Origin of the sequence: Halopenitus sp. H-Gu1 (genome assembly GCF_041821145.1) — an archaeon.
Classification (GTDB): domain Archaea; phylum Halobacteriota; class Halobacteria; order Halobacteriales; family Haloferacaceae; genus Halopenitus.
In genome coordinates this window covers 113872-169961 of sequence record NZ_JBGUBC010000006.1, presented here as the reverse complement: position 1 = coordinate 169961, position 56090 = coordinate 113872, and the positions used below count along the sequence as shown (strand labels likewise).

The 56090-nt window shown below is 56.9% G+C and carries 60 protein-coding genes (2 of these 60 only partly in view); 31 read left to right on the top strand and 29 right to left on the bottom strand.

All coding sequences use genetic code 11. From position 1 onward, the window contains the following. From ACERIT_RS06855 to ACERIT_RS06840, 4 genes are all read right to left on the bottom strand, one after another. Positions 1–381, bottom strand: the 5' portion of a protein-coding gene (locus ACERIT_RS06855) for a hypothetical protein (RefSeq protein ID WP_373674102.1). Its footprint begins 18 nt before the window's first position; the window shows 381 of its 399 coding nt (coding positions 1–381); its start codon is at positions 379–381; the stop codon falls past the left edge of the window. A gap of 79 nt (positions 382–460) precedes the next feature. Beyond that, entirely contained in the window at positions 461–3097 is a 2637-nt protein-coding gene (locus ACERIT_RS06850) for a DUF1156 domain-containing protein (RefSeq protein ID WP_373674101.1), read from the bottom strand. 6 nt (positions 3098–3103) lie between these two features. Then, positions 3104–3994 (bottom strand): alkaline phosphatase, encoded by an 891-nt coding sequence (locus ACERIT_RS06845; protein ID WP_373674100.1) that lies wholly within the window; start codon positions 3992–3994, stop codon positions 3104–3106. Beyond that, positions 3978–6482 (bottom strand): DUF499 domain-containing protein, encoded by a 2505-nt coding sequence (locus ACERIT_RS06840; protein WP_373674099.1) that lies wholly within the window; start codon positions 6480–6482, stop codon positions 3978–3980. The genes ACERIT_RS06845 and ACERIT_RS06840 overlap by 17 nt, the downstream gene beginning before the upstream one ends. 236 nt (positions 6483–6718) lie before the next feature. Here ACERIT_RS06840 and ACERIT_RS06835 point away from each other — a divergent pair, with 236 nt between their 5' ends. Both ACERIT_RS06835 and ACERIT_RS06830 read left to right on the top strand, forming a co-directional pair. Then, a complete protein-coding gene (locus ACERIT_RS06835; protein ID WP_373674098.1) occupies positions 6719–7837 on the top strand; it encodes a hypothetical protein in 1119 nt (372 codons plus the stop codon). Positions 7838–7850: 13 nt separating this feature from the next. Further along, positions 7851–8666 (top strand): hypothetical protein, encoded by an 816-nt coding sequence (locus ACERIT_RS06830; RefSeq protein WP_373674097.1) that lies wholly within the window; start codon positions 7851–7853, stop codon positions 8664–8666. Between the two features lie 9 nt (positions 8667–8675). On the opposite strand, the gene ACERIT_RS06825 is transcribed toward ACERIT_RS06830, so the two are convergent. The 3 genes from ACERIT_RS06825 to ACERIT_RS06815 all read right to left on the bottom strand — a co-directional run bounded on the left by ACERIT_RS06825 (position 8676) and on the right by ACERIT_RS06815 (position 9724). Next, positions 8676–8810 carry a hypothetical protein gene (locus ACERIT_RS06825; protein ID WP_373674096.1) on the bottom strand — a complete coding sequence of 45 codons (135 nt, stop codon included), beginning with the start codon at positions 8808–8810 and terminating at the stop codon, positions 8676–8678. A 51-nt stretch (positions 8811–8861) separates the two neighbouring features. Beyond that, positions 8862–9026, bottom strand: a complete 165-nt coding sequence (locus tag ACERIT_RS06820; protein WP_373674095.1) for a hypothetical protein — start codon at positions 9024–9026, stop codon at positions 8862–8864. A 443-nt stretch (positions 9027–9469) separates the two neighbouring features. Further along, the gene (locus tag ACERIT_RS06815) at positions 9470–9724 is read right to left on the bottom strand and encodes an ArsR family transcriptional regulator (protein ID WP_373674094.1); all 255 of its coding nucleotides are present in this window, start codon (positions 9722–9724) and stop codon (positions 9470–9472) included. A 185-nt stretch (positions 9725–9909) separates the two neighbouring features. On the opposite strand from ACERIT_RS06815, the gene ACERIT_RS06810 reads away from it, so the two are divergent. The 10 genes from ACERIT_RS06810 (at position 9910) to ACERIT_RS06765 (ending at position 18869) form a co-directional block, all read left to right on the top strand. Next, positions 9910–10512: a hypothetical protein gene (locus tag ACERIT_RS06810; protein ID WP_373674093.1), complete on the top strand. Its 603-nt coding sequence runs from the start codon at positions 9910–9912 to the stop codon at positions 10510–10512. Continuing rightward, on the top strand, positions 10512–11468 hold the full coding sequence (locus ACERIT_RS06805; RefSeq protein ID WP_373674092.1) for a hypothetical protein: 957 nt from the start codon (positions 10512–10514) through the stop codon (positions 11466–11468). The genes ACERIT_RS06810 and ACERIT_RS06805 overlap by 1 nt, the downstream gene beginning before the upstream one ends. Before the next feature lie 170 nt (positions 11469–11638). After that, positions 11639–12505 carry a hypothetical protein gene (locus ACERIT_RS06800; protein WP_373674106.1) on the top strand — a complete coding sequence of 289 codons (867 nt, stop codon included), beginning with the start codon at positions 11639–11641 and terminating at the stop codon, positions 12503–12505. Positions 12506–12548: 43 nt separating this feature from the next. Continuing rightward, entirely contained in the window at positions 12549–13547 is a 999-nt protein-coding gene (locus ACERIT_RS06795; RefSeq protein ID WP_373674091.1) for a hypothetical protein, read from the top strand. A gap of 6 nt (positions 13548–13553) precedes the next feature. Beyond that, on the top strand, positions 13554–14225 hold the full coding sequence (locus ACERIT_RS06790; protein WP_373674090.1) for a hypothetical protein: 672 nt from the start codon (positions 13554–13556) through the stop codon (positions 14223–14225). Positions 14226–14268: 43 nt separating this feature from the next. Continuing rightward, positions 14269–15030, top strand: coding sequence for a hypothetical protein (locus ACERIT_RS06785; RefSeq protein ID WP_373674089.1), 762 nt, complete (start codon positions 14269–14271; stop codon positions 15028–15030). A gap of 130 nt (positions 15031–15160) precedes the next feature. Beyond that, positions 15161–15526 carry a hypothetical protein gene (locus ACERIT_RS06780; RefSeq protein WP_373674088.1) on the top strand — a complete coding sequence of 122 codons (366 nt, stop codon included), beginning with the start codon at positions 15161–15163 and terminating at the stop codon, positions 15524–15526. Between the two features lie 363 nt (positions 15527–15889). Then, positions 15890–16390, top strand: a complete 501-nt coding sequence (locus tag ACERIT_RS06775) for a hypothetical protein (RefSeq protein ID WP_373674087.1) — start codon at positions 15890–15892, stop codon at positions 16388–16390. A gap of 95 nt (positions 16391–16485) precedes the next feature. Then, positions 16486–17958, top strand: a complete 1473-nt coding sequence (locus ACERIT_RS06770; RefSeq protein WP_373674086.1) for an amidohydrolase family protein — start codon at positions 16486–16488, stop codon at positions 17956–17958. Continuing rightward, a complete protein-coding gene (locus tag ACERIT_RS06765) occupies positions 17955–18869 on the top strand; it encodes an alpha/beta fold hydrolase (protein WP_373674085.1) in 915 nt (304 codons plus the stop codon). The genes ACERIT_RS06770 and ACERIT_RS06765 overlap by 4 nt, the downstream gene beginning before the upstream one ends. Before the next feature lie 9 nt (positions 18870–18878). Here the strand turns inward: ACERIT_RS06765 and ACERIT_RS06760 are convergent, their stop codons facing one another. The 7 genes from ACERIT_RS06760 to ACERIT_RS06730 form a co-directional block, all read right to left on the bottom strand. Further along, a complete protein-coding gene (locus tag ACERIT_RS06760) occupies positions 18879–19067 on the bottom strand; it encodes a hypothetical protein (RefSeq protein ID WP_373674084.1) in 189 nt (62 codons plus the stop codon). A gap of 47 nt (positions 19068–19114) precedes the next feature. After that, positions 19115–19510 carry a hypothetical protein gene (locus ACERIT_RS06755; RefSeq protein ID WP_373674083.1) on the bottom strand — a complete coding sequence of 132 codons (396 nt, stop codon included), beginning with the start codon at positions 19508–19510 and terminating at the stop codon, positions 19115–19117. Between the two features lie 44 nt (positions 19511–19554). Next, the gene (locus ACERIT_RS06750; RefSeq protein WP_373674082.1) at positions 19555–20361 is read right to left on the bottom strand and encodes a hypothetical protein; all 807 of its coding nucleotides are present in this window, start codon (positions 20359–20361) and stop codon (positions 19555–19557) included. Beyond that, a complete protein-coding gene (locus ACERIT_RS06745; protein ID WP_373674081.1) occupies positions 20354–20974 on the bottom strand; it encodes a class I SAM-dependent methyltransferase in 621 nt (206 codons plus the stop codon). The genes ACERIT_RS06750 and ACERIT_RS06745 overlap by 8 nt, the downstream gene beginning before the upstream one ends. Positions 20975–21090: 116 nt before the next feature. Then, positions 21091–22833 carry a prolyl oligopeptidase family serine peptidase gene (locus ACERIT_RS06740; protein WP_373674080.1) on the bottom strand — a complete coding sequence of 581 codons (1743 nt, stop codon included), beginning with the start codon at positions 22831–22833 and terminating at the stop codon, positions 21091–21093. Positions 22834–23030: 197 nt separating this feature from the next. Next, positions 23031–23954 (bottom strand): hypothetical protein, encoded by a 924-nt coding sequence (locus ACERIT_RS06735; RefSeq protein ID WP_373674079.1) that lies wholly within the window; start codon positions 23952–23954, stop codon positions 23031–23033. A 214-nt stretch (positions 23955–24168) separates the two neighbouring features. After that, the gene (locus ACERIT_RS06730; RefSeq protein ID WP_373674078.1) at positions 24169–24603 is read right to left on the bottom strand and encodes a hypothetical protein; all 435 of its coding nucleotides are present in this window, start codon (positions 24601–24603) and stop codon (positions 24169–24171) included. Between the two features lie 109 nt (positions 24604–24712). Between ACERIT_RS06730 and ACERIT_RS06725 the strand changes: the two genes are divergently transcribed. Next, the gene (locus tag ACERIT_RS06725; protein ID WP_373674077.1) at positions 24713–26035 is read left to right on the top strand and encodes a cytochrome P450; all 1323 of its coding nucleotides are present in this window, start codon (positions 24713–24715) and stop codon (positions 26033–26035) included. Positions 26036–26166: 131 nt separating this feature from the next. Continuing rightward, a complete protein-coding gene (locus tag ACERIT_RS06720; protein ID WP_373674076.1) occupies positions 26167–27021 on the top strand; it encodes a CPBP family intramembrane glutamic endopeptidase in 855 nt (284 codons plus the stop codon). Positions 27022–27124: 103 nt separating this feature from the next. Here ACERIT_RS06720 and ACERIT_RS06715 read toward each other — a convergent pair whose 3' ends face one another. Beyond that, on the bottom strand, positions 27125–29029 hold the full coding sequence (locus ACERIT_RS06715; RefSeq protein ID WP_373674075.1) for a serine hydrolase domain-containing protein: 1905 nt from the start codon (positions 29027–29029) through the stop codon (positions 27125–27127). Between the two features lie 558 nt (positions 29030–29587). Here ACERIT_RS06715 and ACERIT_RS06710 point away from each other — a divergent pair. The 3 genes from ACERIT_RS06710 to ACERIT_RS06700 all read left to right on the top strand — a co-directional run bounded on the left by ACERIT_RS06710 (position 29588) and on the right by ACERIT_RS06700 (position 32342). Further along, positions 29588–30442, top strand: a complete 855-nt coding sequence (locus ACERIT_RS06710; RefSeq protein WP_373674074.1) for a hypothetical protein — start codon at positions 29588–29590, stop codon at positions 30440–30442. A gap of 1083 nt (positions 30443–31525) precedes the next feature. Then, positions 31526–31687: a hypothetical protein gene (locus ACERIT_RS06705; RefSeq protein WP_373674073.1), complete on the top strand. Its 162-nt coding sequence runs from the start codon at positions 31526–31528 to the stop codon at positions 31685–31687. Between the two features lie 7 nt (positions 31688–31694). Next, positions 31695–32342 carry a hypothetical protein gene (locus tag ACERIT_RS06700; protein ID WP_373674072.1) on the top strand — a complete coding sequence of 216 codons (648 nt, stop codon included), beginning with the start codon at positions 31695–31697 and terminating at the stop codon, positions 32340–32342. A 92-nt stretch (positions 32343–32434) separates the two neighbouring features. On the opposite strand, the gene ACERIT_RS06695 is transcribed toward ACERIT_RS06700, so the two are convergent. Further along, a complete protein-coding gene (locus ACERIT_RS06695; protein WP_373674071.1) occupies positions 32435–32914 on the bottom strand; it encodes a hypothetical protein in 480 nt (159 codons plus the stop codon). A 59-nt stretch (positions 32915–32973) separates the two neighbouring features. Then, positions 32974–33909 (bottom strand): hypothetical protein, encoded by a 936-nt coding sequence (locus ACERIT_RS06690; RefSeq protein WP_373674070.1) that lies wholly within the window; start codon positions 33907–33909, stop codon positions 32974–32976. Positions 33910–34321: 412 nt separating this feature from the next. On the opposite strand from ACERIT_RS06690, the gene ACERIT_RS06685 reads away from it, so the two are divergent. From ACERIT_RS06685 to ACERIT_RS06670, 4 genes are all read left to right on the top strand, one after another. Beyond that, complete coding sequence (locus ACERIT_RS06685) at positions 34322–35251, top strand: hypothetical protein (protein ID WP_373674068.1); 930 nt, start codon at positions 34322–34324, stop codon at positions 35249–35251. A gap of 121 nt (positions 35252–35372) precedes the next feature. Further along, positions 35373–35693: a hypothetical protein gene (locus ACERIT_RS06680; RefSeq protein ID WP_373674067.1), complete on the top strand. Its 321-nt coding sequence runs from the start codon at positions 35373–35375 to the stop codon at positions 35691–35693. Positions 35694–35738: 45 nt separating this feature from the next. After that, positions 35739–36281, top strand: a complete 543-nt coding sequence (locus ACERIT_RS06675; RefSeq protein WP_373674066.1) for a hypothetical protein — start codon at positions 35739–35741, stop codon at positions 36279–36281. 106 nt (positions 36282–36387) lie between these two features. After that, on the top strand, positions 36388–36609 hold the full coding sequence (locus ACERIT_RS06670; RefSeq protein ID WP_373674065.1) for a hypothetical protein: 222 nt from the start codon (positions 36388–36390) through the stop codon (positions 36607–36609). A gap of 232 nt (positions 36610–36841) precedes the next feature. Here ACERIT_RS06670 and ACERIT_RS06665 read toward each other — a convergent pair whose 3' ends face one another. The 3 genes from ACERIT_RS06665 to ACERIT_RS06655 form a co-directional block, all read right to left on the bottom strand. After that, the gene (locus ACERIT_RS06665) at positions 36842–37954 is read right to left on the bottom strand and encodes a peptidase (protein WP_373674064.1); all 1113 of its coding nucleotides are present in this window, start codon (positions 37952–37954) and stop codon (positions 36842–36844) included. A 79-nt stretch (positions 37955–38033) separates the two neighbouring features. Next, on the bottom strand, positions 38034–38366 hold the full coding sequence (locus ACERIT_RS06660) for a hypothetical protein (RefSeq protein ID WP_373674063.1): 333 nt from the start codon (positions 38364–38366) through the stop codon (positions 38034–38036). 115 nt (positions 38367–38481) lie between these two features. After that, positions 38482–38754: a hypothetical protein gene (locus ACERIT_RS06655; RefSeq protein WP_373674062.1), complete on the bottom strand. Its 273-nt coding sequence runs from the start codon at positions 38752–38754 to the stop codon at positions 38482–38484. Between the two features lie 157 nt (positions 38755–38911). Between ACERIT_RS06655 and ACERIT_RS06650 the strand changes: the two genes are divergently transcribed. Both ACERIT_RS06650 and ACERIT_RS06645 read left to right on the top strand, forming a co-directional pair. Further along, entirely contained in the window at positions 38912–40351 is a 1440-nt protein-coding gene (locus ACERIT_RS06650) for a hypothetical protein (RefSeq protein ID WP_373674061.1), read from the top strand. Positions 40352–40460: 109 nt separating this feature from the next. After that, entirely contained in the window at positions 40461–41324 is an 864-nt protein-coding gene (locus ACERIT_RS06645) for a hypothetical protein (RefSeq protein ID WP_373674060.1), read from the top strand. Between the two features lie 535 nt (positions 41325–41859). Here ACERIT_RS06645 and ACERIT_RS06640 read toward each other — a convergent pair. Both ACERIT_RS06640 and ACERIT_RS06635 read right to left on the bottom strand, forming a co-directional pair. Then, positions 41860–42696, bottom strand: a complete 837-nt coding sequence (locus tag ACERIT_RS06640) for a hypothetical protein (protein WP_373674059.1) — start codon at positions 42694–42696, stop codon at positions 41860–41862. A gap of 10 nt (positions 42697–42706) precedes the next feature. Then, a complete protein-coding gene (locus tag ACERIT_RS06635; RefSeq protein WP_373674058.1) occupies positions 42707–43486 on the bottom strand; it encodes a GIDE domain-containing protein in 780 nt (259 codons plus the stop codon). Between the two features lie 144 nt (positions 43487–43630). Between ACERIT_RS06635 and ACERIT_RS06630 the strand changes: the two genes are divergently transcribed. Both ACERIT_RS06630 and ACERIT_RS06625 read left to right on the top strand, forming a co-directional pair. After that, positions 43631–44443, top strand: a complete 813-nt coding sequence (locus ACERIT_RS06630; RefSeq protein ID WP_373674057.1) for a hypothetical protein — start codon at positions 43631–43633, stop codon at positions 44441–44443. A gap of 374 nt (positions 44444–44817) precedes the next feature. After that, entirely contained in the window at positions 44818–45705 is an 888-nt protein-coding gene (locus ACERIT_RS06625) for a lysostaphin resistance A-like protein (protein WP_373674056.1), read from the top strand. A gap of 5 nt (positions 45706–45710) precedes the next feature. Here the strand turns inward: ACERIT_RS06625 and ACERIT_RS06620 are convergent, their stop codons facing one another. The 3 genes from ACERIT_RS06620 to ACERIT_RS06610 form a co-directional block, all read right to left on the bottom strand. After that, entirely contained in the window at positions 45711–46124 is a 414-nt protein-coding gene (locus tag ACERIT_RS06620; protein ID WP_373674055.1) for a hypothetical protein, read from the bottom strand. After that, positions 46111–47061, bottom strand: a complete 951-nt coding sequence (locus ACERIT_RS06615; RefSeq protein ID WP_373674054.1) for a hypothetical protein — start codon at positions 47059–47061, stop codon at positions 46111–46113. Before ACERIT_RS06615 ends, ACERIT_RS06620 begins: the two co-directional genes overlap by 14 nt. A 154-nt stretch (positions 47062–47215) precedes the next feature. Next, positions 47216–47887 (bottom strand): SdpI family protein, encoded by a 672-nt coding sequence (locus tag ACERIT_RS06610; protein ID WP_373674053.1) that lies wholly within the window; start codon positions 47885–47887, stop codon positions 47216–47218. Positions 47888–48030: 143 nt separating this feature from the next. Here ACERIT_RS06610 and ACERIT_RS06605 point away from each other — a divergent pair, with 143 nt between their 5' ends. The 4 genes from ACERIT_RS06605 to ACERIT_RS06590 all read left to right on the top strand — a co-directional run bounded on the left by ACERIT_RS06605 (position 48031) and on the right by ACERIT_RS06590 (position 51473). Beyond that, positions 48031–48438 (top strand): hypothetical protein, encoded by a 408-nt coding sequence (locus ACERIT_RS06605; protein ID WP_373674052.1) that lies wholly within the window; start codon positions 48031–48033, stop codon positions 48436–48438. A 103-nt stretch (positions 48439–48541) separates the two neighbouring features. After that, positions 48542–49309: an ABC transporter ATP-binding protein gene (locus tag ACERIT_RS06600; protein ID WP_373674051.1), complete on the top strand. Its 768-nt coding sequence runs from the start codon at positions 48542–48544 to the stop codon at positions 49307–49309. Next, the gene (locus tag ACERIT_RS06595; protein WP_373674050.1) at positions 49302–51068 is read left to right on the top strand and encodes a hypothetical protein; all 1767 of its coding nucleotides are present in this window, start codon (positions 49302–49304) and stop codon (positions 51066–51068) included. The genes ACERIT_RS06600 and ACERIT_RS06595 overlap by 8 nt, the downstream gene beginning before the upstream one ends. A 54-nt stretch (positions 51069–51122) precedes the next feature. Next, positions 51123–51473: a hypothetical protein gene (locus tag ACERIT_RS06590; RefSeq protein WP_373674049.1), complete on the top strand. Its 351-nt coding sequence runs from the start codon at positions 51123–51125 to the stop codon at positions 51471–51473. 20 nt (positions 51474–51493) lie between these two features. Here ACERIT_RS06590 and ACERIT_RS06585 read toward each other — a convergent pair whose 3' ends face one another. From ACERIT_RS06585 to ACERIT_RS06570, 4 genes are all read right to left on the bottom strand, one after another. Beyond that, positions 51494–52408: a DUF3267 domain-containing protein gene (locus tag ACERIT_RS06585; RefSeq protein WP_373674048.1), complete on the bottom strand. Its 915-nt coding sequence runs from the start codon at positions 52406–52408 to the stop codon at positions 51494–51496. A gap of 77 nt (positions 52409–52485) precedes the next feature. Continuing rightward, positions 52486–52929, bottom strand: a complete 444-nt coding sequence (locus ACERIT_RS06580; RefSeq protein WP_373674046.1) for a hypothetical protein — start codon at positions 52927–52929, stop codon at positions 52486–52488. A 296-nt stretch (positions 52930–53225) separates the two neighbouring features. After that, on the bottom strand, positions 53226–53936 hold the full coding sequence (locus tag ACERIT_RS06575; protein ID WP_373674045.1) for a DUF429 domain-containing protein: 711 nt from the start codon (positions 53934–53936) through the stop codon (positions 53226–53228). Positions 53937–54063: 127 nt separating this feature from the next. Beyond that, positions 54064–54576: a hypothetical protein gene (locus ACERIT_RS06570; RefSeq protein WP_373674044.1), complete on the bottom strand. Its 513-nt coding sequence runs from the start codon at positions 54574–54576 to the stop codon at positions 54064–54066. Positions 54577–54699: 123 nt separating this feature from the next. On the opposite strand from ACERIT_RS06570, the gene ACERIT_RS06565 reads away from it, so the two are divergent. Next, on the top strand, positions 54700–54864 hold the full coding sequence (locus ACERIT_RS06565; protein WP_373674043.1) for a hypothetical protein: 165 nt from the start codon (positions 54700–54702) through the stop codon (positions 54862–54864). Then, positions 54861–56090, top strand: partial view of a hypothetical protein gene (locus ACERIT_RS06560; protein WP_373674042.1) — the 5' portion only. Its footprint extends 117 nt past the window's final position; the window shows 1230 of its 1347 coding nt (coding positions 1–1230); its start codon is at positions 54861–54863; its stop codon lies beyond the right edge, outside the window. The genes ACERIT_RS06565 and ACERIT_RS06560 overlap by 4 nt, the downstream gene beginning before the upstream one ends.

Below are 56090 nucleotides of genomic sequence, written 5' to 3'. Positions count from 1 at the left end.
GTTGCTGGAATACCATCCTGGTCCCATCTGCTCAAGGCTTCCCCGGAAGATCGTATTCAGTTCGATTCTCTCATCGCCGTCAGGCAGCACAGGTTCATCCCAGTACTCCACGTTGTCGACCACGAACTGCACCCTGGGATTATTCGCCAGCAGAAAGTTCACGCGCTCAGAAAGGATATCGTGAACAAACTCGCTGATCTCCTCTGGATCCTCCGCTCCTCGAAGATAGCTGTCGAGACCAATTACTGCGATATCATAAGGAAGATCGTCCATATCGTCGACACGGCGAAGAAACTCGACTACACTCATACGCTCATCAAATTCATCACCGTCGTCTAAGGCCTCTTCACCGACGACGTGATAGCCGATATCGAAGTTCATCAGATTCTAGCAGCCCGTAATCTGGCAAATGGTATAAAAGTAATCGGAAATCCAGGGGCTTTGGCAGGCCGTTGATTCTTCAGCTGAAATCCTCGATCTCCAGCTGGGTATCCGATTGCTCCTTCACGTACTCAGCTATATCATCGTAGTCATTGTCTCCCTCAATTTCCGAAAGCCTGCGAAGTGCGTTGATCGCTCCTTCATCAGTCCATTTCCCGAACTTCTTCGCTAACTGGTCGGTCTCAAAGAGGTAGTACAGGTAGTGGGCCTTGTCGATAGACAGTGGATCGTTCTTGTTTTCCAGGCGGTCGGCCCGTTCAGGTGGACTCAAGATGACAAGGTCGTCTCCTTGCTGTTCCACCAGATCTTCGTGAACCAGTTCGGCCACGTCGACCCCTCTCTGCCGAAGGTCCTTGTTCAAGGCGTTGAAAGAGAGCTCTTCTCCCCGGCCCAGGATATGAGTCAGGTAGACTGCGCTGAGAGGATCCATTTCCTCGCTGAGGATCTGGAACCGTTCTTCGAGAAGTTGCTCGTCGACGATCTCCTTGATGGCGTCAACGGCCTCGACGACGTCCATCTGTTCTCCGTCACGGGTGACATTCGGGTAGTGTTTCGAGAAGATCTCCAGGCACTTACCCATCGCAACCACGAAGATATCTCCGCCGGTCAAGCGGCGACCTGCTTGCTCCAGTCGGTCGATCTCATCCTCTGCTCGGAAGTAGATATCGTCCTCGAGTGACTTCCATGAGACTTCCTCAGGGTCTTCTTGGCGTTTCCTGCAGACGATGATGGTGTCGTAGTCGACGGTTGCTCTGCCGTGCCTGGTTCCTCCACGAGTCTCGCTGTTCACAGGGTAGAGAGCGCTGATGTAGAAGTCTGCATCCAGGACGGATTGAAGGGTTGAACCCCAGGCCTCGGTCTCTTTGTGGTGGAAGGTGAAGGCCATGATACCGTCGTCGGCCAGCTTCTGGTGGGATTCTTTGAAGACGTTGGTCAGTGTCTCGATGTAGTGCTCCTCAGTTCTCTTGTCCTCGACGTCTTTTGCAGGGTCGACAACAGCCTCGCTCTTCTTCGGAGTGCGTTCCCCTTGGAAGTGGTCGTAGGTGTCGCTGAGAACCTCGTGAAGCCAGACGTAGTAGAAGTCCGAGAGCTCAGCGTACATCTCGTTGTCGTAGTACGGAGGATCCGTGATGATCGCGTCTACTGATTCGTCCTCTATAGGCAGGTATTCAGAGGTACCACAGCGGAGCAAAGCGTTCCCTTCTTCTCCCAGGTCAGAGGCATCGTCTACAAGGACACCCTCGACAGGTGTCTGCATCTGTTTGTCTTGCGAGTTGCCGTCCTCGTCGATGTACTTCTCGACCGGGCTCTGACACCACTCCTTCGCGGCCTTCGTCTTATCGAACATTCCCTTGAAGGTTCCACGGCCGTAGTCGCTGCCCCAGATATTGCCTTCAACGGGTGTGTGACGGGCGATAATCGTATTGTAGTTGTATATGGGTTCAAGCTTGTTCGCCACGCGGTTGTACATGCAGAACATGTTGTTCGACTCCAGCATGGCGGAGAACGTGGTGAGCAGGAACTCCTTCACGTTCTGATCCTCGATATCGTCTATCTCGTCAAGAAGCCGGCTCAGCAGCAACAGCTGCCGGTTGTTAAACATCTGGTGGTACTTGTGATAGCCGTGGTTCCAAGCACGGTCACTGCTACCCTGATACCTGTCCTGCTCAGGGATCGGAAGCTCGTCCCATTCTTCCTCCAACTCCTTGCTAGCGCTCTCGTAGAGCTCTAAGTCGTGATCAGTGGGGTCTTTGTATCCTTTATCGTCACAGGAGCTGCAGTAATACTCGACCGCATACATTTTGGAGTCCGGTTTCCCGAACCGTTTCGTGGCGTCGATGATCTTGCTTCGGACACCGCAATCAGGGCAGGTATAGTTCTGGCCTGAAGCAATTCCTTCCTTGGGCATGAACTTGTTACCGCAGTCGTCGTTCACGCATTTCGTCTCGGTGCTGTGGTCGTCCGTTTGCTGGACGGTCCAGCAGTCCGGGCAGAGAACGTTCTTGTAGCTATCTTTGGAGGAGCGGGAGTTAGCAAAGTAGTAGCCCTTGAATAGGGGGACATCGTGGCCGCAGTTCAGGCACTCGATCTCCTTCACCCAGAAATAGTACATCGCGTCCGCCATGTCATCGCAGTCCGGACAAGGAGTCTGGTAGTATTCGAGGATTTCCTTACCTACTGATTCATAGATCTCGTCATAGGCCGCTTGCAGGTCATCGATGTCCACGGGTTCAATCTCCTTCTTCACCGTGAACCAGGCGACAGGGTTCAGGTCACTGCCGATGACGTTGCAGCCCATCCGCAGGGCCTCGACGATGGTGGTTCCGCCGCCCATGAACGGGTCGAGAACTGTTTTCCCGTCAAAGTCGACGTCTTCCAAGTAGTAGTCCCACAAGGCCTCAGGGTTATCCCAATCGATGTCGGGCAGTTCCTCGAAGCTCTCCTGACCGTTCTCCTTGATATGGATCTCATCCTCTGCAAGGGAATACAGGAGCATGGTGCGGAAGACCGAGCCCAACCGCCTGGCCCAGTACTTGTGCATCGTATACACTGGCCGGTAGTACCGCTTGGCGTGGCCTTCCTTCGATGCGATTTCGTTGACTTCCTCGATCGGGAATGAGATCTCGATAGGTCGACGACTATTATCCTTACTCATGAGTTGTTAGAGGCTGACAGTGATTCGTGGTGTAACACATTCGGAGACGCTGAGACCTCCATGCTGGAAGTTGGAGTACTTCCCTCCTGCAGGCCAGGTGTACCTTCCGAGAGGCATGTAGAATCCATCTGCCTCCACGACAAGGCCTTCTTCTACAAGGTCGTCGGCATTGACCTCTCCGACGCTTTCGAACCTTCCGCTGAAAGTTGCTTGCAACCGATTTTTCTGACGGTCTGAAATCTGGAAGGCATGGCCGGAGTCCAATCGTGCGTACCCGTGGTCCGAGGTGATCACCAGGGAGTCCGTATCCAGCTGGTCGATGATGTTGCGAAGGGCTGTCTCGGACTTTTCATACATTTCCTCGATCGAGGACAATTTGGTCCTCCCTTCCTGAATATTCTCGAGGAGTGCGTCAGGGTACCGGCACCAGATGATCCGTTCGTCACCGTCCAGGGATGGTTCTTGGCTCTGCACGCTCGCATTTTTGTACTCTTTCTTCAGGTCGGAGTACCCGACCCGGTTCCGGAAAGGCATCGTCTCTGAAGGAACAGTCGAATACGAATAACCGACCACCAGCTCACTCGCTTCCCCCTCCAAAAGCTGTACGAAGAGGGAGGCCTCTCGGACACTCATCGAGTCCATCATAACCAAGGCACCATCCTCGGGAACGGTCATGGAGGCCTGGTTCACACATCTGTCCGTCAAGATCTCAGTGTAGAACTCGCTGTAGACGTCGAGAAGCAGGCGTTCGTACTCCACCATTTGCGGCTCCCGGCTATAGTGCGATTCGATATCATCTCCTGGAGGAGCCCAGATGTTCCAGACTGCCTCCCAGACCGAGTCAACGGGATCCTCGGCGTCAACCAACCCGGTGAGGGCTTCAGTCTTGAACTTCACTTTCGATCACCACCTGAGCATTGATATGGGTCGCACTTGGCAGCTGTTCCAGGAACTCGATCAGCTCCTCCTTCGACAGATCGTCTAAATCGTAAGAGAGGTCGATATGTGTGGCGTTGTCCGTGTCTCCGTTGACCCGAGACTCAGCTACACTTCGGAGAACACGGGCGCTGTTACCCTCTAACTGAACCGTCTTCGTCTCCGTCTTGGTGCTGACTGTTTCGCCTCCGCTACGTGTTTCGGTCTCAGTCTGTCCGACAGTCGGCGTGGTTCCATCTCCGGCACCGATACTGCTTCCCGTCGTAATCCCTTCTGAACCTGTAGTTCCTGGGTCGGGTTCGGGCTCTGGCTCCGTCTCAGTGTAAACCGACTCATCCAGGTTGTCCGGATGGTGTATAGTCAGGTCATCGTTGAGATCTGGCAGTGGATCTCCCTTCTGAGTCGCGTAGAACTTCGCCCGATCGCTTTCCAAGACGATCTTCGCATCTCGGTACAGCTGGCCGAGAGCGGAGTGAAACGCACTGTCCTCCAGAATCACCGGCATCCTGCGGAACTGCCTGAAGTCGTTAAGCATTGAGGCCACGTTAACCCCGTTCTCCGCATCTCGCACCTCCTCGACTATCTTCTCCCCAATGTAGGTCTTATCACGGCCAACCTTGCTCTTCACGTCTTCCACGTCGGGGCTGACGGACTTCTTCCTCATCCGGAGACCGCCTCCCGAGTCAGTCCACTTGACCCAGCTACCGTAGTTGTCCTCAAGCTCGTTCCGGAGCTCTCGGCGTTCGTCCCGGATGATTTTCTCCAGTTCACCTTGTTCGTCGTCGACTTTCCCTCTCAGGTTCTCCGCTCCCAGCACGCGGGCTGCCTTACTGATCAGGTCGTCGTCCTGCCGTATCTTCTGGCTGGGCGTGACGAAAAGAACCGTGTTTTGGTAGGTGCGGCCCTCAAAGAAACCATTCAGCTTCTTCTCCAAGGCTCCGTTCGACAGGTAATCCAGCATCACCACGACCGATATTTCCCGTGAGTCCGAGACATCGTCCTCTGGGTAGACAACTACGTCTCCGCTCCAAACATCGTCCCGTACCACTTCTGCCAGCTTCTCTTCGAAAGCATCTCTTTCGCCCTCTAACACCCGTTCCTGTTCCCGGGTTACGAGAGCGGTGAGCTTCGGATCCTCGGTGATGTAGTAATTGTCTTTCTGGCCGTCCCGGTCCAGGTAGTGAGCGGTGCCGTACAGGTTCTGGAGGGACATATCCAGCTTCGACACCGAGTTTTTCCCTGGTTTGTACGTACCCAGCAGGCACTGGGTGACGGAGGCCATCTGAGAGCGCTCGTCCAGAGTGTAAAGGAGGATGGTCTTCAGCAGTTCCTCCCCGTAGTCGATTTTCTCAACTGAGTCGAGGTCGGAGACGTACCGGTTGAACAGTGTCTGGTTGATTCCTCGGAACGCAGCTGCTTGGATGTCACTGGTGATGATGAGATCTGTCTCTTGGTACAGTCTCCTCACCGTGTCAGCGAGGACATTCATCGCACCCCGGACGTTCTGCCGTTCCTTCCCGCCCTCGTACAGGTTGTCGAGCAGATCTAGGAGCTCAGGATGGAACGGGTAAGTCTCCACCATACGGTTCTCGTACCGTTTCTCTTCCTCGATGTCGATCGGGTAGTTGTAGTTCTCGACGTAGTCCTGGACGATATCCCGGACCTTGTTTTCGTTCAGTTCCTTGCGCCGGGTCTCGAAGAGGCGGTGGAGGATGATCCGTTCTCGGTCGCCAGTGGCGTTCAGGTCGACGGCGTAGGGGTTGGTCCTGTTGAGGATTCGTTTGAAGTCGTCGCTCTTGTCTAGGAGAGTGATGAAGACAAACAAGTCCTCGTCAGGGTCGTTTGCCACTTCCAGCAGGTTCTGGATGAAGAACTCGTTGCGTTCCACCAGTTCCTCATCTTCTGAGTCGCTGAAGGATTCCCACCACGTCTCGATTTCGTCGAAGAAGATGGCGACGGGTTTGTCAGCGCAGAGATCCTCGATGTGATCGGTCGTGACGTAGCGCTTGACGTCTTCAGAGATGTCTTCCCGGCCCAGGTCTTCGAAGACAGGCTCCCAGATGTAGTCTGCGTCTGTCTCGCTGGTAGAGAGGATGGTTGCATCCGCAGAGTCAGGGAGATCGAGACCGAGCTCCCAGTCATCGAGCCATTCCTGACCCATCTCCGGACTGTTAAAGAGGTGGTACAGGGTCAGCAGGCCGTGCGACTTACCGGCTCCGTATGGCCCTGTGAGCGTGATCCCTCCTTGACTATCTCTGCCCCTTAGTTTGTTGTCGACGTGGTCGAACGCGGTTTCGAGGGCGTTCGAGGGATATGTCATGGAGAGCAGGCGGGAAGGGTCGTTTTCCAGCCGGTCCTCTGAGCCACCTACCTTGTGAGCTTGGAGAACTCCCTGAAATCTGCCTTCCTGAACTTCCTCACGAGGAGTCAGGAGTTCGGAGATTGTCATGCTCTTATGTTCTAACCGAGGCCTACTTGATGGTTGTCCAAAGAATGGATATGTAGATCCTATCACTGTGCTCACTTTTAGTTCCACATTCACTGCGGTAGGCGAGCCTATAAGGTGTGTTAGGTATTAGCACTCAATGTTGAGCGGGTACAGCAAGCAACAGCACCCACGCCTCTCCTATCAAAGTATAAGACAGAGGGCTGTGGAATCAGTGACGCAACTCAAGGTGGAAAGCGTTGAAGGCCGTCAACTCACGGCGAGATCTAAAAGAAAGCCTCCAAGTCTGGACCTCCGACTCCTACGAGGATGTCAAGGAGGAACAGAGACTCGAAGAGGGCCAGACCTATCTCAAGTCATATCTCATCGAGTCAGATCGTGATACCCTCTCAGACGACTTCATCGAGAAGGAGGATCTCAACATCAAAATCCTACCCACCGACGACGAAGGATTTCTCCATCTCCGAGCGCGAGGCTACTCTTCTGACGGACCAACCGACCTCTACCTCGACGAACTTGACGACCGATTCTGGGTGGTCCACACTGTTGGAGGCCGCGAGGCTACCGACGATGTGGTTGAAGACCTGATTTTCCCAAGGTTCACCCAGATGGATCGTCCCTGGCTTCCAAACGAGTTCCTTGAACAGATTGGAAGCAGGCCGGAGAACATCTTCCGTCGCTTCTCCCTCAAGTTCGAAGACGAGTTTAGCAAGGGAGAAAAAGGTGAAACACCGGACGTCGGCGGGCTCTCGATGCAGCTCTGGGGTGACAACGCGGGAACGGTACTTCAGACTCTGAAAGAAAATGAAGACCTCCGCCGCTCCACTCCCTTGTCTACGGTCGGTATAAAGAGAGAAGTCGGTGATGAAGCAGTCATTGACGACATCACTTACTACTCCAAATTCACTGCACGAGGAGATTCTGTTGATGGACACTTCAAACAGGTATACGACCTGAAGAACACCTATAGCGAACTTCTCCACAAAATCGAGGACGAGTACAGCATCAAATACAGTACTAGCGAACGTGGAGGCCACGTCGAAGGAACACCACTTCTCATCGCCTTTGACAGGGAAATCGAGGAACTGGAAGATTTCATGGACGAACTGTTCTCGTCGAAGAAGCCTTTCCGGCTATGGGGTGTACGGAACCAGCTGGAAGAAGATTACTACAGGATATCATCAGTCGATCTTCACACCGGAGATAAACTGAACCTGGAGGTATGCCCTGACTGGGTTCGCATCTACCTCCCAGAGGATAGCTGTGGAAACGTCGTGCTCAGGCTTTACACCAACGTCCAGCATTACTTCGATTCAGAAGCTAATCTGGAGGAGGAGAACGGTGGCGCAATTATCTGACCACACCAAACTGATGAACGCCTGTATCGCGTTTGCTAAGGATGTCCCAGAGTGGCCTTCACCGCTCCACAACGCCGGATACAGGCTCGATAGGATTGAACCGGACTTCCTGAATTCAGAGGAGAACGACGTAAACCCAGATCTTCTCCTCAGCTCTAACAGCGCTCTCCACACCCTCGTTACAGAGTGTAAACGAGGACACCTCAGCCAAGAAAGACTGGACAAGTACGCTGCAATAACGCCAGAAAACCTGCGTAGCGAAGTGAACCATATACACGACGTCAATCAACTCTCGAATGAGAGCCTGTACGTTGGCACGGAGAAAACCGAGGAGAGTTTTGACTACTTAGACATCACTGATGCAGGTCTGATCCTGACGAACGGCGGATACTTCAAGCGAAACGAGTTCGAAGACGACGACCTCAATAGAGAATTAGAGAGCGGAGATATCCCAGGTCGGTACCCGACACAGTACTACCCGTTCTCTGCAAACGACTCCCGTGCCGTAATCGCTGAAAAGGTCGCTCAGCACCTGATGCACACCGCGTCCCAGGGCGAAGGAATTGATGGCGAGTTTGAGGCCCGAGAGATAGCTGAGGATATACACGAGTACTGGGACACGATCAGCCTCTCTGAAAGAAGCGACCTGACCAGCAAAGTAGAAGATATCTTGGAGCTGTTTGAGGAGAAGAACATCGATGAAGACATGAGACAAATCGAAGGGAGCCGGTCATACTATGTCCGGACGAGCCAGGCCTTCCAGAGAAAGTGTCAGGAAGTAATCCAGGACCTCTCGACGGATGAGGATTTAGACGAGTTCTTGAGTTAGGTCGGTAGTTCAGAAGCTGCTGAGTGAGGCCTGTCCTTCGTCCCACAGTTCGTAGGGCATCAAGGGTTCGTCTTCTTCGACTACTTCGTCCAGGTACTGTTGCTGTTTCCCGATATCCGAAGTCTGGCTGAACGGGTACTTCACGTCCGGCTGGCTTTCATTGAGCAGGCCTTTCAGGGATCTGTCGTGGTGGTCCTATACATCCAGGTACTTCTTCCCGACAAGTACGTAGACTTCGTCGCCTTCGGTCCAGTCCAGCTTCTCGTCCAGGTTCTTCTCGACGACATTCAGCCACTCGTCAGTGTAGACGTCCTTGATGGTGGCGTCGTAGTTCCAGAGACTGGTTTCTTCGTGGACCACTTCACTCGGCCATCCGGTACCGGCTTACTGCATTTCTTTTTCTGGCATATGTCTCGCTTTTTGAGGATGTCGTCGGACCCGCATTCTGAGCAGGAGACCTCGTCAACAATATCGTAAATATCCGGCTACCTCATACCTTCTGTCATCCCGGATCTTGAAATCGAAACTCTGGGCATCTTCCCGGCAGGTGAATGTCAAGGTCTCTGGAGTGCATTTACTGCAAAGACAGTCAAATACCCAGACACAGCTCGCTCCGCAGGGAGACTGGTAGGTGCATCCACATTTCCGGCGCTCCATCTAAGCAGCATCACCTCCTAACAGCCATGCTTTCCAAAGACCAAACCGCCGGCGATAGGTCATTATTCCATCCCTCGTCGGTGACCGGTCAAACCAGATCGGATTGAACCTTCGACCAATCAGTATACTGGCTTGTCACAGGAGAGTTAAGATTCTTCAGACGACTTCAATTGCCACAATTTTGCGTTTCCTACTTTTCGAGACGTTATTTTTCCCCCTTCCTCTAGCTCAGTGAGCTTAGCATACGCTGTTCGATAGGCACACCCGACATCATCAGCAATTTCTTGAGTACCGGCTGCTCCATTGAGTGAGTCGATAGCCGATAGAAAGTCCTTAGCCGGATATCTTTCAGTATATTTTCCGGTTTCTTCATCGCGGTCCTTCGGCATTAACTCATCCATTGCATCTACCTGCAGAAGACCCTTTATACCTCGCCTCCATTGCAGTTGGATGCAATGGAGAAGGTTTTTACCAATGCAGACTAATGCATTGGTACAGGAGCTCAGCCCAATGGGCATTGTATGACAGAATGCCCGCGTGTTAGGGCACGCAGGCTGGGCTTCCTGATAACCAGGAGGTAAGCCCATTGCAAAATTCAGAAGCCACACAGTATGAAAGTGCCGCTAACGAACTTATTGAAGATATAAATCAACTGGAATCGATTGCGCTCGGGGCAGGGGCCGGAACTTGTCAAGTGTGCGGCGAGCGGATTCCGGAAGGCAGCCCCATTGCAGTGTGTGCCTTCCGGCTGGCCGGCGCGTCTCACTGGCGGGTCGGCCAGTCGAAGTGCGACGATGACCGGCCACAAGCGACCGAGGACTTCACCCTCGGCGTGCGCGAACTCCTTGTGGATGGTCGCGTCGGTTGCGTCTCGGACCAGGCCACGCAATCGTACTGGCCGGTCCTTCTCGCACCGCGCGTGCGAGCAATAAGCCCAGAATCAACGACGGACGTGTTCGACGTCCGCTGGCTGCCACCGCACGTCCGCGAGTCGCGCCTCGCCCGTACGGGCGATCCGACACCCGCGAAGCTACCCGAACCAACGCCGACCGAACCGAACCCCGCGATCACGCAGGATCCGCAAACAGAGCGCACGCCAGATGATGACGCCGAGCCCGAGCCCGCATCCGATCCCGGACAACGCACACTCGACGATCTCGCGGCCGACTTGATGGAGGAGGATGCGTGATGACGGGGTTCGACACGTCGGCGATCGACGTCGAACTCGACCTGCCACGCTCAGTCGAGGAGATGACGCTGCCCGACTTCTACGTGGGCCTTGAGGTCGGGCTGCTCGCCCCTGGTGACGGAGTCGTCACGGATCGTCACCACGCTTCCAGTGATCGCTACGAGGCGGATGACCCGCAGAATCAGATTGAGGGGCAGATCTCGCCGTTCACACTCTCGGGGTGGCTGCGACACGGCTGCGAACGCGTGCTGCAGATCGCGGGCGTGTCGGCGTGCCACCCTGGTGAACCGAGCGCGGACTACCGGCGTGACGAGGTGTACGACCGGGACCTGGAGCAGGGCTACCACGAGAAGGGGTCGTGTGTCTCAGGTGACGACGATGCGGGCTGCGTGCTCTACGACCTGTTCGGCGGCTTCGGCGACCAGCCGGGCAAACTGTTGCGCCGTCCGATTCGGTTCTCGCCCATCCGCAGACAGGTGGACGTGACGAAAGGTGAGGCGGAGGCGCACTACCGCCAACTGAGCACGCAGGTTCGCTCACGGAACGATGCGGATAGCGGTCTCCCACTCCGGTACGCCGAGCGCGACGTCGTCGGGAATCTGGAGGGAACATGGCTGCTCACGCTCCGCGAGGTGAAACCGGAGTTCGTGGGCCTGCTGCTTGAAGCGGTCGCGTTTCTCAACACTCACAGTCACGAATTCGCGTTTCAGCTCGGTGGCGCGCGGAATTTCGGTGGCGGGATCGCGGATGCCTGGGTCTTGAACCCGCTGTACACGAAGGCCGAGATTCGCCGGGTGTTCAATCGCGCGCAGCAGCCGACGACGGCGATGCAGGAGAAGGATGAAGTGTGGGCCCAGGAGTGCCGTGATGAGTTCGTGCGCTCGCTGCAGGCGCGTCTCACGGACGGTGAGGGACTCGGTGAGCCGCTCGACGTGATGAGGGGTGGTGAGGCGTGACTGACGACGAGTCATCGGTCGATGACGCAGAGTCCCCGGTGGACGAGCCGTTGCAGCCGCCGACCGAGGAGGCTCGACCGCTCATCGAGCGCCTGGCCGATGTGGACGCGACGACGTCGACGGCTGCCCTACCCGACGAAGGCGAGACCGGGACGCATGGAGAGATAGCGATGTCGGGCGAGTGCGCTGATACTGACGGACTATCGGTAGATCCGATGCTGGCAGTTTACAGACACGATCTGCACAAGGCACGCTGGCGGTCACACACGAATGCGGCGGAGACGTTCGCGGGCGTGCGGGTGAACGAGTCGGTGCCGTTCGGTGCGGATCGGGATTCGGCACTGTTGAGCCGACCAGATGGTGAGCCCGAGCAGACGGTAGCGAATCACGCCTCGCCGCTGCGCATCTCGCTACTGACCGGCGAGACGAAGGTGTCGGTTGGTCACGTCGAAGGGCCGGTGCATCCGGCAATGGTCGAGTTGATGCAAATCGAGGAGCCGGTGGCGATGCACGAGGCGTGGCTGTCGTCGTCAGTGGTGTCGCTGTTCAACGAGGCGGTGTACTACCCGTACACCAGTCTGAAATTCCACACGCTACTGGCGGCGGCGTTGCTGGATAATTACCGTGTCGGGTACGCGTTCGACGAGTTGTATCTCGTTGTTGATCCGCCGACAGGCGTGACGGTGACCGACCAGAGCCCAGCACAGGCTGAGGCCGAATCGAGTGTCCACCCGCACCGAACGATCCTATCGACGGCGGAGTTTGCTCTCCGTATTACTGGAGAACCGGGCGAGCGACCGGCAGCGCGTCTCGGTCCGAGGCCGGCACGATCGTTCGCGGACGTGTGGTCGCGGCTCCCAGAACAGCCGGTCGATACGGATGCGGCGCGGGTGTGGCGTGTGCTGGATGCGCAGCTGCGCCGGATTCGGTCGTGGTCGGTCGCGCTCCAGTACATCGAAGAATTCGTGCCGTGGGCTCGGGCGATGCCGTTCGCGGATTACGGCCCGGTGACCGATGCAGGAGGTGACGGCCTGTGAGAGTCCGTGTCAATTCCTCCAAGAGAAATGGAGGGGGATTGCGATGACGCAGATCCAGCAGGTGCTGTTCGAACTGGAGACTGACTACCTCGGAAACCCGTACTACGTGTCGAGCCACGCCTTGTACTCGGCACTGGCACGACGCGTGGATGCGGAGACGCGGCAGTCACTCCAGGTGGGTCACGGCGTGTTTCTGCCAGGCGAGTACGGGTCGTACCCGGACGCACACTCCCAGTCTGGCGGGGTGCCATACCTTGGTACCGGATTGCGACCGGTCGATGCGTACGAGGACTTGTTCCTGTTCCGCGATCCGGCCCAACGCTGGCTGTCCGACTCGCGGCCGCGTGACGCGCACAACATACACGACCTGGCACTGCACGGCGGGCGGGTCGCATTCGCGTCGACGTGCTCGTTCGGGCGGCCGCCGTCGGCACGGAACACCAAGCGCACGGTGACGTGGTACCTCCAGTACTACCTGCACGCGGCTGGGGAGGCAGGGACGACTGATGCACGGCCTGACGTGGTGCCGCTTCCCGATGAGGTACTGGACGGGCTTCGTCTCGGCGGTGCGCGGAACTACGGGCTCGGAGAGACACGCCTCAAAGACACGCAGACCGTTGACCTCGAAGCACTGGATTACTCACGGCTGGAAGACACCGACGCAGAGACGTTCCAGCTGGAACTCGTCTCGCCGTACGTCTTATCGAGTTCGTATCCCGGTGCGGACGACCAGTCGGTGCCGTGGTGGTGGACGCCTCGGCCGGGTGGGCTGCGTCGACGCGAGGAGCGGCTCGTCAAGAATGACGAGATTTACGAGTTGACGACGATCGATCACGGACAGGTCGTAGGGTTCGCCGGTCCGAATCCGGTGCAGACGGCGATGAATGGCGTGTTGCGCGTCGGGACGCATTCCCGATTCGGGTTCGGGGAATTCCGCCTGCGGCCGACCGGTGAGGACCGCGTCCCGGAACGTGAGGCCGGACGTGCGGGTACGTCCGAGGGGAGCAGGCCCATTGCGCATGATACCTGCGAGGAGGCGTAGAGTCTGATGGCGCAGTTGGAGTTCGTGCCGATGGACATTGAGACGACGGGATTGGAGGTCACTGATGAGGTGACTGTCGTCGGGTTCGCGCTGCCGCTTGGCTGCCGCGTGTTCGTGCAGGCACCGGGACAGCCGGAGGCGGATGAACTACAGGCGACCGTGCAGGATCGCGTCGAGACGCACGTGAATCTCTCGCGGCACGACTCGGAGACGGCGCTGCTACGCGCGGTCGGTGAGTTCGTGGCGAAACGTTTGCATGGGGATGACGTGTTGTTGGTGGCGTATAACGGCGAGCGCTGGAAGGACGGGTTCGACTTGCCGTTCTTGCGGACGCGCTTGGCGTCGACGAATGTGGAGTGGCCGTTCCGCGATCTGCCGTACGCCGATCTACTACCGGTGGTGACGCGGCGGTTTAATCTCGTGGTGAACGGGGAATCGCAGGCAAGCCTGTCAGCGGCGTACGGGACGCTCGTCGGTGGTGGCCTCAATGCGGTGGATCCGTTCTCGGATAGCGAGACGGCAGTCACGGCATTCGAGAATGGCGAGCTCGATGACCTCGTCGTCCACAACGTCGCGGACATCCTGCGAACGGCGGAGCTCGGGGCGTTGACGGAGCGGTACTGCAGTAAATCGGATTACCAATTGAAGTCACTCACACCAACGATTCACGACACATGACGCGACAGACAGCACATCGAACCGGTCGAGAGGTGACCTGCAGATGAATCCGGATGAGATCTGGAATTGTGATGATCGATACCAGGCGGCCGGGCAGGAGTCTGCCGAACATCTGTGGCCGAAGCCCGAATTAGATGACCGGCGAGAGAAGCGAGAGCAGCCGTGGTTTGACGGTGACTACCGGTTTGAGCGGACGGTCGCGGATTGGGTGCCGGATTGCTTCATTATTGGCGGCCCCCTGAATCGATGGTTTGAGTTCGTCGCTCGATCCGACCAGCCATACAGGGTCAAGACCCGAGCGGCGCTACGACTGGGGTTCGTGATTTACTGGGTGTTCCACATCGACCACCAACAGCAGCTGGAGAAAGCACGACGACAACTGATACCTGAACTGAAGGAACCGTTCACCTTTGGCGTGTACGATCCGCGGAACGGGGTGTTAGAGCTCGGTGACCCGATCACATACAAGAACTACGAATTCCCCGTCGAACGGATGGCCGAATTTCGACCGCAAGAGATTCTTGGGTATCGTCCCGGCGCGGCACGGATCGGACGGACCGGTGGTGGGTTCGATCTTGGCCGGTTTAGTCTCGGCGGGTGTCAGTACCGTCTGATTGCACGCGATTTACGTGGAACGTGTTTCCGTGCAGTCGCGCCCGGGAAGTCTATTGACGCTGCTCCGTGGGGATTCCCGACAGAAGCCGGTCTTGAACAGCTTGTGGAAGCTGGCCAGGTCACGCGGCTCGAACCGGTTCCGCACCGTGATGACGATGCTGACGAGGGGCGGGGAGACTGGGACGAATAGTTACGCCCAGTAGCAACTGGATATCGATCAATGGACATTTCTGAGAACCATCTGGCTTTGTTGAATCCCTCAGCGTTTGATAGTTGAGAATATAGGTTCTTTAAGTGTATGGTGGAAGCAGATCAGTCGTATGCCCTCTTCGAAACGCGTCCCCATGGCCGCAATGTTCGTCCTGCTCGGTATCGCTTCACTCGCGTACTCGGTGCTTGTCGTCCAGCAACTCCTCCTCGGCACGGGCGTCGCGTTCTCGTTCTTCGTCGTTGCGGCCTTCCTGTATTACGGAGACGCGAACCGGCAGACACTCGCTCGTGCGACAATCATCATTACGCTCATCTACGGCGTTTTCACTGTCCAACTCCCCATTGCTGTCATCGCGGCCTGTGTCGTCTACCTGACTGCCTGGCTCACCGGCTCGGACAGTCCCCTTGAAGCACCCGACACGCAGATCTTCCCGGTCAAATTGGCGGCTACCGACGAATCCAACGACGACGAGTGAACAGCTACCTACCGGGTTCTTCGAGTCACTCGGTGGCTGGATGCGTGGTGCGTGTTTTGTTCGGGATCCACTCTGGATCGAACGATTCCTGTGACCACCTTTTTTCGCTACGATCTTGTGAGATGCTTGTCCTGTATTTAGCACGGACTCAACGACTATTTCAACAGAGCCAATCATCCCCAAGAATTGTTTTCACACCATCCTTCAACGAACCGGCTAGCAGCAAGTGTGCGGAGTGGGCATCTGCGTGGGTCCCTGAGAGCCCCAACGGCGAGGAAGTGCAAGAAGAACCTGGTCTCCGGGTGCTCCTAAGAGACACCCTGACACGCAACGCTCTTTAGATTACTCGGCATTTCTCACTCTGTGCCCTCCAACCGTACAATCGGTATCGTTGGTCTCGCGTTTCTCATCGGCCTCGTAGTGGGCGGCGTTGGTGTGAGTGCAGTCCTTCCTGTTGATTCCGGCAGTGTCGATCCCGACCGGCCTCCGTACTCTATCTCGTCCGGAACTGGTTGTATCGAGCAGTCCGACGACTGGGCGTTTACGGCCCCTGTTGACCCAGGCGAATCTTCAGACCGGACATTCCTCGTGCGAGCGAGTATCGAACACGACCAATCCCGTGAACTTGATGCACGACTGGAACACGCGGGCGAGGGTCGCTATCTGTTCGTCTTGACGACGGGCCAGGCCGAGAAGTCCGGCACACCTGAGTGCTCAGATGGTGTCTACGGATCGACGGTTGATCTGGCCGCAACGCTTCCCGGCGACTTCGAGTCGGTGACAGTCGTTTTCGACGGCGAACAGGTTGCTACTATCGAGAATCCCGGTGATCGGTCCCCGACATACCAACCGCTGTCGTTCTGAAGACGAACGGTCTCTATCACTTCGAGGGTGACGAGGGCCGAGGGGCACCAAAAACTCATTTCCTTGGTGTCGAAAGTCGAGGATAGTGTCCCCGGATGTATGACGTGCTGATTCACGATGCGACGGTGGTCACTGTTGATGACCGAAATCAAATCATCGAGAATGGTACCATCGTCGTTGACGACGGCGAACTAACCGCCGTTCGCCCGACACGAACGGAAGATGTAGACCTCAGTGCAGAAACTGTCATCGACGGTTCCGGTACCGTAGTGATGCCGGGACTTGTGAACGCGCACACTCATCTCGAACTAACGCCGCTTATCGGTGCGTTTAGCGATCTTGGTCTCCTTGAGTTGATGGGCAGTATGACTGCCCTGTTCGGCCGCATAAGCGAGGGCGAGTTCGAGTATCTCGTCGACGCAGGGTATGAACTTGCTGCACTGAACTTCCTTCTTGGCGGCGTTACGACGGTTAACTCGATGGATCTCCGACCGAGTGTGGGCGCAGAAACGTTCGGGGAAGCGGGTCTCCGTGGGTTCTTCGGGCCGGCGATCACGGATCTGTTCTTTGACGTGCCGGTTGACGAGCAGTTCGCACAGGCCCGAGCGTTCATCGACGACCACCACGATACTTACAACGGGCGGATTCAGGCGACAATCTGCCCGCACGACGACTGGTCCTGCACACGGGACCTGTGGGAACAGACCGCGGCGCTCACCGACGAATATCCCGATCTCCTCGTCCATACGCACTTGCTCGAACTGGACGAGAGCAATACGATGGCGCGAGCGAACGGCAGCGAAGATTCGCTTGCACTTCTCGACGAGGTCGGCCTCCTCAATGAGCGTTTGATTGCTGCTCACTTCCGTGTCGCCGACGAGCAGGACATTCAGCGGACGGCTGCTGCTAATGCGTCCGTTGCACATTGTCCATCGGTCTTCTGTTATTGGAACCCGGATGCGGAGATGCAGTGGACGCCAGTGCCGGAGTTACGTAACGCTGGGGTTGATGTCGGGCTCGGGATTGACGACCATTACTGGCACGATTCGTACAGTATGTTTGGCGAGGCTCGCCAAGCGCGACTCGCGGCCAATGTGAAGCGCACGGCCGGCCAGTACTCGTCGATGGAACTTGTTCGGATGCTCACCATCGAGGGAGCACGTGCACTCGGCGTCGGTGACGAGATCGGAAGCCTCGAACCCGGAAAGCGAGCTGACCTAATTCTCGTCGATGTGGACAAGCCGAAGTTCACACCGCTCACAAACATCCCTGCCCACCTCGTCAATAACGCTGCCCCGGCTGACGTCGAGACAGTTCTCGTTGATGGTGAGATCGTGATGCGGAACCGAAGCCCCGAGACGATGGACGTGGACGCGGTTCAGCAGCGTGCGGAACAGGCCGTAGAGCGGTTTGAAGCGGAGACTGGCTGGGAGTTCGACGTTGGTGGGAGCGAGCCGCCAAGTACGAGCGAGACCATGCGAGATCTCCCGAAACGTGGGCCGGTACGACTGTTGTCTCGGCTCGCTTTGCAATCAGCGCGCGATGCGTTTCCCTTCCGAATACGATGACAGAATCGTCATTCCCGTCAGGATACGTTCCGTTCGATGAGGCTCGTAACTCCCTACCCGTTCCGAGTTCAGTTTGCGTGGCGAAATCGATCGAACTGGAGACGGTTCACATACCCGGTTCTGACCCGGCGCTTGTGTTTATTCACGGTGGGCTCGGATCGTTGTGGAACCCGTATCCGCAGCTGGCTACGTTCGAGGGCGAACAGGAGTTAATGACGTATTCACTCGCTGGGAACGGTAACTCGTCGGATCGTCCAACCCAATCGCTCGACGGGCATATTACGGATCTTGTACAGTTGCTCGATGAACTCGGTATTGACCGACCGATACTCCACGGTCACAGTTACGGTACCGCGATCGCCATCGAGTACGCCAAGCGCCATCCGACGGCCGGTGTGATTCTTCACGCTGGCGGGGATCACGATTTAACGCCTGCGTGGGAGAAGCCACTCCTCCGGCTGTTCCTCGCTCTCCGTCTCTATCGCGTCCCTATGGATGATGCTCTGATTCGTCAGTTAGCTTACCGTGTCGGATTCCACGAAGACACCTCACCGGCCGTCGTTGAGGATTTCCTCCGGTCGAACCCGCTCCCGCATCGGCATTCAGCCTGGGAGACCGTGACGGACGCTTTCTGGGGATACGACGGGCGTCCGGACATCAATCGGATTGACGCGCCCACGCTCGTCATTCACGGTCCTGCGGACGGTATCGTTCCACTGGATGTCGCACGTTGGACAGCGAATCGAATCCCTGAGAGTGTCTTCTGTCGTATCGAACGAACTGGCCACGTTGCGATGATTGAACGCCCCGCTGCGTACAATACACTGATCCGAGCTCTCATCGAAACCATCCGGGAAGACCTCAATCTCGAATCGGTTGTTCGAGAATGTGTGGCGGAAATCGATAATTGAGCCAGTGGTTCAGGACATTCGGTGATAGAGGGTCCATCCAATGGCGATAGCAGCGCCGAGTGCGCCAACGATGAATGGGATCGTGGCGTCGGTTTCGCCAAATCGCCACCCAAATACGACGTATCCGATCACCCCAATCGCTGCCGCGATGGCCCCAACGTACTGAAGCGTTTGTGATGATGATGCGCGTCCCGGCATTAGTTGCTCCTGAGGCGGGTGCGGGGTAAATGCTCTTGGAGAGAACGCTACGTACGGTGTCGGACGGAGAGCCAGGCGAGGTTTCCAAGGTCTGTGATGAGGAACGCACCGATTGAGGCGTAGAACGGTGAGACGCCAACGTATTCAGTTCCGACGAGATAGAGGCCGACGAATTCGATCGTGACGACGAGACAGGCGGTGAGCACCCACGCGATGGCTTTCCACGTCTGCGTGTAGCGTGGCCAGTACTCGTCGTAAGCTGTGGGGACACCGACTGCGAGCGTCATCAACAGGAGGAAGTCTCCGGCCGAGCCTCCTCCGCTAACCATTGATTGGAACGCGTACGCTGTCGGGACGGCGATGAGGATCGCCACGAAGATCGTGAGATTTCGCTGAGTCGTTGCCCAGTTATAGATCCTGGAGACGGTGTTTGTGGAGGGCATATGTGGAATGGTGATAGCGGGATAGGAAAGAGGTACGGTTAGCTTTAACGCGTAATCGCGCGATAGAACGACACCGAGTACACCGCGAAGAAGCCGCCGAACAGCATCCCGCCGACGACGATGAGACCCGTACCGACGACGATCGGGAGTGAAGGGTCGGGGATGGCGACCACCGTCGTCGGCTGAGGCGACATAATGAGAGACGCAGCGGCGAAGACGACGCCGGCGAGACCGCCGATGATGGCACCGAGGAGTGAGTACCCGAGTGTACTCACAAGGTGATGGCGTACCACCGAGATGCTTCGTTTGAATCCGTCTGCTACGCCCATATCTTCGAGGACGATCGCCTGTCCGTAGAACTGGGCGAAGAAGACGAGGAGGAGATACACCAGGAGCACGATGGCGACGATGACCGCGATCACGGCCAGGACTGCGGTGTTGGCTGACTGGAGGCCACCGCTCTGGAAGAGAACCGCACCGCCGAAGATCGCTCCAAAGAATGCGATCATCCCGAGGGCGAAGTTGATGGCCATCAGTGCGAGGTACGCCACGAGGATCGAGACGTAGTTGGATTTGCCGTCGTCGACGAACGTCTGAAGGGTAGTTCGTCCATCGAGCGCTTCGTCGGCCATCCCGATCAGTCCGCCCTGGAAGAACGGCAGCACGACGATGAAGACGAGCGACAGCCCGAGCGAGACGATGCTACTGAGGATCGGGTCGATCGATTGCAAGGCCATCTGCGGCACCTGAAACGCCATCACGATCAACACCGGAACGAACAGGATCGGGTTGTCGAGGAGGGCACTGGGCGTCCGGCGCAGGGAGCTCAGGACGGGCGAACTGTTAGTCATTGGTCTTGGAGGGGGTGATTTCGAAAGTGGTGATCGTACCGAACAGACCGGTTGAGGTATCCTCAACTGAGAGGCCTGCCGCTTCGACGACGTCGCGCGGTTCTTGGGTCCACCGACAGCCGCTCTTCGCATAGTGGGCGTCGGCCCGCCACTCCTGGAACCGGGCGATCGGTCCGACGTCACTTCGGCCGTGTTCGACGAGACGGATCGTTCCCCCAGGCTTGCAGACCCGTTCCATCTCTCGGAGTGCGGCGACGGGATCCGGGAACGTACACGTCGACAGCGCCGAAATCACCGCGTCGAAGCTGTCGTCTGGAAACGCAAGATCCTGTGCGTCCATTTCCCGAAGCGTGCCATCTCTCCCGAGATCCGCGAGGGTGTCGTCGGCCTTTGTCAGCATCTCCGGGCTGATGTCGATGCCGACGAGTTCGACCGTCTCGGGGAGATACCGAAAGTTCGTCCCGGTGCCACAGGCGACATCTAACACCTTGCCTTCCACGTCACTGAAGCGGAGGCGTCGATGTCGCCCGGTGATGGCCCGGTCGATCCATTCGAGCCGATGCATCCAGTCCGCGAACTCGGCGTACGATGCCTTGATTTCCGAGACTGACATCGGTCTGTTCGAGGCCGGGTCAGAGTCGGTTCGCTGTTCTTCTCGATCGGGTCGTAGTCGTTCCGTGTGTTCTGTCGTCGTCATTGTGTTGTGGGTATTGCTGTTGTTCGTCGGTTTCAGGCGTGTTCGGTGAAGAACTCGATAGTCCGTGTGATGTACTCGATGCGGTTTGCCGTTCGTTCGATGCCGTGGCCTTCGTCCTCGAAGAGCAGGTACTCGTGATCGATCTCTCGTTCAGAGAGCGAGGCAACGAGCTGTTCGGCCTCGCTTTGGGGAACCCGCGGATCGTTCCCGCCCTGCACGAGGAGGAGCGGCACGTCGATGTCGTCGACGTACGTGATCGGCGAGCGCTCCTCGTAGAGATCGGGCTTCTCCTCGGGCGTTCCTTCGAGTTTCCGCATCACCACGTCACCGAGGTACTGTCGGGCGTTCTCGACGGTCGTTTTCCAGTTGACGACGCCGCAGACGCTCGCGCCCATATCGAACGCGTCCGTCGCTCCGACGCCCATCAGCGCCATGTAGCCGCCGTATGACGCGCCGAGGATTCCGACCGTGTCCCGTCCTCGATTACGGAGATATTCGGCGGCCGCGACGACGTCGGTGAGGTCGTCGCCTCCGAGATCGCCGTCGCTCGCCTTCCGGAACTCGCGCCCGTAGCCGAGGCTTCCGCGGAAGTCCGGGGCGAGGACTTCGAAGCCGGCGTGGACGAGCGTCTGCGTGGCCATATCGAGCCGGTTGTAGTGCTGTGCTTCCGGGCCGCCGTGGGCCTTGACGATCCCACCGATCGGCTCTTCGGCCGGTTGGTAGAGTCGTGCGGCGATCGCTTGCCCGTCGAACGATTCGTAGCTGATCTCCTCGGGTGCGACTGTCCGTTCGTCGACACGGCCTTCGCCGACGAGCGTCGTTCCGTTCTGGCGAAGGTCACCAGCTGTGGCCGAACTCAAATGTGTGTAATAGACGTCGCCGTCGATGGCTTTGACGTCCATATTCATCCCTGTCCGCTCGACGGTCGTGACCTCGCCCTCGCTGAGGACACACAGGCGACGGTCGCCGCCGCGGGCTTCGAGGAAGACGATGTTACCGTCGGCTGTCCATTGCGGGTCGTACTTATCGCGGTTGTTCACGTACCGGAGTTCGTAGTCGCCGTCGCCGTCCGCGACGGCGAGTTCTCGGTAGCCGGTCTGGTGGTTGGTCGTGAAGACGATCCCCGCGTCGGACCACGCGCCGTAGCCGTCGTCTGTGAAGGCGAACGACTGCTCAGAACTCGATTCGTCGATGAAGATATCGTCTCTGTCGAGGTGGAGGTCGACGAGTCGAAGCCCCGAATCCTCGAAGGTGCCGGCCTGATAGACGAGGCGCTGCCCGTTCGGCGACCAGGCGTATCCCATGACTGGTTCGTCGGCTTCGGATCGTTTGGTGATGTTACCCTCGTCGAGGTGGAGGGTGTACAGATCCAGTGACCGGTCTCGGTTCGAGACGAACGCGATCCGATTCGGGTCTGTCGGATGCTGTCTGGCCTTGAAATTGAGGAATTGGTCGTCGAGAACCGACGTGATCGCACCGGTTTCCAGATCGACCTCTAGGAGGTCGAACTGTTCGGTGCCGTTCTCATCGCGGTAGGCGAGAAGTGACTCCCGGCCCTGCAGCCACTTGGGGGACGTGATGTCGCCCTCGGCGTCCGTGAGTTGCTCGTCGCGTGTTCGCAAGTCGTACGTTCCGTCGTTGTACGCGGCGTAGACGGCTGTTCTATCAGGGGTTTTCGTATAGCCCGATACGCCGTGTGCCTCGGCGAGGGATTCCACGTAGTTGGAGGGCTGTTCGACAGATCGCTTCTCGTCAGGCGGGTTGGGTTCGGTCATTGTGTCGAGTGTCGTTTCGACATATGGAGTGTCACCCTACCACCTCTTAATAATTATCGAACAATTGATATATTACCAGCGTCGTTTCAAAATCCTAATTGAGCGAATAACTGGCTCAATAGCGCATATGGGGCACAATTAGCTATTTGTCTCCGAGACAGGCCTATTGGCCAAACGAGTCTTTTGAAAATGTTCCGTCACGAACGCCGCTCGGACTGGTCTCTGCGTTGCACGCGCTCGGTTCTCGTGACCGCCGCATTCGCATCAAGATACAGGCGAAGGGACGTCGTCTCACGCTGCAGTTCGACCCGGTACTCTTCGGGATCGGTCTCGACCTTTTCGGAGGTCCACCGGCCGTCGATGAGATGCGGGTGGAATTCCCAGAATCCCGTCCCCAAGATATCGACGCCGTGCTCCCAGTGGAAGGCAACCGACTCCGGGTGGTAGGCTGCCGCGTACGGAAGCGGAAGTCCCATACTACGCAGACATTGTTGACACTCGCTGTTCGCAGCAAAATCCACTGGAACTGCACTCCCTGTCGGTTGGTTTGACGCGTCTAGTACCTCCGTTTCCAGACGCCCAGCGCAGTCCGGACAGACGCCTTGCCGCGTCTTGAGTAGGTCACCAGCCTGTTCCCAGATCACGGTATCGATCAGATCAGCCTTCGTGTGAGAGCGAACTTGTGCTGGCCTGACTCTATACGCGAACGCGGGACGTTCGCAGTCCGAACACCGGATCATAAAATACTGATCTTCGATCGTGGCTTGAAGTGCGCCTTCGCCACAGAACAGGCAGTCCCCGTCAGTCTCGATCGTGCCGACATCCGATGGCGACTGGTAGTTCTCGGCGAGAATGAAACGAACCATTTGTTCGCCGGCGTGGGTGAACGCGTAGCCGTCTTCGTGCTTTCGGAGAAACGTGCCGGTGAGTTCTCCGAGGTGGTACGATAGTTTCGACGTGTTGTCCACCTCTACACGGTCGTAAATGTCCGAGAACGACAGCGAAGCGACGCCGGTTTGTCTCTCGTCGTGTTGTGCGAGTGCGACCGTTCGGAGGATGTCGAGTCGTATCTCGTCAGACAAGAGCCCAAAGACCTCGTCTGCAGTCCGTTCGGTCCCCATACAGGGTAACAAATCGCTGCGGTATTGAAAGCACGGTCACACGTGCAACCCGACATCTCTCGAATGCCGGTACATATCGATGACAACCTGCGTTTCCCCCGCACACGTTATTGAATACCCTGAGTTTTCTACTCCCTGATGTAAGGGATCGCCGCCCTATTTAAATGAGCGTGCGAGATTGAGAGGGGTATATAGAATTGAGATCAGGTCTGTCCTATCGACTGTTTGTCTTCGCCCGGAATAGATACTCGCTCCCACCAAAGATGGCGTAGAGAAAGAGGGCGATTGGAGAAAGGAAAGCTGCGTAGAGGGCGAGGCCGAAAATCGTCTGGAGTGAGAGGACACCCTGTACGGCACCGACGATGAGCCAGCCGAGAATTACGAGTATGAGTACCGCGAGCGGTGTAATCAGGCCAAATCGGAGGAAGATGGCGATGGGTAGTCCGACGGAGGCGATGACGAGGACCATCATTCCCAGAAGATACCCGACAGTGTCACCCGAGAGATGAGCGAGGAACTCACTGACGCTCCATCCTGCGATGAGTAAGCCAGCGCCGAAGTACAGACAGAGTACGGCAATACCAACCAGAGTGCCGACGAGCGCTGCAGCGGAAGTGGATGAGTGACTTCGGGCCAAGAGAGCGACCATACTTCACACCACAATTGGAGTGGCGATAAAAGCCATCCACGAGCTCCTCTACGACTGTCTTCAGAGGAGGCGGGGCAGGATTAAGACAGATGAGTAGAAAGATATCGATATGAGCGGGACGGAGCAGCCGCCGTCTCCGGACGGTCTTCCGATTATTGGGAACGGCGTCGCGTTTTCTCGTGAGCCGGTTGATGCGATGGAGTCGTGGGCTACCCACGGCGATCTCGTTCATCTCCGGTTTATGGGCGAGTCGATGTACCTGGTGACCCATCCGGATCTCATCAAGCAGATTCTCGTCGAGGAACAGCACAAATTCACCATCGGGCCGGAGCAGCAGGAGACCTTCGCGGGTGTTGAAGATCGCGCAATGACGACTGCGACTGGCGACCGATGGAAACGACTGCGCAGGGCGGCACACCCGGCATTCACTCGTGAGAGTATCGCCAGTTACGGCGATCGTATGGCGTCCGTGACCGCCCGGTTCGTCGGCGAGTGGGACGACGGGGAGCAGGTCGATCTGCACGCGGAGATGCGTAGATTGACGGTGCAGATTCTGGGGGAAACGCTACTGAACGAGGATCTCCGAGGACGGGAGAAGGTAGTGATCGAAGCCGCGGACGCGCTCGTCGATCGAACGAACTTCCGACGACCCGGCCAGCTGCTTCCGGACTGGGTTCCGACTCCGACCGACCGCCGGTTCCGTCGGATGGTACAGCGGCTCGACACATTCGTCGAGGATCTCATCGACGAGCGACGAGACACGGGGATTGCGGCTAGCGACGACGTCTGCGCGACGTTGCTTGCTGCTCACGAGAATGGGAACCTGACGCTGGCGGAGGTCAAGGAGAATCTGGTTGCGTTCCTGCTGGCGGGCCACGAGTCGCCGGCTGGTGCGCTCACCCGGGTCTGGTACTTGCTTGAAGACCATCCTGACGTGTGCGAGATACTCTGTGAGGAGTACGACCGCGTTGTCAGTGGTGATCGACCGACCATCGAGCACTACGATGCACTCGAATACACGCAACACGTCGTCGCAGAGACGCTTCGGATCTATCCGCCGACGACGGGTGTCAACCGGCAGGCGACCGAGTCCGTGACGCTGGACGGCTACGAATTGCCTGAAGGGGCACGGTTTCTGATTCCACAGTGGGTGCCCCATCGGGACGAGCGGTTTTGGGATGACCCGGAGGGGTTCGATCCTGACCGATGGATCCGGGAGACGGATCGCCCGGAGTACGCGTACTTCCCGTTTAGCGGTGGGCCACGCGGCTGTATCGGGAACGATTTCGCTCGGCAGGAACTGACTTTGGCGCTGGCAACGATGGTCGGCCGTGTTGACCTCGACGTGACTGCCGACGAGCCATTAACGTTCGTTCCGTCAGTTCAACTTCGGCCTGCGACTGACATCACTGCGGAGGTTCGTCGACGGTGAGTTGCAGTGGCTCGATATGTAAGGAACTGGGTGCAGACCGTCGATACTGTAACGGGCTATCTTCCAGTTTTGTTTGAACCAGCTCATACGTTTATTAGCCGGGACTATCTCGTTCAGCACAGTGGTGCTGAATGACAAGTCCTGATAGAAGCCGTCTCACAGTCTTCGTCAGTATTCTGGTCGTCTTTGCCGTCGGTCTCCACATCGTTTCTCGAATTATCGAGGTGAGCCCGATCGCACTTGCACCAGCGTATATGTTCTCTCCGATGGTTGCGGGGCTTGTAGTCTGCCTCCGTCGAGATATTCCGCTGTCGACGGTTGGGTTGCGAATCGGACGCGTTCGGTGGCTCGTTGTGGCCGCCGTGGGTGCACTACCGCTCGTCGGATTGACGCTCCTTCTTGCGGTGGCAGTCCCTGGCGTCGGCTTTGATCCGACCGTTGACCCGACACCGGGGATCGAACTGCCGTCGGGGCTCGGTGGCGTGATAGCGACGTTCGGCCTCGTGCTCGGGCTGGGTACGACGGTGAACGCACTTTTCGCATTCGGTGAGGAGTTCGGATGGCGAGGGTACCTGCTCTGGGAACTAGCTCCGTGGGGCTTCTGGAAGGCGTCGTTTGGGATTGGTGCCCTCTGGGGAGTCTGGCACGCGCCGGTCATCATCGCTGGCTACAACTACCCTTCCTTCCCAGTGATTGGGGTCGTCGCCATGACGATTGCCTGTCTGTCGTTCTCGCCGGTATACACGTACCTCGTTGTTCGCGCGAAATCAGTACTCGCAGCGGCGTTGCTCCACGGTGTGTTCAACGGTTCCGCTGGCATCGTCGTTGCCTATGCGGTTACGGAGAATGCTACTCTCAGTGAATTAGTTGCGAGCCCGGTCGGTGCAGCTGGTGTGCTTGCGTTTGGACTCGCTGCAATAGGAATCGCGCTGGCCGGCTCCCCATCGCTAACCCGCGAGTTCGCCGGCGGTCGAGACAAGATTTAGTTACCGGAAGAGGCGAGGCAAACCGATTCTTGTTGAGTCTGGGTGGCACAACCGGATTGAGGAGCACGAGTCGATCGTTCACGACTCTCGCCCTGAGAGCAAGTCAAAGTGGAATCTGTAGGAGATTCCAGTACCAGCAGAGACTACAGAGGGTGACGAGTCCTGTTGCGACGAGCGTGAGATGGACTCGTGTGGATAGCGACCACTGTTGATGGTGCCACGACCGAAGGACGGCCCCAGCTGTGGCAATCGACAGGATTGCCGCGATACCCGGGAGGGCGAATAATAAATCGAATCCCGGTGGGGGCTCGTATAGCCATCGTTCAGTAACACCGTACAGACTGATGACGGCGAACGAGAATAGTAGTACTGCGGTTATGCCAGCGACCCATCGCCATCGTGAGAGCGTTTGTGGTGGAGATTCTGCGTTTTGATACCGCCGCCAGCCTGCTGCAAGCGGCCAGCCGACGACGCCGGAGAGAACGAGGACGCCCGAGAGGAGCGCGAGTGGCCCGTGGATCCGACCCTGCTCGTACCATGGAACTACCGCACGTGGAGACCATGGATCGCTGGCTTGAAACAGATGCGTCGTCCCCTCCGCAGACGGTTTGAAGACAAGTGTATCCGCGCCATCGCTACGCCGAAACACGAACGGATCAGTTTCAATCCACCGGTGGGTCTCCCCCCTTCGATCCGTGACGAGCGTCCCGTCGTCGGCAATCCGGACGACAGTGGTCGGGCGTGTGATTCCGTAGAGGGTTTTCTCGAACGACGAGGTATCTGTCACATGGAGTGAGCGGTACCGTCCGGTGACGCTGTCCGCTCGGGTCGGTTGACCTCCGTCGCTCGGTTCGTGGGCTTGGACGGGAGCAACATGATCGAGAAACGCCTCTGAGATTACGGAACGGGCGTCGTTCGCCTCGGTACCGTGAACTGAGACGAACAATCCGACGTCTTCGGTAGGGAGATACCGGAGGTCGGTACTAAAGTCAGGGACACCGCCTTGGTGACCAACGACGAGTGTTCCGTCTCGACGCTGGCGCTCCATCCCAAAGGAAATACCTGCGAGCTGTTCGTGCGGCGTGTACCATTGTTTATGGAGATCTTCAACGGCCTCCGCCGAGAGGAATTGACCTGTATCACCGGTCCCAGTCCCGAGAAGAACGTGCAAGAGCGCAGCCATGTCAGTGGCTGTAGCAGACATTCCGGACGCTGGCGGCATTTCAGAGTACCAGTTCACTTGCGACGCAGCGTCCGTTCGGCCACCGACCAGCTCGGCAGGTAGCGGATCGAACGTGCTCCCGTTCATACCGAGCGGATCAAACACTACCTGTTCGATTGCATCGGCGAACTCCGTCCTGACGATATCGGCCACGAGTTGGCCGGTGAGCCCCGCGTTATAGTTCGTGTACAGCGGAACGGTTCCTGGTTCGTGGATCTGATCCGGGTCGTTGGCTTCAAGGACGTCCGGAAGTGGTCGAATCGCGTCCGGTGTCGTTGCCACTTGTCCCGGGTAGCGTTGTTCGAAGCCTGTCGTATGGGTAGCGAGATGTGCGAGAGTGATTGGTTCGTCGTACGCGTCTTGGTCGGGGATCGAAACGGAGTCGAGTACCTCATCGACCGGAGCGTGCGGATCTACGTCACCGGTATCGACGAGTCGCATAGCGGCGACAAACGGGGCGACCTTCGAGACAGAACCGATTCGGAACAGGGTAGTGTCCGGTTCAACGGGTGCGTCAGAGTTGAGATACGAGTGACCGAATCCTTCGCTCAGGACAGTCTCACCGTGAGCAACGACCGAAACGGTTGCTCCGTCGGCATCGTACTCGTCCAGTGCTCGTTCGACCGCGTCACGGATGGTTTCCGGGAGCGCTGATTGTTGGGTGTTCGTAGTTGGAGTCAATCGCGTACTCCTCGTTGCGCCGGTCACTGCGGTTCCAGCACCGACCGCGGTGCAGGACGCTGCGACGCCAGCCAAAAAGCGGCGTCTCGTAGTTGTGGAGGGCATGTAGCGGACACACGCATAGGTGTGACACTCAGGGGTCATATATTCCAGGCCGAGATAACGTACTACTGTTCGCCAATCCGTTTCGCTTCATCCGCGGGCGGCAAGTCACCGAACCCGACGACGGCCACATCGAACTAGTAGTAAGGCCCGCTGTATCCGGAGACCCCAAGATCAGATGCTCCTGACCGTGGTCCATCATGCACGACGAAGTCCAGTGATACACCGCACGGACTTAATCGATCAATGCCATGAACACGCTGCCAACGAGGATCCCGAGAACGGCGAACAGTTCCGGCACGATCACTTCTGGGACAATCGGTGGCAGCCAATGAACACCGCCGAAATAGCCGACGGTGTATCCAAGGACGGTCCATACTGGGATGAGCGCAATCATTCGCCGTCTGTGGTTCCAATTGTCAGCATTCCGTGAGAATAGCCGAGTCCTGAGTTTCCGGCCGATGGAGGGCAACCCGAACATATCCGCGAGTTACCTCTACGAGGATAATAAAATCCCCGTGTTGAGGGAGTCTTTTGTTGCCTGGCGTGGAACGTTTCTCTATGGCGGCGTCAACGCGTTCTGTACTAGGTCGGTCGAACGCTGAGCGCCCTGATGGTGAGTACGCGTTGGTCGCTGGCCTCTACGTCGCCTCCTTCGTCGCGCCTGCACTTGTTCTCGCTTTGTCGCAGGCCGTCGCTGACGCGGCTATTCTCTACATCGGCTTGATCATCGCCGTGACGGGTGTGACCGCTATCGCCGGTTGGGTTGTATGGTGGACGCCCGGGCTTGCTGTCACCCTTGGCCGTCACGACGCCGTCTGGTTGCTTGTCGTGCTTCCGTTCAGTTGGTTTGGTGGGGTGTTCGGTGCGACTGCTATTGGTGTTGAACCGCCTAACATCGCCGCCCCACTAGGAGTGTTGGGGACCGCTGGCGGGATGCTGCTCGGCATTATACTGGTAGCGATGAGTCGAACGCGGCACGCGAACGCTGCTCTTGAAGAGGCGGTAGAACTCACAGAGTGGGAAGCACGGTGGCCTCGCCGGTGGCGGCGGATTGCTGGCGGCGTTTCTGTTGTGGCCTTCACCGTCAGCACCCTCGGTATCCTTGCTGCATTCGTGTTTAATTCCGAGTGGGGGTGGCGATTGTACTATCTACTGTTCGTCGGCGTCGTGCTGATGAACGTGTTGAATCCGCGGACGTTCCGCGTGACGGATACCGGACTCGTCGTCGAACATCCGTTGCAGCGTCAGTTCCGACCGTGGGCTGCGTACACGAGCTTCGAATGGTCCGACGACACGCTCGTAATCAGGTCAGCCGCGTGGTGGCGGCCGTCACATCGGTGCGATCGAGATGATATTGTTGATGTTGATGCCGTACGATCTGGTCTGAACGAGACGCCCCTTGGTGGTCAATAACTTTTCGAGCGGGAACACTAGTGAGGTGGGAATGGGGAATGACACCGGGTAGTTGAGCGAAAAAGCCCGATGGTGGCTACGATCAATAGAATCTAACCATACCAGTGGAGGGTACGAAAGGTCTGGACATCCACACGATGTCTTTCCCTTCGGGAGAATGGCTATATGATTGAGTTGTTCCGTCTCAACCTGCGCATTAATCAATCCGATTCAATTAACTTTTCAAGATTACTATTCCTCTGCAAGGCGATACGGATGCAATTAGGTCATCAGGGACTAACGATTCGCTGACGAATCCTGTTCACTTGGGTGTGAATCCATTCGAGGGACGACCAGACGACGTAGATAAATAGCCCGATAATGATCCACGCTCGTATCAGACCAAACCAGTGTGCCGGGCCGTGCATACGTTGTTTTTCGGATTCGGAATATTTGTGTCTTGGGTGATTCTGAATCGGGAGTCCTGAAACAGATTCATACAGATGGGAATACCGACACAGGACATAGACTCGTTTGCCGGATGTGTCACTCGCCAACCAGTCGAATAGCGAGGAGTCCAAGGATAGTGACGGGGATGATGTAAGAGAGGAGGATTGCCAGAACCCCAATTGCAGTGAGTAGTGGTCCTGATCCACCAGATCCGGTTTGGATGAATACGAGGATGACGAACCAGAGCGTTGTTAACTGAATGATGGTGGAGTCATCCATAGCAAGTATCCGTGTGTGAGATTGGTGCTGACAAATCCCTTTTGATGACTCGCAATCCCCTCTAAGCTGGGAAACTGAACATCCCCCACAGGATGTGTTCTCCCTTGCGTTTAGAACGGGTCGCTTCGAGAGGTGAAGTAGTGACCCAGACCAGACGCTACTCGTTCCTCAGATTTATCTTAGTTGTCGTGTGTGTTCTCAGGTATGGCCCTCCACCCGATACTATTCGCATCGCCGATTGTACTTCTCACGATGGCTGTGGTATTTGGTGATGCGCATCGTCGGGCGCTTCCAGGGCGAACGAAGATTTCCTGGACCATCGGCGTTGGCATTTTGAGCCTCATCGGATTCGTCATCGTGTTCTCATTCGATAGTATGTTGTATCGACAGTATATGCTGCTGCTTAACAAGCCGCTAGTAGTCCGATCGCCGTACGAGTTACTGATGTGGCTGCTTACCGTCGGAACCGCGTTCAGCGCGGTGCTTTGCCTGATCTACGCGGTCGGAACCCGGGGTGGCAGCCATCACACAGCGTAGTTTCCTGATGCAACGTCGCACACTTCTCGGGCTGGCTGCCAGCACTGGTATCGTTGGCGTCATCGGGGTCACAGGAAGGATCGCTAACCACCCCTCCGACCCACCAGCCACTGACGCTGAGGAGCTGGTTCCCCCTGCGGAGGAATGGAACCGTCCTGTTGTCGCCAGCGACACGACGACAGCAGGGAGCGAGGAGTACGGGACTGTCCGGCAACACGCGTCAGTCCTGGATCTCGAACCGGCTGGGCGGTACGCTCTCATCACTATGTATCGACTCATTCCCGGTTCGAACTACGATGCTTCGAGCGGATGGAAAACGATCTCACTGACGGTTGAGCACGCTTGGCGCTCGGGATCGCTCGTATCCCATCCCGGAGATGTCGTTCCCGCCGACGATGGTGAGGCCGATTCGAACCTCTATTTAGATACCGATCAGTCGGCAGGGCGGTACCGATGGCACCTGACTTTTGACGCCGCAACGGGGGATTCCCGCACCTTTCGCTTCGCCACCATCGTGGACCGTAACGAGCCGCCCGAGGAAGGCGAGTCTCTCGCTGATGCGACGTTCGGAGCGGGTTTCACGAAGGGATTTCTCAGAGGCTCCGAACGGGATATTGCGACGTCTCACCTCGTGATCCGAGGAACGGGCGAGTAGTTGAACCGGGGGTATCAACATCGGAACTGAGTCGTTCTTTCTGGCGTTTAATCAAGGTCGGTAGCTTGCTTACGAGAGGAGTTTGGATTCGTTCAAGCGGGGGCGGCGGATTGGAAAGTCGGGCGGCCGAGCAACCACCAAGCCGTCACGAGAAAGATGACACCCGTCGCGCCGGTAATGGCCAGCGGCGTCGGGTTGTCTGTGGGGGAGATGAGTGGGCCGCCGACGAACGCGCCGAACCCCAGTGAGATGAGTCCGATGATGAGACAGACACCGCCGAGTGTCTGCAGCCAGGCTGACTGTTCACCATCGGTGGCGCGAAATTTCCGAGTGATGCCTGCGCCACTCACAGCGAGCACATACAGGAATAGCGGGAATGCGATCGGGTAGTACGGGGTGAGGAACGGGAGTGCTACTTCGACGAGATCATAGGCGACGATCAGGAGATAGGGCGGGATTTGTGTGGGTTGGAACGGAACGAATTTCAGGAGATACAATGCGACGATGATCGCATAAGCGATAGCGACGTCACGGCCGAGGAGGGCTTTTCGGAGTGTTCGACGGGAGACCATAATAGAGTGTAGACGGGGACGGTAGTAAATCTCAGGCGTCTCTCGGAACGAGAGAACAGCTAGTCCGCATCGTTGATGTAGAGGCCGTATCGGTACAGCGTGTCGTCGTACCAGAGATGATGGCCGTTCGAAGCAGTCTCGACGTGTTCGAGATCGAGCGCGTCGAGTAGATTTACGTACTCCGTCGAGAGCGGGGTCGTTTCTCGATACGTGTCTTGCGCGATAACCTGTTCGAGTAACTGACGAACGGGCGCGTTGAGCTCTTCTGGATCGAGTCGGGAATCAACTCTGGCGGCGAATGCGATGTCGCGGAACGCGTCTTCCGTGGCTGCGACTTCGATTGCGAGTGTCGTGTACGCTGGTTCATAAAGTCGTTCCGTCGTAACGTTGACCCGGTAGGCCCAGTGGCCGTCAGAATCCATCACCACAATTTGCCCATCGAGGTCGTCGGTAAGGCGGCTATTCAGTTCGTATGGTCGCCGGAGGACGTAGGCATCATCCCGAAGGAGATCGGCACTCCCGCTTTCCCCGTTTGTGACGGTGTAGCTGTGAAGGATTTTGATGACGCGGCCGACAGGCCGGGCGAGTGAATCGACCGTCGGGACGTCCTCAGGAACCTGATCCTCAGGTATAGGAGTGACGCGGACGAATGGTCGCTCCATTCGCCGTTCGCCAGTGACAACGATTTTCGTCTGGTAATACCGTTCGTCGTGAGCAACGAATGCGTCCTCGGGAAGAGGCTTGTAGCCGTAGGTCGTGTGCCGACCGTCGGGGAGTATTTCAGCTAACGCACGGTGGGCGGGCTGGTCGTATACGTCTTCACCGGGATGGTAGAGGACGTAATCAACGAGCGGTTGTTCAATTCGGTCGAGTGAGAGACTATACTCTTGTTTCGGATCTGTGGAGGAATCTGGTGTGAGTGATGCACAGCCTGCGAGAGCTGTGGCTACGGTTGTTCCGGCGAGGTGGAGGGCCGTTCGCCGATTGAGGACCATACCGGCTGTTCTGAATCCCGGGTTGTCAATCTGTCGTCAGCAGTCCAATTCGATGCCACTGATCTGATGACGGCTTAACTGTTCTCCATCGAAGCTGGCAGAGTCACGACCAGTACAAGTGCAGTACGATTACGAAGACCAAGAGCAGGGGGATGAGAGGAGCCGCGGCTTTGAGCGGAACCAGAAGAAGAACGATGGAAGACATCACCACGAATTCGAGCACGACGAGCAGGCTCACCATTTCTGTCGACTTCGTCATCGGCTTGGGGATGGATTGATGATCGAACAGTCGATTGTGTGTGGGACGTAGATACTATGGGAGTGCTCTAAATATGACAGCCTCAAGGATCGGCCCTTCCTATTGGGGCTCATTCAGATAAGAAGTTAAATATGTGCCATCTGAAATCGAGGTATGTCCCTCCAAAACGATGGTAGACCCTCCATCACTTCGAGTCACCCTGTCGTGCTGGAGATCGGGATTGTCACAGCACTGTTAGTAGGGGTGTATCTTTGGCGAGAACTCGTCAGTCAAGTACTGACAACTGTGTTCGGAAGGCCACCAAGTGTAGGTGGGGTGTTTGTCAGTGGGCTGGTCAATGGTGGTGTTCTCCTGTTCGGACTGATTGGATTCACGGTCGCGTACAGTCGGTTCCGGGAGATTGATCTTGGCCTACGCCTTCCGTCTCGAAAAGTAGTGCCGCTGGTTGGCCTCGCTGTTCTTACACCGATCATTTGTGTCGCTCTCACCAAACTCGTCGGTGTTGTGACTGGCGTTCCGTACAACGCACTGACAAAGACGTCAATCGCTGCCGATGCATCCGTGCTGCCAATCCTCCTCATCGCCGGCCTGGGGTTGATCATCGGCGTCCCGATGCTGGTCGTGATCTGCCAGGTTCTCATCCAAGCGAGCTTTGAACAGGTCGTCAGTGCCGACACCGCGATTGTCCTGACCACCGCCGTTGCGGGGTTCGTGATGGTGAGCAACACCGGCGGACTTGCGACGGTTCCCGAACTGGGGAAGCTCATCGGTGCGATCGCATTCACGCTCTCACTCGGCGTAGCAGTCTATGCGAACGAACGTCTTGAGAATGATTGGCTTCCCTACCTTGGCTTCGCTCCCGTCGTATTCGTAACTGCGATCATCGTCTTCGCTGGTATTGCGGAGGTTGGGACGGTCGCTGGTGGGTTGTTTGCAGTTACGCAGCTCGCTGTACTCGGTATCGCGGCGTACACGTATGACCGAACCGCATCTCTCCTTGCCCCGGCGCTAGCGTATGCAGCCCTCTTACTGGCTAACAGGATCGTAGTGTTCGTCTTTGAGGCAGGGATGCAGAGCTGGTGACGTCCATTCCATCTCTAACAGAGGAAAGAGATTTGGTTGGATAAGCATCGCCAAATCAAGCATGAGGGGACAACAGATTAAGCAGTGTGAGATTCAATGCCCTGATCGCACGACTGCATCTATGACAACGGAGTACTCTACACTCGACGTTCTTCGAGGAGCATCAGTTGTCGCAGTTGTTCTCCTTACGGCCATTCTTATCGCCATCCTCCCCGCCCCTGGCTATCGAACGTCTCGACTCGTACTGTTCCTCATCACGATCGGCCTTGGGTGGGTGGGGGCTGTAGGAGCGGTGTTAAACCGGTTCAGGTTCTTGCTCATCGGAGCTGTCGGGCAATTCCTTCTCGGCTTCTGGAATTTCACGATCGGCTTGTTTATGTTACCGACTGGGATCATTCTTCTTCTCACTGCTCTCCTACTCCGTGAGCGTTCAGATACCTGATTCGTCTCCCCAATCCATTTTATCCCCCTCCTCAGTAATCCGGTTGTGAACCTCCTTCCGTGGCTGCTCGACTGGCCACCCCGCCCTGCCTCCATCATCGCGTTTCTCCTCTTGACAGCGTTCAGCGTCGGTACCTTAGTGCTGTTCGCCCCGGTCACCGACCAGATCAATCCAGACGAAGCCACTGTTGAGGCTACCAACGTATCCGTCCATCTCAATGACGACATTACGATGCCAGACATCGAGAACGGTACCGTGGCAACATGTATTGCGAGTGGCACACCCGGTGACCATCTGACGGTTCGTGCCGACGTCCTCGTGGAAACCCCAATGAAAGGTGGTGAGGACTCCAATTATGATGTTGAAGTGAGCATCGGCAACAGTTCAAAGACTACTACGGAACCCGTTCAGCAAACTGGTCGAGAGCGGGTGAACGTCTTCTGGGTCGTCCGTGACGATGAATCACTTACAGTTGGCGGGACAGCCGACATCCACATCCGGCTACGTGAATCAGGCACTGTCGTCGCTAATTCGACTCGAACTGTCACGGTCGAGAAGGACAGTCGCTCGTACGACTGCGAGTCCTAAGTCTGCACCCGGCAGGACTAGACCCGATGGTTACCTACCGGCCATCAAGTCTGTCGATCCAACCCGCCGCTAAAGACTTAACACTCGATGAACCCTAACCTGGGATATGAGCCTCAACATCTGGGAGGTGTTTCAGACCTTGTTTAGATGGGATAGGGAGACTGATGAGGAACCCGGTGAGGAGGCTGATGAAGCTCGTTTTATCCCATCGCCGCTGGATCTTTCCGTGCGAGTCGCACATGGAGGGTCGGACGATACCGTTGTGCGAGAACTCTCTAAGATCGATGAACAAGCGCGTGAACTCGAAAAGACGCAACAGGACAACTAAGTTCTCTATAGGTGGTTCGTCGGAGCACAAGATACAGGCCACTGTGGTATGTTGTGGACCTTATGGAACAGTCTTGCCCTGAGAGCGATGCGGAGGAGGACGATGAAAACAGAATCAACGAACGATTGGATCGTCTCGTCAACTTCCTTGCGACGTACCTCCCGTGAACCGCTCTGCAATTCGGTTGAGGTGAGCCAGCTGTTCGATTCTACAACGGTTCCTCGCTATCTCTTCACGCTTCAGTCAGTGTACTCAGCTGGTCAATGCGATCGCCAAGCGGAACGTTGACTGATAGCGGGTTCGGGAACCGTCGACGGGTTGGTTCGATTGCGTGAACGTCGGCGTATCGATTGAGGGCGTCTGAGAGCGCGGATTCACCTACCCGTTCGGCGGCGTATTCGTCGGCCACTCGGATTTGTCGCCGGGACAGCCAGAATCCAAAGAGTAGCACGACGACTGAGAACCCGAGTAACAGCCATCTTGACCCTACGCCGGTCAGAGACGCAATAAGGGCAATACCAGCAACAATCACAGTACTCACCCTGATTTCGAAGACGTGAGTGTCGAGTCGCCCTGCCTCAATAGCTAGGAGTGCAGTTGCCGTATCATCGTCAAATACGTCTAGGAACGTGCTCGTGAGGAACAGCCGGCGATAGTTCGGTGGACCACGAACGAGGGAATCGGCTGTTTCTTCGTCGTCTGTGTCGAGAATTCTGACATCTCGGACATTAAGGTCAGCTCTGGAACAGAGCGTCGCAACGCGGTTAGCGACGTCTTCGGTCGGTTTCTGTGTTGAACGGAGTAGCGGAATGAGCCACGGTGAAGCGTAGAGAAAGATGATGGCGATGGCCGCAAGTCCAACTGCCAGGACAAGGGGAGAAGATTCCGACGGGAGTGCTTGAAGCGGGACAATCACGACTGCGAGGACGGCACTTAGACCGAGTACGTAACGCCCCATCTTCGAGAGAGCTGTGCTCGTGTTCAGCTCCACCTCTCGTACGTCGCGGACACCACGTATTGTGGGTGCGTAGGCCGCGAGCCAGACGAAACCTGTGGCGAGGAAGGTGATGAAATTGGTGAGGATATTGCTGAGGAAAACCGGATTAGTGGGAAAGAGGGCTCTGATCGCAGGGCCAAATCCAAGGAGGACCAAGACGCCGTATGATAGCAATGTGAACGGGAAGAGAACGGCCCCGTACAACAAGCGGTACTTTCCGACAGGGTTCGAGAGACGGCGGACTACCGCACTTCCCACCGCTCCAATGAGACCTCCGACGAGAACGAGAGCGAGAAGTGCGGCAACTGGGGGACCGAGCGACGGTGATGAACTCTGGAGGGCGATCATACAGAAGTTATCCTGTAATGGGTGCAAAATTGTGTCGGACAATTCTGGAGACCAGAATGGTTGCTCCCTCCAGATCTAGTCAGGGAGTCGTCGGGCAGGATTCCATCGCGCCGAGTGCAGTGCTGATCTGACCCGGTTCGACCGTGAAAAAGAGACTGAAACACTGGTTGGCTCCCCAGTCGTCGACGAACGATTCCGCATCAGCCGTTGAGTACGTCGTTTCGAGTTCGCCGTTGGTCAAGGAAACCGATACCAGATACCGAGTTTGATCCCCCATCCACTCTTCGATAATCGTTGTACCATCGACGATGTTTCCTGTTCGTCCTTCGAGGTCGTGCGTGACGTCGTATAGCTCTTCACCTCGTTTCTCGACCGTTACTTGGATTGAGATCGGGTTCTGCCGGCGGTTCATCACCCCAATCTTTCCGAGTCCGACCTCGGGCCTCTGCTCACCAACGCAGCCGGAAAGCGTGGCCACGCTCGCACCCAGTGTGGCTAGAAACGCGCGTCGACGCATACTGTCGAGTTCAGAACCACTCTCTGATTGGTGGAATGATTTCAAGCGTCGCGGCTGCGAGATAGACGCCGACAGCGGTCACACCGATACCGATAGCGACCGTCCAGGGAGAGATTGACGAAAATACGGCCTGTACGCCGGCGATGACAAGGACGAACGCAATACCGAGTAGCAAAATTGTCCCGATCACATCGAGGAGGGCATCCTTGACGGCGTCTCGAACAACGGTGTAGAGTGCTGCTTCATCGAATCCAGGGTCGGTGGTTTCTCCCCCGTCTGTCATCACCGGTGTCCCGGTGCACGATTCCGTGTCTTGCCGACGTTGCGTTCTGGGGACCATATCGGGGTATCTTCTCACGGTAAGTGAAAAACCTCTCCCCAGCAACCAGTGTGATTCTTAGGAGTGGCGTCTCTCGACTCCATATCGAGTAGATACTAGTATGACGAGGTTTGACAGGCATACAGGATTTCGCGCGGTATTTATCGCCGTATTGGTGGGTGTTATTCTGCTTTCGACAGTTGGATCGCCTGTCAGTGCTCGCCCGCCGCCACACGCGGTCTGTGGCGTCTGTAGCGACACACTCGTTGATGCGGCCGCCGATAACGACATCGCCATCAGTATGGCGGAGAGTTCGCTCACCATCGAGATTGATGAATCCGGAACGGGGCACTGGACTGCCCGGGTATCGCTCACTGGGACGGGTGTCGAGACGCTCCGCGAGAACCAGTCACTCCGCGACCACGTTGTCCAGCGAGTGTTTGACCGTGGATACGTCGCAGTCGAGGAACCACAGTCACTCACCACGTCGATGAACGGGAGCACCCTGACTGTCGAGTACGACGTTCCGGGTATGGCCCACCAGAGTGCGGGCGGGGTCTACGTGGTCGATTTCTTCTACTGGCACGGTGGCGAGGCGCGGTGGTTCTACCTCGCTGCAGACTCGATGACGATGCGCGGGCCGCCGGGGACGGTCGTGTCGCACGCACCGACCGATGCTGCGATTGCCGATGAGGCCGTCACGTGGGAAGGAAGCGACCAGCAGTACGATCCCCTCGGGGGTCGAAGCCACGTCGTATTCGCACCGAACAACGGTATCATCAGTGGGGCTGCGACTTCGTTCGGGATCGGGGTCGACGTGGCACAGTTGAAGGCTCAGGACCTCGCTGCTGTCGGCGTTCCGTTGGTGCTACTCACTGGTGTCGTTGCACTCTTGGGGCGGTTCGGACACCGGCTGGCTGCACTCTCACGATCACGGCGGATCGCGCTCGTGGTCGGACCATTGGTCGCCGTCGGGGTTGCCGCAGCGACTGTCGAAACGCTCGTCGGAGTCTCCGGTCCGCTGTTCGAGCAACTTGGTGACTTCCTGTTCTATTTGGTCTATGTCATTGCAGCAACGGGTGCAGCCCCGGCCCTTGTGTTGGGCGGGCCGCTCGTCCTCGGGCAGATCGTGCTGGCGAGACGTCTCCTCAATACGGGCACGGCTGCAACAGAAGCGGGCACAAACGAGGCGGTGACACGGCTGCTCCTCTGGCCGACAGCGGCGGTTCTCGCTGGCCAGTGGCTGCTCTTTCCTGTGGCCGCCGCGGGCGCGGCCGGATACGACACCACGTATGGTCTGGTCAGTTTGGTGCTTCCGACGCTGTACTTCCTCCCACTCGCAGTGACACGCCAGCGAGAGACACCGCTTACCATCGGGTTCATCGCCGGGCTCGTGCTTGCGCCAGTGCCGATTGTATTCGCACTAGCACCCCACACGGGGATGGCTCTCGTGAATAGATCACTCGCACTGCTGTACGTTCCGTGGACCCTCGTCGTTGCAGCGATTGGAATAATCGCATACGCGTCGGGACATCGACTGGTCGTCATCGAGAATGGGTAGTGTCGGCTGAGTGGTCGTCTTCACAACAAGTGACTAGAGACTACGGATTGAGGCACCCTATCTCGGTAACGGGATAACAAAGAAGCCGGAAGAACCCGCAGTCGAACGTATGCCCTCCAGACGAGCCGTCCTATTCAGTCTCTCAATTGGGTTCGTCCATGCGGCAGTTCTGCTCATGGTCGCTGTCAGTCTCGGGTATTCGGTTGGTCCGTCAGAGTATTCGCTGGTTGGTCTCCTGTGGCGATATGGTGGTTTAGTCGTCGTAGCTGCCGTCCCCGTCTGGCTCGCCCTCCGATTTCGCCTCATTTCGCCCGTGATTGCGCTCATCCTCACGACGGCCTACGTCCTCGGGATGGAACTTACACCTCCAGGACCGACGTTTCGTGACGTCGCCGAACTCGAAGGCCTCGCCGAGCCGACCGGTATCACAGTCGTTGAGAACGGGCTTTACATCGTTCGGTATATGGTCAACGCATCAGTCTGGACGGTCGGCTTCTCGCTTTTGGGGATCGTGGAGTATGTTGGTCGGAATACCTGGCGTGTCCTCCCGACGACCACGCAGTCAGTACCATGGCTTTCGATGCCTGCGTCTCGTCGACGGGCTGGGACTGTCGCCATCGTCGGTGGGTTACTGCACGCTTTTGTCATGGTGTGGTTTGCTGCTCGGCTTGGAGTGACGATCTCCGGCGGATTCGAGTGGGTGTTGTATCTGTTCGGTGCCGTCGGAATGTGGCTACTGGCAGCGGTGCCGCTCTATCTCCTGGTTCGGCATCTACTGGTGACGCCTTCGGCGCTGCTAGCGCTGTTCGTTCTGTTCGACGTCCAAGCGGAGTTCACAGCGACTGTCGAGGACCCACACGCGCTCTACTTCGGAGCGTGGTTTCTGTATCTCGCTATCCTTCTCGTCGTGGCCGGGATCGAGTACGGACTTCGTCGCCTCAACCTTGTTCAGCGATTCACCATCGGGATGTGAATCCAAGAAGAGAGTCGGATTCTTGGGAGATAGCGAAGGGCGAAGCGGTGGCCTCAAACGGAGATCGGTTTCAGCAGATGTGAGAGATACAAAGGAATCACGAATCATTCAATACAGTATTCACATATGTCTCTCAACACACCAGCGTATGGAGGATAAGGAAGATGACCCGAGCATTTGGTAAGTACTTGCTATCTCTCTTTGTCTCGCTATTTTTCGCAACTGTCGTAGTCCTCCCCTTCGAGAAGAGCCCAGAACCCGGAACCCTACCGAGACTGGTTTCAGTGATAACATTCTTCACGGTCTTCACACTCCTATTTTTGCTGGATAAAGGGTATCTGAAACGCTGAATACTGACTGAGGAGGCACTAAAGTTGTGGACAGTAAGCACGTCAACCCACCATCTGGTTCATCAGTGTCAGGTTGGAACGAACGACTGCCGACCCAGCCTCTGGATGCAGCACGCCAGTATTAACGGTTGATGAGGATTGCATCAGAGTTTCTACAGACAGTTTGGTAAATCTCTTCGGGAGGTCTAGGCGCTGAATGTGTACCAGAGCAGCATCGCACCGAAGAGCCCGAACATCGCACCGGCATACAGTGCAACAGCTTGGCCGTCCCCCGGTGGGAGGACGAGCCAGAGAACTGGACCCACAGCGAGCAGTCCGAGTCCGAACAGACCCGCGATGAGCCGTTCGGAGCGAGCGATGGTCGAGCGTCCGTGATCCGAGACGGACGCCGTTGAGTCAAGCAGAGTGTCGATCGTCTTGGTGTGTTCGGTCGGGGCGACGATGATCCGCGGTGAGGTCGGCACACCGCGTGAATACGACAGCCAGTATACCGTGAACGCTCCAATGGAAATTGCTCGGGACTGACGAATCGCTTCGAGTGGCACATCGGTGCTATCGACGACGAGGGTGTCTGCCTCTACGTCAGCGACTCCTGTTGTAGGGAACGCCGCCGTGAGGACAAGCGGAATCCAGCTTCCGATGAAGACACCAAATGGCGCATCGGGATGGAGTCGCGTACTGACCAATAGGGCGAATGCACCCAGAATACTTCCGACGATGAGTCCGCGCCGTGAATACCGTTCGAAGAAGGGGTCTGTGAGGTTTGTCCTGAGTAAGGCAGGCAGGTAGCGACGTGAAAGGAGTGCGAGTAACGTGACAACGAGAATCCCAACTGCTTGAGCGAACTCACCCGCCAGGACCGCCGAGGCGACCAGCCACGCTACCAATCCTACGACAAGTACTACGACACCACCGAGGATGCTCGGAAAGACGTACGCGAGGCCCAGTAGGAGGGATGAATCAGTTACGTCGAGTTCCCAATCTATCGTGGTATCACCCGAACTGAGAGTGAATTGTGTCACGACGATCACCTTAACTGAGCACGAGGGCGGCTGCTGCACCGAGCAATACGATCCCGAGGCAGGCGGCTACGAGAACGGGCCAGAAGACCCGCAACACTGTTCGATACGGCGTGGTCTCTGAGAGAACAAGTGGATGTGAGCCGGCTGTGAGTACTGCGTTCACTTGGCCGGCGCGCGTGCTGACCCCAGATTCACTTTGAACGTCACCGAACACCGTCACCGGCTCTCCAGGTTCAAGTCGGCGTTCGATGTATCGCCGGTCGTTGCCGACGTTCAATTCGACGAGTTTCAGGTCCCAAGTTCGCTCTTCAGACCCGACGTCGTCAGTCCGGTTAATGAATTTCTGAATACGATTGGGTGGCCGTTCACCCCCTTCGACCTCGATCGTCACGCTCGTACCGAGGCCGAGTCTAACCCGTGACGGATCGACGAGCACACTCCCAGTATCGTCTTCGAGTAAGAATGGAACCGCGGCTCGGCCGGAATCGATTTCGACCCATGCCGTGCCGTTGTTGGTCGTTCGTTGCTCTTCCACCTCGTACGCGAGGGCCAGACACTCGGTGCCGGTAAACGGGCTGACGAGCCTATCCTCGTACTGTACTGCTGTGCCTGAAATGCTAACTGAGCCAGTCGTGCCGGTCGAGAGCGAAAAGACATCCGTCGACGCTCCCCCAAGGACTTGCCGAACAGCTCCAACCTCACGAAGTGCGAATCCGATCGCAAGGAGACCACCGCTGACGAACCCGATAACTAGCAAGAGTCCGAGCGGTGATGATGGAACGCCGACCACGATTCGAAATCAGAACGCGTGCACCTGTGTGTACCGATTCAAATTCAGGTACGTTGACTGGATTTACGGCGTCCCGTATTCGTCCGGGTTTCTCGCCCAGAAACCCGGAGCAATACTTTTCAAATTACTACATGAACTCCGGGTATGGCCGTCCTGAAAGCTCTCCGTCAGACGCCTCGTGCCCTCCAACGAAACCCGATACTGTTCGTCCCCGTCCTCGTTATCATGCTCTTTCAGATTCCACAATTGCTCCTCCAGGCAATTAATCCACTCATCGCTAGTATCGTCTCTCTTGTTCTCTCGCTGGTGTTTATTTTCATCATGCCATTTTTCCAAGCTGGTATCATCGGGATGGCTGACGAGGCCCTTGACGGTCGAACGTCACTCAACCGCTTTCTCACAGACGGCAAGTCGAACTATATCTCGATACTCGTGGCGTACCTCCTTTTGGTCGCTGTCAATTTCGTGATAGGGTTCATCGCGTTCTTTGTCGCCATCTTCGGTGGTTTCGCGTTGTTCACTGACTCCGCTGGCGGGGTCGGTCTCGCTGTACTCGCCGTTATCGGAGTAATCGTCGCCATTCTGGGGCTCGCGTATCTCTTGTTTATCTTCTTCATCCAGTTCTACGGGCAGGCGATCGTCCTCGATGATCTCGGTGCACTTGATGGGATCAAACATAGCGTCTCAGTAGTTCGCCAGAATCTCGTGAGTACGCTCGGCTATTCCGTGCTCGTGGGGGTACTCGGCGGCGGTGCAGGCTTGGTGTTCGGCGGTGCGTCGATTCTCATCTCACCTCGTACGACCGAGGTCGTGACGTTGCCACAGGTCTCCTTGGCCGGTGCAGTCGGTGTGACGGTTCTCATCGTCGTCCTTGGATCACTGTTCGGGGGGTTCTTCGGCGTCTATTCTGTCGCGTTCTATCGCGCGATCAACCCGGGGGATACCGGTGATTCTTGATCGAAAAACTGCCGTCGCAGCTCTTGTTCTTGCAGTTATCGTCTTATCTCAGTGGCCCGTGGGTGATAGTTCTCCACTTCAGCTTGTAATCTACGTGTTTGGTGCCATCATTGTGATTGCGTTGGGGATCTCAGAACGGGCTAGAACCAGCCGGCTGATCTTGGGAATACTCGGAGTACTATTCTTGATACAAGGAGTCTACGAAGTCATCTCAGGCACTACTTTGGTTAGTATCGTGGTCGGGATTCTCTACGGAGGTATCGGTGCCGCAGTACTGCTCTATCAGTCCGGGTATGCCCCATGGGGGACTCCTACCGGCGATAACGACCGTACGTACGCTAATGACTCCTCTCAACAACGAAGATGATTCAACTATGACTGAGAATCGGGTCGTGTTTCACGGAGGCTGGCAGACGGTACTCGGGTTCGCAGCCGCATTTTCGATCGTAACTGCGATTTGGGTACCACTCACGACTATGGTTTCTGACCTCTCGGCGTGGATCCAGTTGGCGACAGCAATCGGAAAGTACGCAGCAATCCTCGGTTCCGTCTGGATTCTCCTGCGGATTGACGGCGTCCAGTTCTCCGAACTGGGTCTCTCGCGCGATCATCTCGTTGGTGCACTGGTCGCGTTCGGTGGATTCTGGGTGGCGATGAACCTGTTCGGCCTGGGTACTGCAGCACTCACCGGAAATCACTGGGCGATCCGTCTGATTTGGCAACTTCCCGAGGCAGCACCCGCAGTCCAACGGTACGCACCACTCCCAGCGACGTGGCTCGTCCTGCTTCTGCTTGAATTCCTCGTGGTTGGCCCAGTAGAGGAGATAGCATTTCGTGGGTACTTCCAGTCGAAGATAATTGCCCTACTCAGCGACGATACCCTTCCGTACATCGCCTTAGGGATCGGGGTGACGAGTCTCGCGTTCGGCGTGATGCACACCCCTGCAGCAATCGTGGCTGGACGGACACTTGATGGGATTCTCGCTGCTGCACTTCTCCCAACGATTACCGCCGTCCTGTTCGGTGCGATCTATGAACTAACGCACAACGTCTATTTCGTCGCGCTGTTACACGGGTTTGGAAACACGTGGCCGCTCGTGGTCGAGTGGGCTAACTGGTCTGGAAATACACTCGTCGTGTTCTGGATCGGTGCAGCAATCATCTATCTTGGGACGACACTAGCGTATCGGGTTTGGATAGCAGAGCTCGCTCACGTACGAGCAGTCATAAGAAGAGACGCAGGATGGACTTCACGTGAGTGAGTTCCTTATCCTCTGTACTGCTGGAATCCGATCCAGATCACCGACGCAATCACAACGAGTCCGAATGCAACGGCGAAGAACGCGAACTGTGTGTCTAGAACACTCGAAAGCCCGAAGAGATCGAGCCTATTGACGTATCCGAGGCCGAAGAACATCCCCACAACTACCCCTGCAGCTGTAAGCCTGAAACCGAGTTCCCTCAAAAAATTGCCCAAGGACAGGTCACGAGACATACTGCGGGAAATAGAATAGCGGATATTTGGATGTACTGTCTCATCTCCAATACGCGGCTCTTGATCTTCCAGAATGTATGGTTTCGCGCCATCGTGGTCGGCTGCCACCGTGCGTCTGAGCGGTAAGCGCTCGGAGACGCGATTTTCTGTGCCCGGTACTCCACTGGTATTGTCACCGGCCTCCATCGGGATACCACACCCCACGACCAGGCGTGTGGTGGTGCCAACGGTCGTCTTCGCGGATGAATCGGGGATTTCGCCACCTGAACCGACCGTTGGCCGTATAGGAGAACGGATCGGGCATCTCCGACGCAGTCACAAGCGAGTGCTGGCAGGCCGTAAACATTCGACGCGCCTGGTCGTTCGCCGGCGTGAACCGGTGTTCGGCGGCGTCCTCGACCATATCCACGTCACGCCGAACAGTGAGATTCGCGGTTTCTCCTGGTAGTGGTGCAGTCTCGCGCAGGTGATTGTCGAACGACGCCACGAGTCGAACCTGATCAGCAGTGTACCGACTGTCGCCACCGACGTTACTACCGGCGTAGATCGTCCCGCTGATACCGAGCACGATATTCGTCCGATCCGCTCCCGGAGCCAACCGGACAGTATCCCGGCGGACGAAGCCAGCCACGTCGTTGCGACCGTGGACGAAGGAGGACCCGAGCGCCATCGCCCGGTCGTCGAATCCGTTCGGGGGGGTCGGCAGGTCCGCGTCGACGGTGCAACTGAACCGTGGCGGATTCAGGATTCCGTCGATCGCCTTCGGGAGTTCCTGCGGAAGCTCGCTCCCCTCAAACAGGTGCGTAACGAGACTGTTTCCATAGGGGACGGCGGCGGCGAGGCGAGTCTCAGGACCCCAGCTGTCGCTGGCGAAGCCGTACGACCGACCGTCGGCCGCACAGAGATCCATGAGTGTCCCCTGTGCGTCGCGGCCAACGACAGCGACTGGGGTGGAGCCTCGCAACGCGGAGAGCGGTTCTTCCCCGTCCGGGAGGTCGGTCGGGAAGAGCGCTATCTGACCACCGATAGGATCCTCGACGGTGAGGGGGTCCGCACCATCCGGCAGAGGGACCCCGTCTGCGACGTACAGCGGCATTCCGTCGAATCCGTCAGGCTGCGTCATGGTCGGAGAGGACTCCCGGGAGAGGGCGTTACACCCGGCGATGCTGCCAGCGGATCCAGCGGCTATTGTCGCAAGGAGGGCGCGACGGGAAAGCGGGGGCATACGGCCGCTGGTACTCGGTTCCGACACCTCAATCTGGTGATTCGACCCGATGTTACGGTAATTTCACGGAATCTGAGCCGGTGCCGTGCTCGATCTGCTCGTACAGGTAGTACGAGTAGACGACGGTGACGCCAGCTGTCAGGAGGGCCGGTACGATAAGGAAGTAGACTGCGTAGTCGCCGAAGAAGAGACCGACGAGCGAGATGATCGCGGTGAGTTTGAACAGGCGGCCGCCGAGCCGGTGCGTTCGGTCCCACACCTCGTTACTCGACAGCGTCCACGGCGTTCGGATGCCGATGAACCAGTTACGTTCTGCGTGAGTGAGTAGCACCCCGACGTAGTAGAATAGCCCCGCGACCGCGGTGAGGACGAGGAGCGTGAAGTCGAACTCGTAGCCGAGGTTGAATGCGATGACACCCCCGTGGATAACGGTCATGAACACTGTGAACACGACAACGAACCAGTCGTACACCGGACGGAACGAGGCGATGTTTTCTCGAAGCGGATCGATACGCGGGATTGCCGCGAAGACGACGAGAAGAACAGCGGACAACACAGGGAAGAGTGCGAGTGCAACGGGCTTCGACATCGTTCCATCCGGCTGTCCCGCGGCGTTCCAGTGGGTCGCCATCCGTGCTGGCAGTTCTGGCGCGGCGAGGACACTCATCACACCGGAGATGACGACGACGACCGCCGCGATGAGAAACCGTCGACGCGAATTCATGGCCGGTGATACACACTCGTCCCTGATGAACAGGTTGGTTCAGCGACTCTCGGGCAGTCCTTCGTCCACCTGAACGGCCAAGTATATCCGCGTGAACCGGATCTCACGCAGGGTATTACGGGAATCGGCTTTGAATACGTGGTATGGTCACCACACTCGAACAATACGGCACTGGTGGTGGAATCCCAATCGGAGCAGGGATCGGTGGAACTGCGGCGATGATCACTGGACTGCAATCCGAGTTTGCAGTACTAGCTGGATTCGGTGCCGCCGGCGGACTCGTGGTCGGCGGCTTTGCAGGCCGATTCACTGACGGAAATCTAAACCACGATAACTGGCAGTATCGGGTACTCGCGTACACACTATTTGTCAGTCTCACCGTCGGCGTGTTTCTTGGAATACTCACGGCGTGGATGGTTGATGGCTCCTACACCATTGGCGCGGTGGCGGGGAGCGCAACAGGTGGTGTGTTCGGCATCTTCATGAGCGGAATCCTCATCTCCGCTAGTCGGAAGGAACGCACGTCTGAATCCACAGCAAGCACGCGCTAGCGTGACCAAATATGTCGGTACGCCATCTACAATCAGATCTGGATGAGAGCCCCATGACCAACTATATCTGCCGAGCAACCGACAGTCCCCGTGAATTGGACCGATGCCCGCTATCGAGACCTCCGCCCTGACCAAACGCTACGGTTCGACGACTGCAGTAGACCACCTCAATCTCGCCGTTCCCGACGGTGCCGTATACGGGTTCTTGGGTCCGAACGGAGCCGGGAAGACCACAACGATGCGGATGCTCACCGGATTGGCGACGCCGACTAGTGGAACGGCGACTGTCGCCGGCGCGTCCATCACAGATCGAGATGCGCTCAGACCGCACATCGGATATCTCCCTGAAGAGCCGCCGCTCTACGAGCAGGCCACCGCCTACGAACAACTGGAGTACGTCGCCGGCCTCCGCGACCTCCCTGAACAGCAGACTCAGAATCGCGTCGACGAACTGCTCGACCAGCTCGATCTATCACCGGACGATGCGGCGACTCGCATCGCCGACTACTCCAAAGGAATGCGGCAGAAAGTGGCGTACGTCCAGGCAATCATCCACGACCCGGACGTTGTCTTCCTCGACGAACCAACGTCCGGACTCGACCCACGGGCCGCACGCACCATCCGAGTACTCATCAGTGAACTCGCAGACCGGGGAACCACGGTCTTTCTTTCGACGCACATCCTCCCCGTCGTCGAAGCGGTCGCCGACACTGTCGGGATCCTCTACGACGGCCGGCTCGTCGCCGAGGATTCACCTGACAACCTAACCCAGCGAGCCGAAACTGGCGACACTCGAACACTCGAAGAGGCATTCCTTGAAATCACGAGCGTCGATCCAGTTGAGGACGATGCGGAGGCGACGTATGGCTGAGGCGAACTGGCTACGGCATACGATCCGAGTTGGTGTCTTCGAGTTCCGACGCTCAATTAGGGCAATCTGGGAGGATAAGGCCCGCGCGTTCCTGATGGCCGTTGGCCTCGTTTTCCCGTCGCTCATGCTCGTCGGATTTATCTATCTCTTCTCGGATGCGATTCGTAGCGCGGGCGTCGTCTCACTACCGCCGATTGCCCGCGGGACGGTCGCACTCTTCTGGTTGTTCGGCGTGTTTATCGCCACCCAGCGGGCCGTCTCTGCGCGTCCACGCATCGACGCTGAGCCGCTTATGCTCACGACTGTGTCTCCCCGAACGGTTGTGGGTGGACTGGTACTCGCCGAAACGCTCCGCGTGCTCGCGTATTTGGCCCTCCCGGTGCTTGTGCTGACAGGCGGCGTAGTCTACCTGTTCGGCTCGGTGAGTAGCATTCTCTTGATCCCGCTTGCAGCGGTTCTTCTCGGGCTCACCGCTGTTCTTGTCGGAATGGTGCTTGGCTACGCGGTCGCTTTGTTGATTGCCACGTCTCCGTTCGTCGCCCGGCACAAGACAGTTCTAGGTGGGATTGCCGTTCTCGTGGCGATGGGCGGCTACCTTCTCATAACGCTTCCACAGTTCGGCGGCATCGGTCAGGAATCCCTCGCCGTTCTCCCAGTTGGATGGTTTATTGATCTCGCCGTCATCGGAACCCCGGTTCAGGGGTCGATGGTGCGGGTGGCCGTGGTCGTTGGAGGAAGTTTCCTCGTCGTGGTGGGCGGCACCGCGCTCATTGAATACGAGGCGACGCGTTTCTGGTTCACTGATCCAGTGAGTGGCGACGAGGGGGATAAGACGGAATCCGAACGTATCACTCCCGAATTGGACGGAACGCGGACTGCGTTAGCAGACGCGATTACACCGGTCGGGATTCCAGCGGGCATCTCGCAGCCGACTCGGCGAGTCGCCCAATGGAGCCTCTTGAGAACCCGACGCGACCCGCGTCGACTCAATTTTCTCTTGTTGCCTGTCGTCATGGTTGGAAGTGGCTTGATCAGCTCTGGGATGCAGGCAGCGTCACCGTGGACAGTCTTCACGCCTGCTGCTGCCGTCCTGCTTGCTTGGATGGCAGGCGCGACGTTTGCAATCAACCCGCTCGGAGAGGAAGGTGCCGTCCTTCCCGTGACGCTCATCTCGATTTCGGGATCGGACTACGTCCGCGGGCTGATGCTTCCCGGCCTGTTGTACGGGCTGCCCCTCGTCGTTCTCGTGACTGGTGGTGCAGCGATCATTGGACCGTTCGAGCTGCCGGTCGCGCTCGGTCTCGTTGGGGTGGGTTTCCTTGCGACGATGGTCGCCGTCACGACTGCTCCGGCAGTCGGAGTATGGTTCCCGCGGTTCAGTGCGATCAGTATCGGCCAGAGCCGGGAAGTGATCCCGCCACGGTTGGTGACGACTTCTCTCCACTTCCTCGGTGTGACAATCCCGGCGACGTTTCTCACGGTACTTCTTTTGGAACCACAACTCGCTCAAACTCTCGTTGCTGGCATCGCTGGGTTCATTCCCGCAGCACTTCTTCAGTTGGCTTCCGGTGGAGAGAGCGGTATCCTCTCAGATGGAGGAACCTGGTTCCACGCACTCGGGACAGCCATCCAGTCCAGCGGGATTGAATCGTTTCGACTCACCGTTGCCGTCCTTCTCATTCTTAGCGCATTCATCGTCGCCGGTATTTCCTATCGGGTAGCGATACGTCGATTCGATAATTACGCACCTCCGATGTGACCGCGATCAACTGTCACGTTCACTTTTGTGTGTCTGGCTTCTCAGCGTAGAGCTATGAGATATCGACCGTGGATTGGCGGCATTACCGTCGCTCTCGTCATTGGAACTGCAGTGAAAATTGCATTTGATGTTGATTTACGACTTGCAGGCCTGTGTGGCCTTGTGTGGGGAATTACCGCCTGGACTGCCGTTGGGTATCCAACGGAATTCTCTGTCTCGTTTCGAGGGTTGGATGGACGCGATCGGTGGCTTGCTGGGATGAGTCTGCTGCTCATCGCTTGTGCCTTCGCTACGATCGAAGTCGTTTCAGTACCGGGAAGAGCAGAGCTGGTTCTGTACGCAGAAACGCTGGGGTTGAGTATCGGGCTGGCGACGCTCGGTGCGCTCATTGAAACCCACAATTGAACATGACTAGGCAAATCGACCTACCGAGCTTCAGATGTCGTCTCAATAGGATGCTTGCCTCGGCAATAGCTCCGTAGAAGTGCGTAGCCGAGTCCAACTGTTGCCCCGAGGCTTAGCACACCTGGCCCGACACCGAATGAGATCTCCGTCGGCGTGTTGGTGAACGAAAACAGGTACGTGATCGTTCCCGGGGTTCCGACCGTGAGTGACGTGACACCAAGCAGGGACAACAAGAGGGGGCCGCCGATCGCTAACAGGATTAGTACGCCGAACGTTGCAACCCCCGCCCCGGCAAGCGCGTCCCAGACGAGTGTCGTGATCGAGAGCGACCGCGGACGATCGGTCCTCAGCCCGAGGATTCTGACTCCCGCTTCGTGATCGACAATCCGGACGTGTGCGGGGTAGCTCAGTACTATGAGGGTCATCCAGATGTCTGCGACCGCTCCTGCGGCGTTCAACGTGAGCGGGACGATCAACCAACCCCACTCGAACAGGATCATCAACGAGACGCCGAGAAGAGTCAACACGACGAGCGGCGTCAGGAGAACGACGATAAACTGGTTCCGAGAGAACTCATGATCCGTCGTCGCGTACGCGTACGGGAGTATGAAGTGCGCGACGCCGACGCCGTAGCGGGCCTCCCCACCATAGTATCGGATGGCGAGTCCGTGAAGCCACTCGTGCGGGATGATGAAGACGGCACCTAGCATCACGATCACCAGTACGTTCAGTGCGTCAGTCCACCACCCGATACCTGAAGGCGCAAACTGGAAACTCACTGCCTGCCCGGTTGTGACTTGGTAGAGCGTGCTGAACACCGCCCAGCCGACGACCATCCCGAGCGTGCCGATCGCAGTCATCTGGATCGTGAGCCCTCGCGTTAATTCGAGGTCTGCCAGTGTCGTCCCAGCGTCGCTAGCGCCGTCGGTGGGCATACTGGACACTCAGGAGAGGTGTATTCTTGAAATTCGGGTAGTCTGCGATTTGAATGTGGGCCTATTAGAGCCAGGACTCAAATCTCCCACCGACCACTGCCGATGTATGCGAGCCCGAGACTTCCGACAAGGATGAACCCACCGAACACGACATCTGGAAGCGAAATCAACTGATCCCCGAATTTACCGCCGAGAATCAGCAGTAGTGCAATCGTTGTCGGCAGGAGGTTAGCGGCTAATTGCTGTATAAAGACACGAAGTGACCAATAGCCCGCCTCAAATTTCGACTTGATAGCTTCGCCGATTGGTCGGTTACCGTCTGGATTCTCGCACGGACGGAGATTGTCGATTGTTTCGAGATCAACGGTCACGAGTTCACCAGTGTGCACTCGCCGTTCATCAGGTTCCCCCACTCGTAGTAACGTCACACTCGCCTCCCCACGGCCGACAACGCGGTATACACCGGCTGGAATATCGACATCTGTGGCCTTGTAATGAGCGTAGAGATCAGGGGAATCCATTATTCTCTAATGCCGTTGATTAGCTGTTTTGACGGTCTGTTCATAGACGCGAAGACGTTGATAACTTCGTATCCTCGTAATAACTCTCTGGTGATTCAGGCGGTCACGGACGCGGTTATTGGCACTTTGTCTGGTCACTTGGAGATGCCGGGACACAGGGAGTTCGATGTGATAGACGGATTCTGAATTCATCACGATTTGTTGTGAATGACACTGAACTTCGTTGTTCGAACGAGACAGAGTGGATAGAGAGTCGATTCTGGTAAAGGGGATAGCCGGCTAATCCTGATGACCAATCAGCATCCGGGGTAGACGATCGAAGGCTCACAGGTGGGATCGGCTTCCTGTGGAAGGGTCGAATAGGAGCCTGCTGACTCGCGGGCAGTTAGTGCGAGGATGGCAGCGTCAAGGACATCGTCGAGACGTCCGGACTGGATTCGATGGTGCCATTGGCTGCTTGTTTCCCGTTCGTCGACGAGGTCTAACACTAGCTGGAAGGATTCGCCTCCGTTCTTGATAAGACAGTCTTTCCGGGCTTTGAAGCCTTCATCGCTTTTCTTCGACGGGAGATCGTCGCCGTGGTACGCTTTGAAGCATACCTCTGGGTGACTTTCGTACACCGTCTCACATACAGCCTCAAATTCATCCAGCAGCGCGTTCACTTCTCGGATTCGCGGAATGAGTCCCCAACTGTGACTGCCCAGTCCACTAGTATTTCGCTTAACGGCCTCGTTGTAGTCCTCAGTAGTGACCGCGTCACGGTTGGGTGTCCAGAAAACGGTACTGCCACGCGAACCAAGGAAGTCCTTGGCCTTCCTATCGCACTCTCGTTTGTTCTCGTCCGTCAAGTGAACTGGGATATCAACTAAAATCTCGTTCGCACGATCGCTGTACTTATGCCAGACATTTAGTAACGATGGTTCGGTAGAAATTCTCGTAGTATGTGGTGTTGCCTCGACAACGACCCACAATCCGCTTGCCCAGTCTACTCCTATGTGTGCAGCCATGAGAAGGAGTAGCTATGACACCACTTAATTTTCAGTTTAATATGACCGGCCTCTGAGCGTGTTCGGATTGCTGAACCGATCTCCGTCGACGGGTATCACCGAACTCATTGAAACGAGAGGCACGACATCACTCTGTGTCGTCGGATGCCACCCTCATACGGAAATTCTCCAGAGCATCATCGTGTTGCTTTTTGGCTTGACGGAGTCGTTCGGTAGTCTCGCGGATGTCTTCTTCCTCGGCTAGTTGCGCGAACTCTTCTGCAGCAGGTTGCAGTTCGTACAGTTTTATCTTCCCCCCGTCTTCCGGGTATAGGAAATACTCCTTCCAGAGGTCAAGTTTGGCACCTTCAGTCAGTCGAGTAGCGACAGTTCCGTGGCTTGTTGCGATTGCGGTATTGATTTCGCTGAATCGTTTGGGTCCTTCGGCGAGTTGAGCAAGAATATCGATTGATGCTTTCTTTGTGAAGAATTCCTCGACTTCGATTTGATCCAGCTCAACAGTCGGCGTTTCTTTTGGTTCGTGATAAGCACCGATTTTTGACTCGTCCTCGTCTCCGATACCGATAGCGTCCTCTAGTTCGGGGGTTTGGTCCGGGGGTGGCGTCTCATCTTCCGATTCATCCGAGGGCTCGTCAGTCATGTTGATACCTTTCCTTTGGAGGCGAGTCTTTAAACTGTACCGGGTCAAAGTAGTAAACACTCAAAATTAGAATGGCTGTAGAATTGAACGACGATCGGCATAGTCAGAACGGTGGTGGGCAGGATGGAGTCTAAAGACCCTCTGAACCCACGTCAGTCAGCGATAGCGACTGCGGAGGAGCTTCGGGAGGACCTCGAAACGATCGCTTCGAGTGATCTCCCATTCGCATACGATGCTGAACAGATTCTGGAAGCGATCGACCGAGCCAAAGTGGGAGCAAACAGATGAGTCGAGAACGAATCAGCAGACAGGTTCTCGACGAAAGGCTCCCGGCAGTTTTGCGAGAGCAGTTGCGACGTGATGGGTTGCCCCGAGATCACCTCCCATCTTGGGACTACATTAGAACCCATACGCGGTATTCGGCTGAGGGTCTGAACATCAAGTGCCAGGAGTTCTACGATCAGACTCTTCACGAACACCTCCGAGAACACGGATTTGGTGCCCGCTCGAACGGAAAATGGCCGGCAAATAATGAAGAGACGATCCAGTCTCTGGAGTATTTCATCACAAAGCAAGAAGACAATAGGGGGCTTGCTGATTCGACGATTAAGGCAATCCGTTCTGCCATCAAGAAGGTGTATGAGGCAATCCACGAAGAAGAATTAGATGTGGAAATGCTGGATCTCGGGTCGTACGCCTCACACGAGGAGCGACTAACCAACGTTCAGCAAACGGTCACCATCATCGAGTATATGGATCGAACGTTGTCAGACGGGACGATGCAGAATTATCCACATTACTTCTCGGAGTACTACCGCATCGTGAAAAATGCGTACCGCGTCGATCTAAATCCGGTTGAACAAGCACTCGATGAGTTCGAGTGGGTCAGAAGCAAAGGTGAGGCACATCCGATTACGGAGGAACAATTGAATGACGTGTGGAACACCGTGAATAATCTTGAGGAGTGTCCGGTCCAGGGCTACGACCTGGATCGATGGAAGATGTGGATGAAAGTCCTTATTGTCTTCTTGGTTGCTGTCGGCCCCCGCTCAAGTGAAGTGGAGCAGTTAGATGTAGGAACGCAACTCCACTTCGGAAACGACCCACACGTCCATTTCGATGAGCGTAAGAACCTTCGACAGGACGACGCACCGGAGTACGTTCCGATCATGATGGGATCTGACTTCCTTCAAGCATATCGTGAATACATCCAAGAAGTGGGTGGGAACGGAAGTCTGGTCCCGAGTCCACAATCGGAATCCGGCTCACGCACTGCTGATACGCTGAATGAGTGGTTGAAGCGGCTATGTAAGATTGCCAACGTTCGGTTGCCGGATGGTACACTCCCGACGATCCAGAACTTCAGGCAACTTTGGAAGACGAACTACAAGAAAGCGCTTCACAAGAATCGCAACGAGATTAAATTTGTCTCGGACGAGGGCGGGACGGACAATCCCAAAGTGGACGAAGAGAACTACATTGACGACGTCGTTAACCGACGGCATGTTCGGGAG

Coding starts and splice junctions, on each gene's coding strand:
- ACERIT_RS06850 (WP_373674101.1), bottom strand. CDS start 3,097: ATGAGTAAGGATAATAGTCGTCGACCTATCGAGATCTCATTCCCGATC.
- ACERIT_RS06840 (WP_373674099.1), bottom strand. CDS start 6,482: ATGACAATCTCCGAACTCCTGACTCCTCGTGAGGAAGTTCAGGAAGGC.
- ACERIT_RS06830 (WP_373674097.1), top strand. CDS start 7,851: ATGAACGCCTGTATCGCGTTTGCTAAGGATGTCCCAGAGTGGCCTTCA.
- ACERIT_RS06815 (WP_373674094.1), bottom strand. CDS start 9,724: ATGGATGAGTTAATGCCGAAGGACCGCGATGAAGAAACCGGAAAATAT.
- ACERIT_RS06805 (WP_373674092.1), top strand. CDS start 10,512: ATGACGGGGTTCGACACGTCGGCGATCGACGTCGAACTCGACCTGCCA.
- ACERIT_RS06800 (WP_373674106.1), top strand. CDS start 11,639: ATGTCGGGCGAGTGCGCTGATACTGACGGACTATCGGTAGATCCGATG.
- ACERIT_RS06795 (WP_373674091.1), top strand. CDS start 12,549: ATGACGCAGATCCAGCAGGTGCTGTTCGAACTGGAGACTGACTACCTC.
- ACERIT_RS06790 (WP_373674090.1), top strand. CDS start 13,554: ATGGCGCAGTTGGAGTTCGTGCCGATGGACATTGAGACGACGGGATTG.
- ACERIT_RS06785 (WP_373674089.1), top strand. CDS start 14,269: ATGAATCCGGATGAGATCTGGAATTGTGATGATCGATACCAGGCGGCC.
- ACERIT_RS06780 (WP_373674088.1), top strand. CDS start 15,161: ATGCCCTCTTCGAAACGCGTCCCCATGGCCGCAATGTTCGTCCTGCTC.
- ACERIT_RS06770 (WP_373674086.1), top strand. CDS start 16,486: ATGTATGACGTGCTGATTCACGATGCGACGGTGGTCACTGTTGATGAC.
- ACERIT_RS06765 (WP_373674085.1), top strand. CDS start 17,955: ATGACAGAATCGTCATTCCCGTCAGGATACGTTCCGTTCGATGAGGCT.
- ACERIT_RS06760 (WP_373674084.1), bottom strand. CDS start 19,067: ATGCCGGGACGCGCATCATCATCACAAACGCTTCAGTACGTTGGGGCC.
- ACERIT_RS06755 (WP_373674083.1), bottom strand. CDS start 19,510: ATGCCCTCCACAAACACCGTCTCCAGGATCTATAACTGGGCAACGACT.
- ACERIT_RS06750 (WP_373674082.1), bottom strand. CDS start 20,361: ATGACTAACAGTTCGCCCGTCCTGAGCTCCCTGCGCCGGACGCCCAGT.
- ACERIT_RS06745 (WP_373674081.1), bottom strand. CDS start 20,974: ATGTCAGTCTCGGAAATCAAGGCATCGTACGCCGAGTTCGCGGACTGG.
- ACERIT_RS06740 (WP_373674080.1), bottom strand. CDS start 22,833: ATGACCGAACCCAACCCGCCTGACGAGAAGCGATCTGTCGAACAGCCC.
- ACERIT_RS06735 (WP_373674079.1), bottom strand. CDS start 23,954: ATGGGGACCGAACGGACTGCAGACGAGGTCTTTGGGCTCTTGTCTGAC.
- ACERIT_RS06730 (WP_373674078.1), bottom strand. CDS start 24,603: ATGGTCGCTCTCTTGGCCCGAAGTCACTCATCCACTTCCGCTGCAGCG.
- ACERIT_RS06725 (WP_373674077.1), top strand. CDS start 24,713: ATGAGCGGGACGGAGCAGCCGCCGTCTCCGGACGGTCTTCCGATTATT.
- ACERIT_RS06720 (WP_373674076.1), top strand. CDS start 26,167: ATGACAAGTCCTGATAGAAGCCGTCTCACAGTCTTCGTCAGTATTCTG.
- ACERIT_RS06715 (WP_373674075.1), bottom strand. CDS start 29,029: ATGCCCTCCACAACTACGAGACGCCGCTTTTTGGCTGGCGTCGCAGCG.
- ACERIT_RS06710 (WP_373674074.1), top strand. CDS start 29,588: ATGGCGGCGTCAACGCGTTCTGTACTAGGTCGGTCGAACGCTGAGCGC.
- ACERIT_RS06705 (WP_373674073.1), top strand. CDS start 31,526: ATGTTGTATCGACAGTATATGCTGCTGCTTAACAAGCCGCTAGTAGTC.
- ACERIT_RS06700 (WP_373674072.1), top strand. CDS start 31,695: ATGCAACGTCGCACACTTCTCGGGCTGGCTGCCAGCACTGGTATCGTT.
- ACERIT_RS06695 (WP_373674071.1), bottom strand. CDS start 32,914: ATGGTCTCCCGTCGAACACTCCGAAAAGCCCTCCTCGGCCGTGACGTC.
- ACERIT_RS06690 (WP_373674070.1), bottom strand. CDS start 33,909: ATGGTCCTCAATCGGCGAACGGCCCTCCACCTCGCCGGAACAACCGTA.
- ACERIT_RS06685 (WP_373674068.1), top strand. CDS start 34,322: ATGTCCCTCCAAAACGATGGTAGACCCTCCATCACTTCGAGTCACCCT.
- ACERIT_RS06680 (WP_373674067.1), top strand. CDS start 35,373: ATGACAACGGAGTACTCTACACTCGACGTTCTTCGAGGAGCATCAGTT.
- ACERIT_RS06670 (WP_373674065.1), top strand. CDS start 36,388: ATGAGCCTCAACATCTGGGAGGTGTTTCAGACCTTGTTTAGATGGGAT.
- ACERIT_RS06665 (WP_373674064.1), bottom strand. CDS start 37,954: ATGATCGCCCTCCAGAGTTCATCACCGTCGCTCGGTCCCCCAGTTGCC.
- ACERIT_RS06660 (WP_373674063.1), bottom strand. CDS start 38,366: ATGAACCGCCGGCAGAACCCGATCTCAATCCAAGTAACGGTCGAGAAA.
- ACERIT_RS06655 (WP_373674062.1), bottom strand. CDS start 38,754: ATGACAGACGGGGGAGAAACCACCGACCCTGGATTCGATGAAGCAGCA.
- ACERIT_RS06650 (WP_373674061.1), top strand. CDS start 38,912: ATGACGAGGTTTGACAGGCATACAGGATTTCGCGCGGTATTTATCGCC.
- ACERIT_RS06645 (WP_373674060.1), top strand. CDS start 40,461: ATGCCCTCCAGACGAGCCGTCCTATTCAGTCTCTCAATTGGGTTCGTC.
- ACERIT_RS06630 (WP_373674057.1), top strand. CDS start 43,631: ATGGCCGTCCTGAAAGCTCTCCGTCAGACGCCTCGTGCCCTCCAACGA.
- ACERIT_RS06625 (WP_373674056.1), top strand. CDS start 44,818: ATGACTGAGAATCGGGTCGTGTTTCACGGAGGCTGGCAGACGGTACTC.
- ACERIT_RS06620 (WP_373674055.1), bottom strand. CDS start 46,124: ATGGAGGCCGGTGACAATACCAGTGGAGTACCGGGCACAGAAAATCGC.
- ACERIT_RS06615 (WP_373674054.1), bottom strand. CDS start 47,061: ATGACGCAGCCTGACGGATTCGACGGAATGCCGCTGTACGTCGCAGAC.
- ACERIT_RS06610 (WP_373674053.1), bottom strand. CDS start 47,887: ATGAATTCGCGTCGACGGTTTCTCATCGCGGCGGTCGTCGTCGTCATC.
- ACERIT_RS06605 (WP_373674052.1), top strand. CDS start 48,031: ATGGTCACCACACTCGAACAATACGGCACTGGTGGTGGAATCCCAATC.
- ACERIT_RS06600 (WP_373674051.1), top strand. CDS start 48,542: ATGCCCGCTATCGAGACCTCCGCCCTGACCAAACGCTACGGTTCGACG.
- ACERIT_RS06595 (WP_373674050.1), top strand. CDS start 49,302: ATGGCTGAGGCGAACTGGCTACGGCATACGATCCGAGTTGGTGTCTTC.
- ACERIT_RS06590 (WP_373674049.1), top strand. CDS start 51,123: ATGAGATATCGACCGTGGATTGGCGGCATTACCGTCGCTCTCGTCATT.
- ACERIT_RS06585 (WP_373674048.1), bottom strand. CDS start 52,408: ATGCCCACCGACGGCGCTAGCGACGCTGGGACGACACTGGCAGACCTC.
- ACERIT_RS06580 (WP_373674046.1), bottom strand. CDS start 52,929: ATGGATTCCCCTGATCTCTACGCTCATTACAAGGCCACAGATGTCGAT.
- ACERIT_RS06575 (WP_373674045.1), bottom strand. CDS start 53,936: ATGGCTGCACACATAGGAGTAGACTGGGCAAGCGGATTGTGGGTCGTT.
- ACERIT_RS06570 (WP_373674044.1), bottom strand. CDS start 54,576: ATGACTGACGAGCCCTCGGATGAATCGGAAGATGAGACGCCACCCCCG.
- ACERIT_RS06565 (WP_373674043.1), top strand. CDS start 54,700: ATGGAGTCTAAAGACCCTCTGAACCCACGTCAGTCAGCGATAGCGACT.